Genomic DNA, 57671 nt, shown 5'->3' on the forward strand with positions numbered 1-57671 from the left:
AAATCCCCTTGGGGGACAGTAGCAATGACCTGTCCCCCTTGTTGTCGGTAGGCTTGCACCCGTTGCGGTAAATCCCCATAACGGGCCATCGGCACTTGAAAAATAAAGCCAGCCGAAGCGCGCAACACTTTCGGATTGTCGAAGTCTACACTATCCCCACTCAACCACAGGCCATCACTGGGAATAGCGGCCGCCGTGCGGATAATTGTGCCTAAATTGCCGGGATCTTGTAGGGTTTCCAAGACCACACCTAAACGGGGAAACGCCACAGGAGGAGGACTGATTTGATCTCGGGGTAAAGTAGCAAGCACCCCATCAGGACTAACCGTTGTAGTGAGCGATCGCAACACCTCCTCACTCACCACCTCCAGCCTCGCCGTCCCTTGCTCCAGCACAGCCCACAATCGGGAATGTTTCCCCTGCCAAGTCGGAGTACAACAGACCGTTTGTAACGGTAAACCCCCCTGACTCGCCATCTCCACCAAATTCGTCCCCTCCAACAGGCACAAATTCTCTTGGCGACGATACTTGCTCTGCTGCAACTTCCGCAACTGCTTAATCAAGGGGTTCTGCAAACTGGTAATCAACATCAGCTTCTTCCCCCCTTTCACCCTAATTTAGAGCTAAGTTCTCTCATGCGGAACGCGAGACTTGAACTCGCACAGGATAAACTCCCACTAGAACCTGAATCTAGCGCGTCTACCAATTCCGCCAGTTCCGCATTAATCACGCAATTTTGTATTATTGCACTCCTCCCCTCTCTTGTCAAGGCTGATTATTTTTTTTTTTCAGAAAAAGATTCCGTTTTGACCAAAGCTTTTTAGTATAATGCAGCATCTGACAGAGAACCAGAAAACGAAAAGACTAGACATTTTCCATCTTTCAGGTACAATCAGAACCAAAAATTCAAAAATCGTCACAAACCCTTTGTTGATCGTGGAGAATAGAGCCATTAACCCTTTAATCAGCCCAAAACCCAGTGAAACCAAACCTGACACTGAGTTAGAGTCCCTAAGAATTTGGGGCAAACATCCCCTGTCGGGCCATGTTCACATTAGCGGGGCGAAAAACTCCGTCCTTGCCATCATGGCCGGTGCCTTGCTTTGTCCCCAACATTGTCGCCTGCGGAATGTCCCCAGCTTGGCCGACATTGCCAAAATGCGAAAAGTACTAGAGGCCTTGGGTGTAAAAATAGAGAGGCATAATGACACCCTAGAACTCGATACCAGTCATCTCTCCACCTCCAAAGCTCCCTACGATCTCGTTTCTCAACTCAGAGCGAGTTTTTTTGTGACAGGTCCTCTCCTGACTCGTTTAGGCACCGCCCGGGTTCCCTTACCCGGGGGCTGTGCCATTGGTGCTAGACCCGTAGATCTCCACGTTCGGGGTTTGCAAGCGATGGGCGCAGAAGTTCACATTGAACACGGCATCGTTCATGCGGATATTCGCGGCAGTGGTGGGCGTTTAAAGGGGGCGAAAATTTATCTGGATTATCCCAGTGTCGGAGCAACAGAAACCCTCCTGATGGCGGCCACGTTAGCCGATGGGGAGACGATTATTGAAAACGCCGCTCAAGAACCGGAAGTCGAAGATTTAGCGAACTTCTGCCGGGCAATGGGGGCAAAAATTCGCGGCGCTGGTACTAATACCATCACTATTGTTGGGGTGCCGAATTTACACAGCGTAGACTATGGCATTATCCCTGACCGCATTGAAGCGGGAACGTTCTTAGTGGCTGGGGCTATCACTCACTCAGAAATTAGCATTTCTCCCGTGATTCCCGAACACCTCACCCCGGTTATTGCGAAGTTACAAGAGATTGGCTCAAAAATTGTTCTCGACAGTCCCAATCGTCTGCGAATTATTCCCGGAGAATTGCGCGCCACAGACATTGAAACCTTACCCTATCCCGGGTTTCCAACGGATATGCAAGCCCAATTGATGGCCTTGTTAACGGTGGCGGAGGGCAATAGTGTAGTGACGGAAACGGTTTTTGAAAACCGGATGCGTCATGTGGCGGAATTAGTCCGCATGGGGGCAGATATTCGCATCAAAGGGCAAAACGCAATTATTCGCGGGGTGTCTCACCTCTCCGGTGCGCCCGTGTTGGCGACGGATTTACGCGCATCGGCCGCGCTAGTGTTGGCAGGTTTGGCCGCAGAAGGGGAGACACTGGTACAAGGGTTACACCACTTAGACCGAGGTTATGATGATTTAGAGACGAAGTTGAAGCAATTAGGGGCGAAGGTGGAACGGGTTGTCCCTCAAGGCAATGGGCAATCTTGACAAGTTAAGACCCAAAGTTAGGGGTTGAGGGAACAGGGAACAGGGGTAGTCGGGAGTCGGGAGTCGGGAGTCGGGAGTCGGGAATCGGGAGTCCGGGAACTCTCCCCCCCCGTTCCCTGTTCCCCGTTCCCTAAAAGAAAAGAGTTGTGGCTATTCACTAGCCACTATTCCCCCTCCCCCCCTCTCCCCTGCTCCTCTGCTCCCCCTGTTCCCTGTTTCCCACCCGGAGCAGAGTTATTCAGCAAGCCCAAATTATCGAGAGAGAAGGTCGCCCGTCATGTTTCTTCATATTGGTTCTCGAATCCTTGGGCTTGTGATAGAGTGAATGTACAGAATGCCTCAACATATCTGTCAAGAGTTTCTCGTTAGAAACCCGGAGGGCATGGTTTAGGTTCTCGTGGGGAAGCCCCGCGCTGTGGTCTTGGATTAGTCATCTGCGATTAGTCCTCTTCGATTCAGTGTTGGGTAGTTCGCATTTCTTTGGCTTGACGGAGAACGACTGCAATTCAAAAGCCAAAAAAACAATAGCACAGGTGGAGAGCAAGAGGGGATTGATGACCCCTTAGATTGGTCTTTTGAGTGTCTATAACTGAGCATCTATAACATGGGGCGGTTAATACGGAAGGGGTCTAAGTTGGTCGAAGAGCAAGTACATCACGTTTCTATTCCCTCTCCACAGTTTTCTGTTGTCCCCTCGAAAAAGAGTTTGTAATCATGGGTTTGTAATCATGAATTAATTGTGCGATCGCGCCGCGTTTGGAATGTAGAATCGCCTACTTCCGATGAATTGGGAGGGAAAATCATGTTTTTGGAATATCAGCCTACTTGTGAACTGATCGAAGTGATGCGGATTGAAGACCTCTTTGATCCTTGCTTGCCCGAAATTATGGGGCGTTCTCATGCCGGGGAAGAAATGCAAGATCCTTGCATTTATCCTAAAGCGGATCTGCGCTTTCCTTCGGGAGAACCCCTGCCTCTGTGCTGGATTGACCCCGACTATCGTATTGTGCGCAGTCCCGGAAATGCAGTAGCCAGAAGCCGCTAGTTGACCATCCTCAGCGAAGGAATTTGCCGGAGATTCTCCACCCCCTTGTGGGTGCAGTCGTTCACTGGTGAGAGAGAAAAATCTGGGTTATGGTGAAGGGGACAGATCGAGACAACATCTGTTCCCTTTTTGCTGTCTCCCTGCTGTTGTCTTTCTTTCCTATCTTCAGCTTATGAAAAACTTTCTACTGTGCTGCTTATTCATTCTTGGATTGGGGTTTGCCCTCTCCCAGTTTAAGGGTTTAGCCAATCAGGGGGAATATGATTCCCTGATCTTAAACTTCCGGAATGATATTCCCCAAGAACAAGTCGAACAACAGGTAAAGGCGATCGCAAAACAATATAACCTAACCCCAGAACTCAACAGCGAGTTCTCGAAGGGCGAGCGTATCTATATCCTAAAAGGCGACAAAGAAACCGTCGCTACCCTAAAAGAAGCCGGAATCAAAGACACAACCGAATATATCGAACCGAACTACGTCTATCACAGCTTTTTCACCCCCAACGACCCCGACTACGCCAAACAGTGGAACTTCCGCGCCATTAATATCGAAACCGCCTGGGCCCAAACCAAAGGCCAAGGAATCACCGTCGCCGTCATTGATACCGGAGTCACCCAAGTTCCCGACCTGAAAAACACCAAATTTGTCCAAGGCTACGACTTCGTAAACAAGCGCGTTGAAGCCACCGACGACGTAGGACACGGCACCCACGTAGCGGGCACCATTGCCCAATCTACGAACAACAACTACGGCGTGGCAGGCATCGCCTACGAAGCCAAAATCATGCCGATTAAAGTCCTCAGCGCCCAAGGAGGTGGCACCGTCGCCGACATCGCCGAAGGAATTCGCTTCGCGGCCGACCACGGCGCAGATGTGATTAACATGAGTTTAGGCGGCCCGGGAGAAAGTAAACTCATGCAGGATGCCGTCAACTACGCCTATAACAAAGGCGTGGTCATCATCGCCGCCGCCGGAAACGAAAGCCGGAACTCCGCCTCCTACCCCGCCCGCTATCCCCATGTGATTAGTGTCTCAGCCCTCGATTCTGCGGGCAACAAAGCCCCTTACTCTAACTTTGGGGCAGGGGTAGACATTGCCGCCCCCGGAGGCAGTGACGGCGGCAAAATCTTACAAAACACCATCGACCCGCGCACTAATCAGGCCATCTTTGCCGAGTACCAAGGCACCAGCATGGCCGCCCCCCACGTTGCCGGAGTAGCCGCCCTAATCAAAGCTACAGGGGTTAAAGACCCGGCCGAAGTGTTTAGTATCCTCCAAGAGTCCGCCCAGAAAGTGGAAGAAGACCCCTTTAATCACTATGGAGCAGGACAATTGAACGCCGGAAAAGCCGTCCAACTGGCCGCCAAAGGACAAATTACCTTTAAAGACTTCTTCCGATGGTTGCGTGAAAACGGCTACTTAAACCCCCGCTTCTGGATTGATGGCGGTGCCGTTGCCCTCCTGCCGAAAATTGCCATGGTCATTGGGTCTTATCTCTTGGCCTTCCTGTTACGCAACTATTTCCCCTTTGCTTGGAGTTGGTCTTTAACGGGTGGACTAATTGCCGGGAGTTCGGGGTTATTCTTCCTGCGGGGTTTCTACGTCTTTGACCTCCCCCAAGCACCGTTCCGGGTGTTAGGGAGTTCAATTCCTGAGTTAGGAACCGCTATTCAAGGGGGAACTATGCTCAACCCCTTATTTGCCAGTGTCCTAATTCCGGGTATTTTAATCACCCTGTTTCTCGGTCATCCTCAATGGAAATGGTTCGCTATTGGCAGCGCGTTAGGGGTGGCTTCCTGTCTCGCGGTGAGCATTTTTATGAATCCTCAAGTGTGGGGACTGGGTGCAGGTCTGTTAGCTCAAGGGTTTTTAGCTCTTAATGCCCTGTTGTGTTTTGCCTTAGCGAAGTTAGCTAGCCAGAAACACCCCTTAGAGGTTTGACTCCCCCCGCTCTAAAGAGGGCTTGCTGAACAAGTCCGGGAGTCGGGAGTCGGGAATCGGGAGGAGTCAATAATCGTTAATTCCCCCTCTTCCCGACTAACAGATTTATTCAGTTTTTGGAGAGTCATCAGTAATTTGTATTGCATACATTGAACCTCCCATCGCTGAAAGCGAGGGATTCCCATATAGACTCTTATCTAGACCGAAGTCCCCGACAGAACGCCATTACTGGGCTGTTTGACCACGGGCGCACCGACCGCAGTTAATCCACGCTGTTTTACTATCATTGAAGCAGCAACATCCCGATCCACGGTGTAGCCACATTCAGAGCAAGAGTGAACCCTTTGAGAGAGTTCTTTCTGACCTGTATGGGTTCCACATTCAGGACAAACTTGAGAGGTATAGTCTGGATTGACCTTGGCAAAATATGTATCCGTTTGAGAGCAAACATATTGCAAGATAGTAAAGAATTGACCTAAACCTATATCTAGAGATTGCTTACAGAATAGTCCCCTACTCCAAGCTGTGAAGTTAATATCTTCAACAAATACCATCCCGACTCCATCACAGAGTTGATGGGCTAACTTGAAATGGTAATCCTTTCTTCTGTTGGCTACGGCTTCATGTAATAGAGCGATCCGATGCTGTAGTTTCTGCCATTTATTAGACCCTTTGTTTTTATTTTTAAGCCTTCTTTGTAGTAATTTAATCTTACGCCGTGCTTTATCTAAAAACTTCGGCCTAGGAAGAATCAAACCATCGGAAGTTGCCAGCATACTTTGAATCCCAACATCAATCCCCAAAGCGTGACCATGAGGTATTGGGGTTGGGATATTAACATCAAGCTCAATTGCTAAGTTGACATAGTAACCCGATGCTTTCTTGATTACTTGAACTTGTTTGATCTTAAAACCCTCTGGAATATCCCGTGACTTGACAAACTTAACTTCCCCCAATAGAGGCATCTTTAGCTTGTTACCATTGACTTCAATTCTGCTACTAACTAAATTAAAAGACTTCATGTTCCTTTTGAAGCGAGGAAAACCTAGTCCCTTGCTTTTCATGTCGTTAAACGCCCGATCTAATTTCCGCAATGTTTGCTGCATCGCTTGGGCATTACCAGACTTAAGGAAATCGTTAGTCTTTTTAGCTTGGGTTAAATTGGCAGATTGAGTAGGGTAGTTAGGATATTCAAAGGGAGCAACAATATATTCAGAACGAATAGAGCAAGCGTTGACCTGACAACTACGACTGTTATACCAAAGCTTTCTTTGAGCCAAAGCATAGTTCCAAACAGATTGGCAGACAGTTAAATTTAATTCGATCTTCTCTGTCTGCTCTTTGGTTGGAATTATCTTATAGTTGTAAGTAAGGTTAAGCATTCAATTCTTGCTCATTGTAAGTAAGATTATAGCACAATTTTACAATTTGGGGTATGCTGTTGTAATATGTCGTAATTCATCCCGTCGATAAAATCGAGGGTCTTCTTCCGACGATCAAGATAATGGCATCATGGCGGATTCAAAAAACGGCTCATTCTGACCCGAAGGGATTATGGGGTAGTCTAATCTTAGGGTCTATGATTTGTCATGTCGTTTTGGGATGGCTATTCTTTCAAGCGACAAAACAACCTCTCTCATCGGGAATTCGAGATGGCATTCCTATTGATTTGATGGATCTGTCTCCTTCTGCTCCTTCAACTCCTACTCTCCCTTTCTCTTCTTCACCGAGTCCAACATCTTCACCGAGTCCAACATCTTCACCGAGTCCAACATCTTCACCGAGTCCAACACCTTCACCGAGTCCAACATCTTCACCGAGTCCAACATCTTCACCAAGTCCAACATCTTCACCAAGTCCAACATCTTCACCAAGTCCAACACCTTCACCAAGTCCAACATCTTCACCAAGTCCAACATCTTCACCAAGTCCAACATCTTCACCAAGTCCAACATCTTCACCAAGTCCAACATCTTCACCGATGGAAACAAGGGGAGGGGGGATGATGACTCGTGTTGCTCCACCGCGTCTTACGGTGCCTGACCGAGATATTCCGACTCAATTGGCGCAACCGAGGCAAAATCAACAGAGTTTTGCCGAAGTTCCGGCGAATATCAGCATTATAGAACCCATTGTGTTGGAGGTTGTGATTAGGATTGAGGAAGGCGGAGAAGTGATGGTTTATGAGGAAACAACTCGCATTTTGGAGGGGAATATTACACGACAAGAGGCGCAAATCTTGGCAAGTAGCATTTTGGAACAGTGGGAGTTTGAACCAACTTATATGGGTGAACAGGCTGTAGTACAGGAGTATGTTTTACAATTAATGATTACTGGTGATTGAGGGGGATTCTGGGAAAGCCAAAATTAAAGGGAAACGGAGGGTATTGTCGGAAGAAGTGGTTTAAGATCACAGGGGTACATTTGGAGTGAAGAATTGAGATGGATCCTCTAAATACAATCGCTGGTGTAGTTATTGGCGTGGCGTTATCGGCAATTTTTGGGGCGGGGGTTTTTCGGAAAGCCCGGGAAGAGCAGGAAGAGGCTACGAGGGTTAGAATTGAGCAGGTTGAGCAGGAGTTAGCTGAAGAACACGAGGCGGAGTTACAATCGCGGATTGCTGCGTTAGAAGCGGATTATCTCAAACAAAGTGATGCTTTGAAGGCGAGTTATGAAAGGGAGTCTGAACAGAAGGAGACGGAGTTACAGGGACAACTTCAGGCACTGGAGGCGACGTTAAAGCGGGAAAAAGAGGAGGCGATCGCAAAATTACGGGCAGAGGATAAGGCACAAGGGCAACAGTCGCCCCCAGATGTTGTGTTAGCCCCTCCTGCGGTGGAGGCGTCGCCAGAAGAGACAACAACGGAAATCCCGCCCCAAGTGCCTCCCACTCCTACGCTGACTATCGGTAGTCATTTAGTGGCACAGTTGCAAGGGTGGGGTGAATCGAAGCAACTGCGCTATATTGCCCAAATGCAGCAGTATTGTTTCTCGGTGGATTCTCAGGTGCGGGAACAAGTGGCGATCGCACTCAAAACCCTGACGACGGGACAACCGGTGCGCGGTGAGGTGAAAACAGCGATCGCGCTCTTGGGTAAACTTAGCACGGATTCCCAGGCCTCTGTTCGTTTAGCGGCCATTCAAGCGTTAGGGGGCATTAAATCCCCCCAAGTGATTCCTTACTTACAAAAAGCCTTACAAGACTCTAGTAGTGAGGTGATTAAAACAGCAAGTGCAGCCATGCAAAAGTTCAAATTTTACCCAACGTCTGCCCCAGTTCAAGTGGCAAAACCTGCACTTAAGGCGACCAAAGTTAAGGTCAAAGCCTAGAGTCAGCAAGCCCTAATTACGACTGCGGGAGAGAATAATGTACTGGGCTAACTGCAAAACGGCGTAGAGAGCAGTGGCAACATAAGTCCAAGCTGCTGCTTGTAAAACAGCTTTTGCGCCTTGGTTTTCATCCCCTTGCAAAATCCCTAACTCGTCAATTAACTTTAACGCTCGTCGGGAAGCGTCGAACTCGACAGGCAGCGTGACGAGGTGGAAAACAATCACGGCGGCAAATAAGACAATCCCCAAATTAATAAACCAGACGGAAATTGCCCCTAAAGAACCGAGGAAAATCCCCGCAATAATCAAGAAAGGCCCTAAACGAGAGCCTAAATTTGCGGCCGGGACTAGACTAGCGCGCAAGTTCATAAAGCTATATTCTCGTTTATCCTGCATCACATGACCGCATTCATGGGCAGCCACGGCGGCAGCAGCAAGGGAGGTTGAACTATACACACTTTCAGACAGTCGAACCGCCTTGGCACTGGGGTCATAATGATCGGTTAACTGCCCAGCAACGGGTTCAATTTTCACGTCGCTGATATCCATCGCCGAGAGAATTTGTCGTGCGACTTGCGCCCCAGTTAAACCCAGACTAGAGGACACCTGAGAATAACGCTCATAAGTTCCTTTGACCTTACTTTGCGCCCAAAACATCAGGATCATGCCGGGGATTAAGAGCAAATAGGACCAATGCCAATAGAACATAGGAAGGCTCCTCCATGGTTGAAACGGGTTGCAGGCTACAACCCATTGATTCTCCGATTATAACTTTGGGAGCTAGAGCCAAGAGGAGGCCTTGAGGGTAGGATAACCTCACTTGTTGAGTTACCCAACACCGCTTAATTCTTGTAATTGGGCTCCGGGATTGAGATCCGAGAGGGTGGAGAAGGTGGAGGGTTGTTCTGCACTGGGATGATAGGACATTCGGCGGCCAAGTCGCTCCACGACGCGCTGTTTTTGTTGGTATTCAGGTAGTTTTTCTTTGGCGATCGCACCTGCGGGAGTATCGGCGGGAATTTGTTCAAGAAAGGTAATCGCCCGTTGAAATTCCTGTTCTGCGGCCAAATTGTAGGCTTGCTGCAACATCCACATGGCGCGAATGTTTTGTTTCTGACGATATTCCTCTAGTTTCGGTTGGATGGTTTGACCGATACTGGTTTGAGGGGAGATACGTTGTAACTGTTCAATAGCTTGGGCAAAGTCTTTGTTCATAGCCGAGCTAAAGGCTTGATTGAGCAGGGCTTGAGCTTCGGTTTCCGCCTGGGTGCGAGCCTTTTTGACCAAGGGACTAACTCGATTGCGCCAGTACTCAATGGAGGGAACTTTCCCCGCCAGAGTCAGGACTTCTTGCCATTGTTGGGACTGAAACGCCCGTTCAGTTTCGCTGGCGTAGTGGGAGGCTTGTTTCCAGTCCTGTTGCCACTGTTGGATAAAAGCCTGAGACTCTTCGTAGGCGGGACTTTCGGCGGGGATGGATTGGGCAATGGCGATCGCATCTTCGAGTTTTCCGGCGTGTAAGGCTTGTTCTGCCTCAATCAGACGCTCTGCGGGTTCACTCGCCCGACTATCCACTAAAGTATAAATCCCCAAGGCAATGGCAAAGGCATTTAACACGGCTACCAGAACCCCCATACGAGTGAGCATTTTCATCATGCTGGGGTGGAGTTGTCCCGAGCTTGATTGGGCTTTAGCTTTGGCTTGTTTCGGTGATGCGGTGCGACGGGGGGGAGTAGTGGGTAGACTGGGCGCTTGGCTAAATCCCCCTATCGACGAGGCAATAGGTTGTTCTTGGGGTTTAAAGAGTTCCTTCTCTTCGCTCCAGTCCTCAAAGTTTGCTTGTTCGGCCTCTTGTTCGAGGCGATCGCTCCCTGGTACCGGAAACAAGGAAATAATATCTTGGGTGCATTCTTCACTCACCCGGTCAAAAGCCTCTTCTAACGCTCGACTAGAGGCCTCTAAGGTGATGGCTTTAGCCTCCACTAATAACGGCTTTAAGGCATCGAGAACCGCCTGAGCAGAGGGATAGCGTTCCCGGTAGTTATAGCGCACCATCTGGCTTAAAATAGCCGCCAATTCCTCGCTATAATCCTCTGGTGTACTATTTTGGCGATAATGCTCCTGCCAATTAATCTCACTGGTTTCTAAGTTCAGTTGTAATTTAGCCGGGTCTAATCCGGTTAAAAACTGAATAGCAATAATCCCCAGCGCATAAATATCACTACAAGGATAAGGAGTTCCTAAGAGTTGTTCCGTTGCCAGATATCCCGAAGGACTGACGGCAACGGTGGTTTTTAAGGAAAGAGGATGAATAATCTTTTTATCATAGGCCGGAGAACGCACCGGTTGAGCCGCCCCGAAGTCAATCAATATTAAACGACCATCTTCAATCCGCCGGATAATATTATTGGGTTTTACATCACAGTGAATCACCCCTTGACGATGTACATAATCCAACACCGTCAACAGATCCCGTAATAGGTACACCACCTGTTCCTTTTTCGCTGAGGGCTCTCCGTAACGCCCAAAGGACAATTCTGTACTGAGCGTTTGCCCAATAATTAACTCTTGAACTAAATAAAATCCTTTATTTTCTTCAAAACAATCAAAAAACTGGGGAATTTGGTCATGATTTCCCAATTTTTTCAGCGTTTCAACCTCGGAAACAAAAATACGACGACTGGTTTTTAAAAGGTTGGGATAATCCCGATTCGATTGATAATATTTGACCACACAACGCGGCCGGCCAGGTTGCGTAATGTCTTGGGCGATATAGGTCTGACCAAACGCACCAGAACTTAAAACTTGGACAATTTCGTAACGACGATGTAGCAGTTGTCCGACAGGTGAATGGTATGTTTTGCTGTTCAACACAAGGTTCTCCCTGTTTAAAATTCCCCGATTATTACTCTCACTTTTCACGGTTGTGGCGCGTTCTCCGGAAAAAGTGCAGCCGCAAAAATACGTTCAGTAGAATCACGGGGGTAAATTGAGGGAACTTAAAGAAAGTTTACAAAGTCTTTAGGATGTGAGTGGTTAATGCTCCGTGAAAGCACATAAAATAAGACTAGAGAGAGCTTACTCGCACCAGCCAATCTGCATTATGTTAAACCAACTGCAATTGATTCCGGGCGCACTGGCAGACATTATGGCCTCTGTTGCTGATACCCAAACTTTAACCATTGGCGATCGCTATGGTCTGATGGCAGCCTTACTAGATGACTCGCTGCAAGAAGACGAAAGGCGCGCCATTGACCGCATTTTACACGCTGTCCGACGAGGCAATGTGCGTCTTCATCGTTAGGGCTGGCTGAATCAGTCTGCTCCGGGTGGGAAACAGGGAACAGGAAGGGGGAGTCGGAAAACAGCAAGCCTTTTTGATTCTTTATCCCTAAAACCTTCAGACCCTCGTTAGATCCCCCATCCAGTAGATCCCCACCTGCGAGGGTACGAGGTGGGGGAGTCTAAAGGTTTGAGTGAGTCAAAGATTACAACTGTTCCGGGGGGCGTTTTACAGCAATGTTGCGTTGAAAGCCCCATCTCCTTGTGGGTGGCAATCAAACTTCATGAATTTATGGATGACTTGAGATTGCCATATTTCAGTATGAACACATTGGAAACCTCGTTCAGCAAATAGTGCTATAAATTCGTTTGATGTGTAATCATTCACCCACCCTCTTCGTCGGCGTTCCTTAGTGTTTTTTTCGTAAACAGCATAGGAAGCGAGGATAACCTTAACCGACGGGGCTAAGTGAGAAATGAGTTTCGGCACATCGTTCACATATTCTAAAACCCCACTAAATACCGCAACATCATGGGCAGGAAATGCTGGAAGAGTAGCAGCATTTAGGTCACAAATCAGAGTATTCTCTCCCCGATCTACTAAATCGGAAGGCGTATAAGAACATCCAGCCGGGAGATGTTGTTTTAAGACCATTCGACCCGCACCAAATTCTAAAACGGAAGAGTTCGCCGTGAGTAAAGCCGCCATTTGTTGAGTCCTTGTGTCCCAACTTTGGTGTAAATTTGTGACTTGACTCCAACGTTCTGTATCTGATTTTCCGGTATACTTGCGGACTAAAGTCTTTAACGATATTTTCGAGAACTTCAGACTTTGCTTCAGACTTCCTCGGATCTTTTGATAAATTTCAAGTGGTACTTTTGAGGTTGATTTGAAGACAAAAGCAAGCTGACTTGCTGTTCTGGTTGATTTAGGGTAAGACTCAGGACGATCTATCATGACGTTCAAGCAATAGTTACGTTTGTTTGTGAGCCAATATCAACAGCAGAACCTGACTGATTCCGAGAGAACCATTAGTAGGGCGACAAGCTTCTAAAGTCTGAAGCCATTAAGCCCTTAATGTTAAGATACTAGAATCCTTAAAAAGTGAGAGTTGATATTAGCAGATTGCTTGGATTTTGCAGAGTTCCTTCTATTGTGGTCTGACTTTTTAGGAATGTCCAGTGTTAATTTGTTACTTTTGTTTAAAAAACATTAAAGATCATTGCTTTATTAGACTCCCAAAGACCTGAGAGGTCCGGCGCTTTCAGGTTAAGGATATCCCCGCTAGGGTCTTAGAGTATGGCGTCTTTGCCGTTTATTGCCCCGTTGGACATTCATTCATCCCTCACAATCACGAGGATCAGGAAATTCTGCCCGACCGTAGGTTAACGTCCCTAGGTTAACGTCCCTGGGCTTGTATAATGAGAGGGTTAACAGAATGTCAAAAAAGTCCCCAAATCGCCAAGGGGGGAGACATATATCCAAACCAACTCGCAAACAACACGGGATCACGAGAAGATGAGTTTTGATTATGATTTGGTCATTATTGGGGCAGGTGTCGGAGGACATGGTGCAGCCTTACACGCGGTTGAGTGTGGCTTGAAGACGGCTATTATTGAAGCGGCCGAGATGGGTGGGACTTGTGTGAATCGGGGCTGTATTCCCTCCAAAGCCTTGTTAGCAGCATCAGGACGGGTGCGAGAGTTATCAGACCAGAAACATCTGGCGGCGATGGGTCTAACGGTGGGGGGTGTGGCGTTTGAACGAGGTGCGATCGCCGATCATGCCAATAATCTCGTCAGCAAAATTCGCGGCGACCTGACCAACAGCTTAAAACGCCTCGGAGTCGATACCATTCGAGGCTGGGGGAAAGTGGCCGCCCCCCAAAAAGTCTCCGTTCAAACCGAAACCGGAGAAAAATTCATCACCGCCCGGAATATTCTACTTTCTACGGGCTCCATTCCCTTTGTGCCGCCGGGAATTGAAGTAGACGGCAAAACCGTATTCACCAGTGATCAAGCGGTGAAATTAGAAAGCTTACCGGATTGGATTGCCATTATCGGCAGTGGCTACATTGGTTTGGAATTCTCCGATATTTACTCGGCGCTGGGCTGTGAAATCACGATGATTGAAGCCCTAGATACCCTCATGCCCGGTTTTGACCCGGAAATTGCCAAGTTAGCGGAACGGATTTTGCTCACTCCCCGGGATATTGAAACCTACAGTGGGACGTTAGCGAAAAAAATCACCCCCGGCAGTCCCGTTGTGATTGAATTGGCCGACGCGAAGACTAAAGAACCTCTGGAAGTGTTGGAAGTTGATGCTTGTTTAGTGGCCACCGGACGCATCCCGGCGACGAAAAATCTAGGCCTAGAAAATGTGGGAGTCCAGCCCAATCGTCGCGGTTTTATTGAGGTGAATGACCAGATGGCGGTGGTGTTGGATGGTCAGGTGGTGCCGAATCTCTGGGCGATTGGGGACGCAACGGGGAAAATGATGCTGGCTCATGCGGCCTCGGCTCAAGGGGTGGTTTGTGTGGAAAATATCTGCGGCCGGGAGAAAACGGTGGATTATCGCAGTATTCCGGCGGCGGCCTTTACCCATCCTGAGATTAGCTATGTGGGCTTAACGGAGCCTCAAGCGCGGGAGTTAGGGGAAGCGGAAGGATTTACCGTGGCTACGGCGAAAACCTATTTTAAGGGCAATTCTAAGGCCTTAGCGGAAGGAGAAACGGATGGGATTGCTAAGGTGGTTTATCGTCAGGATACGGGGGAACTGTTAGGGGTGCATATTATTGGCCTCCACGCTTCAGATTTAATCCAAGAAGCGGCTAATGCGATCGCCTCTCGCCAAGCGGTGCAACATCTCGCCTTTAATGTCCACACCCACCCCACCCTCTCAGAAGTGCTGGATGAGGCCTTTAAGCGTGCTAAAGTAACCGCTTAAGGGAAAGGGGGTTAACCCCCCCTAACCCAGTCTTGACCCGTTAAACCCCAAAGTTTAGATGTCAAGGTGTCGGGAGTCGGGAGTCGGAAATCGGTGTAGGGGCGCAATGCTTGCGCCCTAGAGAGTCTGGAGTTGATTCGTATTCCCCATTCCCTATTCCCTATTCCCTATTCCCTCTCCCCGTTCCCCGTTCCCCGTTCCCTTATTCCCATGAAAATTCGTAGAATACACCCCAATCCTCCCGTCAATGTGGACATTTTGCGCTATCAAGTAAAAGTCCCAGATGCAGAACCTCGGCATATTCTAGAAAAGATTGTCTGGCACAAAGAGGCAGAAGTTGAACGGATGCGCGATCGCCTTTCTCTGTTAGAACTGCGTAAACGAGTGGCCGAAGTCCCGCCCCCTTTGGACTTTTTAGCCGCCCTACGCCAAGGCAAAACCACCCCCGCCCTAATTGCCGAAGTCAAAAAAGCCTCCCCCAGTAAAGGCGTGATTCGGGCGGATTTTGACCCCGTGGCCATTGCTCAAAGCTATGAGCAGGCCGGGGCGAGTTGTATTTCTGTACTAACCGATCAGGAATTTTTTCAAGGCAGCTTTGAAAATTTGGCCTTAGTGCGCTCAACTGTCCAGATTCCGCTATTGTGTAAGGAATTTATTATCTACCCCTATCAAATCTATCTCGCTCGGAGTTATGGGGCTGATGCCGTCCTGTTAATTGCGGCGATTCTCAGTGATCAGGATTTACGGTACTTCGTGAAAATCAGCCAAAGTCTAGGGATGACTCCTTTAGTCGAAGTTCACACTCTCGCTGAATTAGATCGCGTTTTAGCCGTAGAAGACGTTACCCTAGTAGGCATTAACAATCGGAATTTAGAAAATTTCTCGGTTGATTTGCAAACGACCCGCCAGTTAATTGCAGCGCGGAGGGAGCAATTGGCAGCCCGAAACGTCCTCGTTGTGAGTGAATCCGGGATTCACACCGCCGAGGATCGGCAAACTGTCCATGACGCTGGAGCCCAAGCCATCTTAGTGGGAGAGTCCTTAGTTAAACAAGGCAATCCTCAAGAGGCGATCGCGAACCTGTTCTCTTAAAATATTCGTCCCTTTTTTCTATTTTATGACCTACCCTATGCCCCATTCCGAGGATTTGGCTTCTATGGTTCAAATCCCCCTCCCCTCCCATATTCACTATGAATTGCTCTTACAACTCCTAGAACGTCAAACCTTACCCTCTGTGGATCATTCTCCGGTCATGCGGGAACAGGTACAACAGTTAATTATTACCCTGCGCAAAGCCCTTGCTCAACAGCGCCAAATTGAAACCATTTTTGAGCAAGGGAAAATCCCATACGAGCATCGTTGGTCTTTAAACAGTTTCGGCAATGATGTTCGCGTAGCATCTCAAAACGAGAATCTAGCAGTAGTTGATTTGATCCCGGAGGAAACAACCTCACTTTAACACCCTAACTCAAGGGGCCTAGATGGGCTATAACTCCCGCGCTGTACTCGCCGAGTCAGCATCGGGAGTGCGTCAATTGATGACCTGATTCACAAAATTGGAAAGGATTTGTAACCCACTCGTAGAGGACTTTTCCGGGTGAAATTGTACGGCCGCCAGATTATCCCGCGCAATAGCGGCTGTAACGGTTTGGGACCCGTGAACCACTGTAGCAGCACGCACCGAGGGATCTACAGGATCCACATAATAAGAGTGGACAAAATACACATAAGGATCCCGGGGTAATTTGTCCCAGAGGAGATGATTGGGTTGGGTGAGGGTGAGTTGATTCCATCCCATGTGAGGAATGACTAGATTCGGTTCTGATTTAAACCGTCGGACTTTGCCCGGAATAATGCCTAATCCCGGTTCTTTTCCTTCTTCGGATCCCTCAAAGAGAATCTGTAATCCTAGACAAATCCCGAGGAAGGGTTTCCCGTCTTGAATGACTTGCTTGAGGGGTTCTTCTAAATAGCGCGATCGCAAATGTTGAACAGCCGGATCAAATGATCCCACACCGGGCAAAACCACCGCATCGGCAGACTCAATCTCCTTAGCAGAGTCCGTAACAATCGGTGTTGCACCCGCATTTTCCAACCCCTTACAAGCGGAGTGCAAATTCCCCATATCATAGTCAACGACGGCAATCTTTACCATTCTGGCTTATAGCTATCCTCTCCCTAGAGTTTTCCGAACACTCCCCCGTTCAAAGATGATAACGGGCGATTTAATCTAAGATTAGCATGAATTTCGGCGGCTTTCTCTAATATTTCTAGATCATTTAAGAAAAGCATCTGATAGTCTTAACACATTTGAGAAAATCTTTCTTTTTGTTTGGGTGAATCAACAGCCAACAATCCTCTAAATAACCCATAAAATTCCCTATTTTCGTTTGATTGCTTCATCTAAAATAGCCATTTGTTCAGGAGTAAGATCCTGTCCAATTTTTGACAAAAGTTCTGTAGACATAACAAAACTACAATTATCTTTTAATTTTTCGTTTGACATATTATTAAATTGCTCATCGGTTAAATTGTTTTCAACAAGATCAACCAAATGTTCAACTATTTTTACATAATCAATGTCTTGTTTAAATATAGGATCTTCTTCCATTAAAACAGACACAACTTGCTCAATTCTCTTTAGGATTAATTTTTGTTGATTATCATTGGTTAACATGATACTGCCCTTCATGTAGTCTTAATCATTAAAATAGTCTTTTTTGCTCTTTAATCTCTTTGATTCTTTCTAAGATTTGACGATTCCCCTTGATGGCTAAAGAAACAATATTAGTGTCTAATAAATAACTCACAAATTACCTACTTCCTTTTAATTGCATTATCAAAAATGACCCTTTGTTCAGGTGTAAAAGCCTCACCAATTGTTCCCAAAAGTTCTATGGTCATTAAACCCCTACTATATTCTTTTAATTCCTCGTCTGACATAGTATTAAATTCTTCAACAGATAAGTTTTTTTGACAACGTTTAACTAAGTCTTGGACGATTTCTAAATAACTTAGATTTTCATTAAATAAAGGATCTTCTTCCATTAAAATAGACACAACTCGCTCAATTCTCTTGAGGATTGATTTTTGTTGATTATCATTGGTTAACATGATATTGCCCTCCATGTAGTTTGTCTGATTAACAATAACTCAATCCTAACCCAAAATTAGTTTCCATCCCCTGCCCCCACCACACGCCCCGATATTCCCTTAAACCATTGAGCATTGACCAAACGTTATACAGGCGATAAAACCTTAAGAATTTGTGCCGCCAGAGCCTCTCCCGTGTCTCCCATCTCAAGGGTTTTATAGGCTAAATTACTTTGGTTTAAAGCACTGGCAATGGTCGGGGGTAACTCATTATTGGTGAAAATAATTAACTTCGGAGTCACCACCCCCCCATAGGCTTGAATCGTGGCAATTTCTAAACTAAATCCTCCCGCCGTAAAATGAGGATTGAGCGCCCCATCATACTCAAATTTACTAAGCATTAGCTGGAACGAATAGGTGCGACTGGTATCAAATTCCCCAACGTTGGTGAGGGTTTTTGCCCGGAAGACTGGACGAAGATCCCGAAAAGGAACGGAAACCGTTATCCATTCCCCCGCGACGGTATCGAAGGAGTAACAATAACTCACACCGTCCCAACGCCCCTCACTGCGTAAAATGAGTTTGTACCGTTGGCCGTCTCCTTTCACGCGCAGTTGAATTCCGTCGTAGTGGGAAAGGTCTAGGGGAGGGTCAAAGTTGCGGTTACGGACTGAGGCAAACCCCCCAGAGTTGGCGGTGGAGACGTTTCCGGCAAAGATAGCCCGTCCTTCACTTCGTGACGCTTCGCCAACAAGGCAGCGAATCCCACTGGCACTGACTCCCCCCATGACTACATCATCCACAGCGCCCCAACTGGCTTTTAAATCGTCGTTAGGCTGTCGGAAGTCGAATAATAGGGTTTCGTTCCCGGTGCCGAGGTATTGGGCGATGACATCAATCCAGGGGGGCAAGGCGTTAATGTCTCCGGTGTATATCACGCTTTGGACATGGTTGAGGAGGGGGGGGAGTTCGGACGCTTGGGGGTTGGGGGTGTTGGGGTAATATTCAACACCGGGCTGGGGGCTGGGGAGGTCTTCGTTGGGGGAAAGGACGACGCGGAGGGGGTACTGGGCGGCTTGGAGGGGGGGGAGGAGTTGCTGGCGCAGGGGGGGAGTGGTGCCGACGAGGAGAAGGGTTCCGGTGGCGGTAGGGTTAGAATGGGAGGGAGAATCGGTTTTAAGAATCATACGCTTTAAACAGTTGAGGAAGGGTAGACCGTCAAAAAAGGCGATGGTTTGGAGGAAACGACCAAAATCCCAAGGTTGTCGATTATTCATGGTAAATGGAGGATGGCAGGTTGACTATTTGTTGCTATCGTAGATGATCGATTCCCAAATGGGTGGAGTGGGGATGTTCACAGGGGAGGGCGTGGGCTTGAGCTTGTGAAGGGTTAATTAACAGATTATTCAGTCAAATTTTTGAGTTCTGAGAGTTGTGAGTTCTGAACTAATCATGTGGGACGTTGAACAAAAACAGGTTGAACGGAAACGGACAACTCAGCAAGCGGCTTCACTGTCGCAGTGGTTGTATCAGGCGATCGCAGAACCGGGGGTGCGTTTGCGGATTCGACTGCGGGGGAACAATCTGCACGTTCTCTGTGAAGCGTCGCGGACTCCAGAGGTGGGGAAATTATTACCCCGTTTAGTCCAAGCCCTCAAGTCCCAGGGGGTGGAATTTAAACGCTTTTTCCGCAATGCAGAAGACCCGATTTATAAGGTGATTCTCTATGGCCGTCCGGTGGGTCAACAACGCCCTGCTTGGATTGAACCGATTATTTTGGAGCGTCTACAGTTGAAAATTGAACCCCATGATCCCTCTCCCCTTCTTGACGCAAGGTCGGCTAGTCCTGAACCTTTAACGGGGGGGGCGTTATTGATTTCTAATGAGACGTTAGCCCGTACTGGGTCCCCGGAGGCGATCGCACGCTACTTGAGTGAGTCCCTCGCCCATTTAGGCGTTAGCGTTAAAGTCCTCACCCAAAAGTTACCCCATCCCGAATCCCCCGCAGAGGAAGGAGCAAAACGTCTATGGATCATCTGTTCTTGTCATTATAGCCCCGATGCCTCCCTCATTGCGGAACCCATTGCCCAACAACTGCGGGACTTGGAATTAGTCGGGTTTAAAGAGGCGATTATTCGCTCCCAAGTGCAGGGAGAAAGTACCCCGGATTGGGTGTTATCTGTGGATTTAACCCGCCCCGAAGAGATGTTACGGGAGTGGGCCCGTTGGGGGGATCTCAAGTCGATTGAACACCTACTCAACCAATCCTTAGAAGCCCAAGAGATTCATGTACGGGCGATTCTCAAGGAAACCACACTGCATATTTTCTCCTGTTTTACCAGCTTAGTGGGGCGGTCTGAACCTTGCCCTCCCCAATCCTCTACGGTGGAACAAATCGAACGGTTATTAAAAGGATTTCAGCCCCAAGGCATTACGGCCGCTACCCTTTACGGTTTCACCCGTCCCGATTTAGGCATCTTCCAAGACGAGGCCAGTTCCCTCGATTTAGGGCGTTTGCGGGATACTCCCGTCTGGGTCCATTGGCTCCACCTCCCCGCGGCCTATGACCCGGATTTAGCCCCCTCCACCATCGCCTTAGCCCGTCAGCGCCATCTAGACGCCCTCGGATTCCTCTTGCAGCGCCTCCTCAACCCCGATTTAGAGGGTCGTCTGGCTACGGGGGGGATTCGGGTTAAACTCTGTTTTAAGCAGGATTTACTGCACATTATGACCGAGGCGGTTGTTTGTCCTCGTCAGGGCTTTGTCGCCCATCCGGTGGAGAAATTCCTGCGCAAGGTGCAAATTAGCGGCCTAGTGGGGGCGAGAATCTACGGCCGACGGGCTGGACAAACCGCCCCCCTCTGGAGTTATGCCCTCGATTTTCAACAACACTCGGCAGGTGTTGGGGAAACTCCGCCCCAGTTTAGCCCCTCCACGGTGACGGTGCCGACTCAAGGCCTACCCCAGGAGGCTAGTTTAAGCCATCCCTTTGACCTGGCTCCCTCGGCCTCGGATTCGGCGCTGAAACAGGCGTTACGAGATACCTGCTCTTTATTAAAATCCGTTCTCTGTGCCACGAAACTGACCGTAGACACCCAAAACAACCTAGATGGGTGGCGACAAGGCTCTGAGCGCGATAATCGGGGCATTTACGAGGGGATTATTTGGGGGATGGTGGGTCTGTTGCTGATGTTCCAAGTGGATTGGCTGGCCGGGCGCTGGTTTTTCCAACAGCGACCCCTCGCCGGACTCTGTGTTGAGCGTCCTTGTGCGGTAGAAGGGGACTTGATCGCGGAGCGTCCCACGGGGGAACAAAGCGCGGTGCAAGAGGCGATTCTGGCGGCCGCTCGTTCGTCCAATGCTTCCTTTAATAACCGTTTGCTGGATGAAAAACTTGCCCTGTATCAACAACGGGTGAGACAGTCTGGGGTGCCGGATGTGCTGATTGTAGGGAGTTCCCGCGCCCTCCGGGGGGTAGACCCGGCGGTATTGCGTCAGGCACTCGCCCAAGAGGGACCCAAAGAGCTAGATATTTTTAATTTTGGCATTAATGGGGCGACCGCCCAAGTGGTGGATCTGATGTTACGACGAATTTTAGCCCCCGAGGAACTGCCGAAGTTAATTATCTGGGCTGATGGGGCGAGGGCGTTTAATAGTGGGCGACCGGATATTACTTATAATGCGATCGCCTCTTCTGACGGCTACCGAACCTTAAGCCCCCATCCCCCCCGAAGCAACCGGGTTCATAGCCGCGCTATGCCTCGCATACAGCTTCCCAATGTCAATCAGGCGATCGCACGGAACTATCGCAACTTTAACCAGTGGATGAGTGAAGGCCTCGGGGAATTCTTCACCCTCTACCCCCACCGGGAGGAATTGCGCGACCTCCTGCAAGACCAACTCACCCATCCCCTCCCCACCGTCGCCGACCTAAATATAGACCCCCTCGACCTAGAAACCGTTGCCGGACAAGAACCCATCACCCCCGATGGTTTTCTCCCCCTCGACCTACGCTTTGACCCTAACACCTACTACCTCTCTCATCCCCGAGTCTCCGGCGCTTACGACAGCGACTATGATTCCTTTGGACTATACGGCCCCCAAGATGTCGCCCTGCGCAATATCTTAACCACCCTAGAAAAACATCAAGTGAAGCTCGTTTTTGTCAATCTTCCCCTAACCAACGAATATTTAGACCCCATTCGTAGCCAATATGAACAGCAATTTCACGACCACATGACCCGCTTAACTCAAGACTATAACCTCATCTTTTTAGACCTCGCTCAACACTGGGGCAGTGAATACGATTTCTTCTCAGACCCCAGTCATCTAAACCGTTATGGAGCCTATCAAGTCTCCCGTTATCTCGCGCACAATTCCCCTATTCCTTGGCAAACAGGGGTTCAAAATTAGGGTTTTCTAAATAAGAGGGCAGGGGGGCAGGGGGGCAGGGGAGAGGGGGAGTTGATAATTATTAACTATTCCCGACTCCCGATTCCCGACTCCCGATTCCCGACTCCCGATTCCCGATTCCCGACTCCCGACTCCCGACTCCCGATTCCCGATTCCCCCTATTCCCTATTCTCGACACTCGGACTTATTCACTAAGCCCTATGTGACTTTGAGCATAGGCGGCATAAACGCCTTGGACATTGTACCAATTGAGGAAAACCCGAGCGATTTCTAAGGCGAGTTGGGGTTTTCCTTGGTTGATTAACCACTGTAACAAGGGGGCGAGAGTTCTTTCATTTAAGCGCCCCCCTAGGGATAAAATGCCCCAGAGTAATTTGTGAATCCAAGTCATTTGAATCATCATGCGGACTTCCCAGGTGGGATGTTTTTGGTAGAACACCACACCCATACGCCCCCGTTGGATTTCTTGGTCAATCAGTTTAGGAATTTGCTGCAAACTAAAGGGGGGGTGCCAATGATAGCCGACGGCTTGGGGACATTTAATGAGTTTGAGTCCCAATTTTTTCAGGCGGACTCCAAGTTCTAAGTCTTCCCAGCCGTATTGTTGAAAGGAGGTGTCGAAGAGTCCCGCTTGGAGTAACCATTTTTTGGCGATCGCAACATTCCCCGTAGCAAAATAAGCGGCCGAGAAATCCGTGATTTTGTAAGGCTCTGCCGTGGGATGCTCAAAATTACAAGTATTAATCACAGCCCCGTAGGTGAAAATCCGATCATTCCCCTGTTCTCGTTCTCCCCGTTGCAATGCCGCCCCATGCGCTGCTAAAAAGCCTTCTGTCACTACCAAATCACTGTCAATGAAAATAATCATCTCCCCTTTTGCCTGTTCTACCCCAAAATTGCGCGCCGCGGCCGCCCCTTGGTGATTTCGAGCAAAACGCACGACATGGGGAAAGTCCCCTAAATTCGCCCCTAACCACTCCCAAGTTCCATCTTCTGACCCATCATCCACTACAACGATTTCGTAGCCCTCCACGGGGCTATTCTCCCTCAACTGTTGCGTTTCTAAAGCCCGGAGACATTTCTCTAAAATGGGTTTGCGGTTATAGGTCGGAATGACAACACTAAAGAACATGGTTTTTGCACATTTATTTAGGAAATCGGAAATTGGGCTGACCCGTCGGTTTTTCTCTCTTATCTCTTCCGAGATTAAAGCAGAATTTTTCCCTCTCAAAGTAATCGGAACTGGTGAAAAAATGAATTTTTTTAAGGGGGTTGCTAAAGTTGGCGATTTTTGCTAATATGTTTGTGGTATAATGGGAGTGGTTGCGCTAATTTTTGAGCGCAACCACTCCCATTATGATTGAATTGCTTTTAGTGTACAGCGAAAAAGAACCCCTGTCAAGCTTTTTTCTATTGTCACCGGGTGGGTTTTTATCCGGGGATAGGTAGGGTCTGCTGAATAGGTTTCTAAGCCCTGTTAAGGTTTTTGAGAGATGAACCACAAAGACACAAAGATTAGCCTTGTTCCGACTCTTTCTCTCCCCTATTCCCCCGCTCCTTTATTCAACAAGCCCTAAATAAACCTTTTGTTGCTGTTTGATAGAGGCCATAAAATCCACCATCGGCTTAGGATAATCTTCCCCCAATCTAACCCCATAGAGTTGTTGTTCTAACTGAGTCATTTTCCAAGGTTCATGGACTAAATGAGGGGGCAGATTTGCTAAGGCAGGTAGCCAATGTTTAACATAGTCCCCTTGAGGATCATAATCTTTGCCCTGTTTGGCTATATTAAAATACCGAAATCCTCGGGCATCATTACCCACCCCAGCCGTATAATTCCAGTTTCCCCAGTTACTACAGACATCATAATCAATCAACATTGACTCAAACCACTCCGCCCCCATCTGCCAGTTAATGCCCAAATTTTTGGTTAAAAAACTGGCTACATTTTGCCTCCCCCGATTGGACATAAAGCCTGTTTTTAACAACTCCTGCATATTGGCATCTACTAAAGGATACCCTGTCTCACCTTTGCACCATTTTTCAAATAAATCCCCATCTTCTAACCAAGGAATCTCTAGCCCTTGTAATCCTGAGCGCCAAAAGATTTTATTGCCGTGTTTAGCGGCAATAAAGCGGAAATAATCCCGCCAGAGTAGCTCAAAAATAAGCCAGTAGGTAGAGTCATTTTTAACCCGTTCTGCTTCATAGCGTTTAACTTCTGCATAAATAAAACGGGGGGATAAACACCCCAAGGCGAACCAAGGGGAAAACTTGGAGGAATAATCCGCCCCTAACATCCCATTGCGGGTGAGTTTATAGACCTTTAAAGCGTCTTGTTGCCAGAAGTAATGATTTAAGCGTTCCAGTGCGGCCTTTTCGCCTCCTTGGAAGGCTAAAACGCCTTGGGATTTGGGGGGAGGGGGTTCAATATTTAAGGCTGGAAGGGTGGGAATTTCACCGGGATTTAGGGGAGGGAGGGGTGGTAAGGATTGGGGGGGAGGGAAGGGGGGTAAAATGTGCCAATTTCTTTCGACAATTTGGCGAAATTTGGTGAAGAGTTCGGGAATTTGGGAGAGGTTAAAGGGGAGATGATCGGGGTGAATTAAGGTGGAAGTCCAAAAGCCTTTTAGGGGGATTCCCAAGGGGGTGAGATGGTGAATCAGTGCCTGTTCAACTTGGGTTTCTTCCCACGTTATTTCGCGAGAATAATAAACTTTATCTAGCTTGATTTCTTGGGCTATTTGTGGTATAATATCTTCAGGTTTTCCCAACCGAATGATTAAATCACTGCCCAAGCTTTGCAAGGTTTCCCGGAGATTGATGAGAGATTCTCGGAGGAATTGGGCGCGAAATGCTCCGGTTTTGGGGAAGCCGAAAGAGGTCGTTTGAAAGTGGCGAGGATCGATACAATAAAGGGGGATAATCTGGGCATTTTCTTGTAAAGCACGGTGTAGGGGTTCGTGATCATGCGATCGCAAATCATTCCGATACCAGACCAAAATCCGTGAAGTCTTGCTATTTTGAGCCATACTCCCCCCTTAATTCGTTCGTAGTTGCGCTTTAGCGCCCCCTTGTGTCCCTTTTGCTTATCCCAAAACAACAGAAGGGCGCAAACCTTGCGCCCCCATCCTATCAAACCAGATAGAAATACCAACTTTTAGTTAACACTCCCAAACTTAAAGAGGAGCCACTTCAATATCAACAACAGCCGTCACTTCAGCATGAAGCTTAACTTCAACCTTATAGTTTCCTAACTTGTTAATTTCCGGCAGGGTAATATTGCGTTTATCTACCTCTTGGGCAGCACTTGCTAATAATACATCAGCCACATCTTGACTGGTAACAGTCCCAAAAATAGCGTTATTTTCGCCCACCTGCTTCTGAATTCTTAAGCGCCCAATAGTTGCCAACGCCGTTTTCTGGGCTTCTGCTTGTTGTTTAATTTCTAATAAACGCTGTCTTTCTTTTTCCCGTCTAATTTCCACCTGTCGGATAACGCTAGGCGTTGCGGGGATGGCCATGCCTTGGGGAACTAAATAATTCCGCGCATATCCGGGGGCAACATCCACTAAATCCCCTGATTTCCCTAATTTATGAACCTCTCGATTTAAAACAACCTGTACTCGCTTGGACATAGTTTCTCCGTTCTTAAAACTTTGGGTGTGGGAGTGCTTTAAAATAAGTCACAGTCTTCCATTATAACCTAAAACCTGTCCTTCTTGCCACGTAAACGACTAAAGGTTTGCACGGGATCAGAACTATTCATCGCCTGCTGAAGATCGGGACTATCCCAGCGGAGAAAGGGATTGGTTTGTTTTTCCACCCCCAACAGCGAGGGAACTGTGGGCTGGTGTTGTTGACGGGCTTGTTGCACTTGCTGGTAACGTTCTTTTAGCGTGGGATTGTCTGAATCAACGGTGAGGGCAAATTTTAGGTTATTGATGGTGTATTCATGGGCGCACCAGACGCGGGTAGAATCGGGTAATTGGCGCAATTGACTGAGGGAATGAACCATCTGGCTAGGGGTGCCTTCAAATAGCCGTCCACAGCCTCCTGCAAAGAGGGTGTCGCCACAAAATAATTCTCCGGGTTGATCTGGGGCGACGGGGGGGAAATAATAGGCAATATGGGCGCGGGTGTGACCGGGAACAAAGAAGACTTCGGCGGTGCGTTGGGCGAATTGAATGCGATCGCCTGCCCGTAAAAAAACCCTTTGACCCGGAATCCGTCCCTGATCTTCCGCCCCCCCATAAACCGTTAAATGGGGGAAATGCTGCATTAGGAGACTATTGGCCCCCACATGATCCCCATGATGATGGGTGTTAAAAATCGCTACCAATTCACCCCCGACTTGCTGGAGATAGTCCAACACCGGATCCGCTTCGGCCGGGTCTACGACAGCCGCTTGACGGTTGTTTTCATCCCACAAGACAAAAATATAATTGTCCGTTAGGGCAGGAAGTCGAGTAATCTGCATGGTGATCCACCTTCAATCATTGGTTGCTTTCCCCCAAAAAAGAAGTTCAGGGAGGGGGGTGTTCCTGAGCCAATTTAGTCCAGAGGCAAGGACTCACTGTTATATTTTAAGTTCAGTTGCCCGACCTCTGACCATTATCTCCCGTCCTCTGACCATGAGCGAACCGAACCAAAACCCAGCCCTAGCGACCTTACCGGAAACGGTAGAACGGATTTTAAGCACTGGATATTTAACCCGCCAAGAACATTTTCAACTGGTGACCCTGTTTCTTTCCGACTTAGCGGTAAATGAAGAGGAGCGCCGTCAACTCAACCGCATTTTTGATGAACTGCAAATGGGGCGGTTAAAATACTCCACTTCGACCTAGTGCCTTGTTTCCCCAAACTCCTCCTATCTATCCGCACTCCTAGGATTATGAATAAAATACAGGTCATTGGCATTGGTTTAGACGGTGCGGCCGGATTACCCAGCACCTTATTAGCACAGATTCAAACGGCTAGCCTTTTAGTGGGCAGTGGTCGTCATTTAAGCTACTTCCCCGACTATACCGGGCAGCAAATCGTTCTCGGAGAATTGGATTCGGCGATCGCACAAATTCAGACCGCTTTAGACCAAGAGGAGAAAATCGTGATTCTCGTCTCAGGAGATCCCCTATTCTTTGGTTTAGGGCGCTTACTGCTCGAACATTTCCCCCCCGAAGTCCTAACCTTCCATCCCCATGTCAGTGCTGTTCAATTAGCCTTTAATCGGGTCAAACTCCCCTGGCAAGAAGCCCAGATGATCAGCGTTCATGGGCGCTCCTTAGAACTCCTCAGTGCCGCACTTCAGCAGGGGGAAAGCCCGATCGCCGTCCTCACCGACTCCCTCAACACCCCCAGTGCGATCGCCGCCCATTACCTCTCCCTCGACTTACCCATCCTCTATCAATTCTGGGTCTGTGAAAATCTAGGCTCCCCGGAAGAACAGATTCAACTGTTCACCCCAGAACTTTTAGTCAACCAAGAATTCTCCCCCCTCAATGTTTTAATCCTCGTCCGAGAAACCCCCACCGAGTTGGCCTTACCCGTGCAGCAACTGCCTTTGCTCGGGTTGCCGGATCATGTATTTTTGAGTTTTCGCGATCGCCCCGACCTGATCATCAAGCGAGAAATCCGCCTCAGCATCCTCGGGGAACTCGCCCTCCGTCCTGCCCAAATCGTCTGGGATATCGGCTCCGGCATCGGTTCCGTTGCCATCGAAATCGCTCGACTCTGCCCCACCTCCCAAGTCTACGCCATCGAAAAAACCAGCATCGGCCATCACCTCATCCAAAAAAACTGTCAACAGCTTTACGTCCGCAACATTCAGCCCATCGAAGGGGAAGCCCCCGACATTCTGCGCGACTTACCCGCCCCCCATCGCGTTTTCATCGGTGGCAGTGGCGGCCAATTGAGTGAAATCCTCACCTTCTCTCAAAACGTCCTACGTCCCAACGGTGTGATTGTCCTTGCCTTCACCACCTTAGAACACCTTTCCCTCGCCCTCCACCACCTACAACAGAGTAAATGGCACTATCGCCTCTTACAGGTCAATCTCTCCCGTTCCGTAGCCGTCAGTCAATACACCCGCTTTGCTCCCCTCAATCCCGTTACATTAGTGACGGCCTATCGGGGCTAAGAACAAAGAGATTCTGGATTTAACGCCTCCTCATAAATATTGCAAATTGTGAACTTATGTAAAGACAACCCAACCGAGCAGAAAAACCAAGCCAAATTCCCCGATCCTAGAACAGATAAGCCCTTGAACCCTCTCACCCTGTTTGCAAAAATTAATAAGATTTCTCAGAATAGCGTCCCCTCCTCGCTTATCATGTAGATTAATCTTTGTAAAAAAACGATAAAATCACGGAGGTTCACACCTTGGCTATTCCTCTACTAGAATATGCACCTAACAGCCAGAACAGTCGCGTTGCAGGGTATGAAGTGGGAGGCGATGAGTCTCCCAAGCGCTTTATGTCTGGGATGGTTCTCTCTTCCGAAGATGCAACTAATATTATTGAAGCGGCTTATCGTCAGATTTTCTTCCATGCCTTCAAATCCGATCGTGAACCGATCCTAGAATCCCAACTCCGCTATGGTCAAATCACCGTGCGGGACTTCATTCGCGGTTTATTGCTCTCCAATACCTTCAAACGCAGTTTCTATGATCTCAATAGCAACTATCGTTTTGTAGAACAGTGTGTGCAACGGGTACTCGGTCGCGAAGTTTACAGCGAACGGGAAAAAATCGCTTGGTCCATTGTTGTGGCGACCAAAGGGATTGAAGGGTTTGTGGATGAGTTACTCAACAGTGCTGAGTATCTGGAAAACTTCGGTTATGATAGCGTTCCCTACCAACGTCGTCGCGTTCTTGATGGACATGATACGGGTGAAACTCCCTTTAACATCAAGTCTCCCCGTTACGATGGCTACTATCGTAGCATCTTGGGCTTCCCCCAAATCGTTTGGCAAAATGCGGTTCGTCGCTTTACTCCCCAAGACCAAAAACCCCAAGCTGGCAGTCCCGCCAATTTCTTGGGTATGGCACGGGGTTTAAGCAATGCGAAAGGGAATACAACCCCCCGCGTTGCTTTAAGTGGCAATTACTTAGATTTAGTTCCTCGTCGTTAAGCCCAATGATCTCTTTAGAGATTTAGTTCTGGTCAACAACTAGGCAGTCAGAGATTGAGAGAAGCGTTAAGTTCATCCTGAACGGTTTTTTCAATTTGTGACTGCCTTTTTGGGGAACGGGGAATTTGGCTTAAATTTCAACAAGTGGGAGATATTTACTCCTACGAACGACGATAAAAACCCCTCTTAAGGGAGATGGTTATGGGTTGGCAGGCGGGGGATTGGTTACACCGGGGAGAATATCGGGTAGTGCGATCGCTCAATGAGGGGCGCGTCGGGGTTAGCTATGACTAACAAAAAGTGGCAACAACAGTGGAGTTTTGATTTTACCGATGATGGGGCTTTAGAGGCAGAAATTGCGGAGGCTGAAGCGAGGGCGATCGCTCTCGTTGAGGCTGGCCCCTGTGCTGAAGCTGTCCGGTATAATGCAGAACGTCAGTTAATTGAAATTCAGCTTAAAAACGGGGCAATTTTTGCCTTTCCTCCCCATTTAGCCCAAGGATTGGGGAATGCTTCACCTCCTCAGCTTGAGGATGTTTGGTTAGGGGCTGATGGTTTGAGCGTCCATTGGGATAGTCTGGATGCTGATTTTAGTATTCCGGGGCTGATTCAGGGCATTTTTGGAACAAAAGCTTGGATGGCGGAATTAGGTCGTAAGGGGGGGCAAAAATCCTCGGTGGCGAAGCAGCAAGCAGCCCGTGCCAATGGGAAAAAGGGGGGACGGCCGAAAAAGGCAAAACCCCTATAAATTCTTGCAATTCTGAATCGGTCGTATTGGAAAGGGTAAAGGGGAAAAAAGGTAGAGTGCAAAGAAGGTGTCCGGGAAGTCATGCGTGAAGAGTGGTATAAATTTTTTGAGATGTTGCTGCCTTATGTGGATGATACTGAACAGGCTGACATCGAAGCTACTTTTAATCCTAACGATTATGTAGGTCAAGACTTTGAGGATATTACGGATTGGTTTGAATCATGACAGTTAAACTCAGTAAGTCTGCTCAAAAAAGTCTCAAAAAACTCGAAAGTTTTTTGACAAGTCATTGGGTACTTTTGCCCATTCGGAATCTGGAATTTTTTCCCCAATTTCTAGGGCAATTTTCCAAATGGGTTTAACCTCATCGTCATACTGGAGGGTTTGGGGAGGGTTAGTTGTTTCCTGATGTTCAGTAGTGCCTCGTACTTGCTCAAAGATTTTATCGAGCAACCATTCAGGCATACCCTACTAAGCTAAGGGTTCTAAAGGGTAAGCTCACAATGGAGCAGATACCTTTCTGATAATTCTCTAATATCATGATGAAATATAACCCTGAAACTCATCATCGCCGTTCTATTCGTCTTCCTTGCTATGATTATTCTCAACCGGGAGCGTATTTCATTACACTATGTACTCACCAAAAGCAATGTTGGTTTGGGCAAATTGATGACGGAAAAATGTACATTAATCAACTGGGTAAAATTGTGCAGAATGAATGGCTAAAATCTGCCCAAATGCGACCCAATTTAAGCTTAGATGAATGGATTGTTATGCCTAATCATCTTCATGGCATTGTTTGGCTTTCTGAATTGGAGAAAAAACGAACCAACAATTCAAGCTATGGGAATTTAGGTAAAGCGGATTATGCTGATTTATCTCCTGAATCTCAAAAGAAGGCGTTTCGCAAAAAAGCAAATTCTTTAGGTTCTTTTATTGGCGGTTTTAAAGCGAGCGTGACCAAACAGATTAATCAGTTTCGTGAAAATACATCTATTCCCATTTGGCAGAGAAATTATTATGAATCCATTATCCAAGATGAAACGGCACTCAATTCAATCCGAGAATATATTCAGAATAATCCCCAACGTTGGGAGGAAGATCCAGATCATCCTCAATGTGAGGCGAATTTTTCAGAATTGTTGCTGGATTTAGTATTTTAGCCGATGCTTTTTGGGCGCAAGCATTGCGCCCCTACAGGATAATGAAATAGTTGTAGGATTAATTGTTGGAGCAGATAACCAATCATATTGTAGGGGCGTATTGCATACGCCCTCAAGCCGAGATAGTGAAATGGTGGTGGGTTTAATTTGTGAGGTTTATTGTTGAGAATCGATGCTTTTTGGGCGCAAGCATTGCGCCCCTACAGGATAATGAAATAGTTGTAAGATTAATTGTTGGAGCAGATAAACAATCATATTGTAGGGGCGTATTGCATACGCCCTTAAGCCGGGATAGTGAAATGATGGTGGGTTTAATATTGTGGGGTTTATTGTTGGGAATTGATGCTTTTTGGGCGCAAGCATTGCGCCCCTACAGGATGATGAAATTGTTGTAGGGGTAATTGTTGGAGCAGATAACCAATCATATTGTAGGGGCGTATTGCATACGCCCTTAAGCCGGGATAGTGAAATGGTGGTGGGTTTAATTTGTGAGGTTTATTGTTGAGAATCGATGCTTTTTGGGCGCAAGCATTGCGCCCCTACAGGATGATGAAATTGTTCTAGGGGTAATTGTTGGAGCAGATAACCAATCATATTGTAGGGGCGTATTGCATACGCCCTTAAGCCGGGATAGTGAAATGATGGTGGGTTTAATATTGTGGGGTTTATTGTTGGGAATTGATGCTTTTTGATGCAATTAATCTCTAGGATTGAGTAAGGCTACCCAATAGCCTGTATCCGCAAAAACTTGTCTCATGTTTCTACCCTTGATAGAAGTCAAAGTTTTTTGACAAGTCATTGGGTACTTTTGCCCATTCGGAATCTGGAATTTTTTCCCCAATTTCTAGGGCGATTTCCCAAATGGGTTTAACCTCATCGTCATACTGGAGGGTTTGGGGAGGGTTAGTTGTTTCCTGATGTTCAGTAGTGCCTCGCACTTGCTCAAAGATTTTATCGAGCAACCATAATTTATCTTCTAGGGATAAGTCATGAATAGATTGTTCAAGCTCTAATAATTGATGGGAAATCATAGTTAGCCCTCACGACTTGATTTTAAAATTGTAGCTCTCGTGCCGTTGCTCTGTCATGGCATTCTGCCCTTTGGTGAAACCCTCAGCCCTAGAAACTGGGTTTTTTGCACCTGTTGTTGTGCGCTCCCATCGCTTCCTGCAACCCGGTTTCTGAACCCCACTGAAGCGGAGAAACCGGGTTGCTGATATCTGTTAGTGTTCCCCCTAATCCCTAGCAAAAACCCGGTTTCTGAATCGGTCGCATTAGAGAGAGTAAAGGGGAAAAAGAGCAGAGTGCAAGAGTACTAAATAGCAAAGGGCTAGAAGAGTCCTGCGCCCACCAGACAGACACGAAACCCAAGGCTGAAGTTGACGTCGGCGCGCTGATAGTGGTTGCGGTAGGCTGAACGGCAGCTAACCGGGTAGTGGAACCAAGAACCGCCACGCAGTACAAAAGTACTATCGCTTTCCTTTAGCAAAACCTTAAGATTTGTTGAAGGCTTTTGATAACGATTATCATTCACATTCTCATCCCATACTCTACCATCTCCAGGCGCACCTTGATAATTGTCATGGAAGGGATCGAAACACCACTCCCAAACATTGCCATGACAATCATACAACCCAAAGCCATTGGGGGGAAAGCTGGCGACTGGGGTAGTTTCTTTTCGATATTCTCCCTTGGGTGCATTGCCAAAGGTATAGTTGCCGTCATAGTTCACCAAGTCTGGGGTGATCGTTTCCCCAAAGGCAAAGGGGGTCGTTGTTCCAGCACGGCAAGCATATTCCCATTCTGCCTCGCTGGGTAGGCGATACTCCTTCCCGGTCAGTTTGCTCAATCGAGCGCACCACTCCACCGCATCATACCAAGACACTTTTTCAACAGGACGATCGCCCCCCTTAAAATGGGATGGGTCAGGGTTCAAATCCCGAACAATTTTGCCCACCCGTTCCACCACAACCCGCCATTGATTCTGAGTGATGGGGGTTTTGCCCATCAAAAAGGGGGAAACCCGGACGGAATGCTGCGGACTTTCCCGCCTAAACCCTTTCCGATCATACTTTTTACACAGCCGCTCAATTTCCGCCTCTTCCGTCCCCATCAAAAACGTGCCGCCGGGGATTTCCACCATCTCCAACCGCACCCCGTCTCCCAAATCCTGGGGATAGTACCGCGCCTGACCGGGGATTTTCTGAATAATTTCCCCCCGATCGTTGACCCGTACCGTCTCAAAGCTAAAGGAGGGCAAACCCCCGCCACTATTGGGCAACAAGGCCAACCACGCGGCCACGGTTCGGGGGCGGTCATCGGGTTCTACCGCCATCCCCTGCTTAATCGCGTTGCGTAATTCTGCCGACCAATGCTTAGGAATGACTAGCCGATCCCTTCTCGTCCGCATTGTCGCAATGGGTGGCAACGTCCCCGTCAGCACATAGTACAGCGTGGCCGCCAAAGCATAAACGTCCGTAAATTCCCCCCGATGCTCCTGTTCATCGTACTGCTCAATGGGGGCATAACAGGGGGTAAGGGCGAAGGTGTGGGTTTGGGTCAAGTTGGGGATAAACTCCCGGGCAATGCCAAAATCAATCAACACCGCCTCATCATCGGGCAACCGCACCATAATATTCTGGGGCTTAATATCCCGATGGAGTAACCCCTTCTCGTGCATCACATTCAACGCGGCCCCCACCTGCCGGATATAGCGCAAGGCCACCTCCTCGGACAATACCCCCCCACGGGCCACCCGATCGCCTAAATCCTGCCCCTGAATATATTCCATCACCATACAGGGCAGCCCCTCATGGTTAAAGTGATTCTCTACCTCGACAATATGCCGATGGCGACAGATGGCGATTTTGGCGGTTTCCCGGTCAAAGTCCCGCAGGAACTTTTCCTTATAGGGGATATACTCCGCCTCGGTCATCACCTCATCTTTGAGGGTTTTCAGTACCCACTGCCGACCCTGACGGTCTTTGACGAGGTAGGTGATACCAAAACCGCCCTTTTTGATCTGTTTTTCGATGGTGTAGCGATCGCCAAAAATTTTCGTACCCGGTTGCCAAACCATAGGACTTAACCCAACACTCCCCCCAGTTTACCATCTGTCCCCAGTCTGCCTAAATTTAGAGCAGGGGAGCAGGGGAGCAGGGGAATAGTGAATAGCTAAAACTCTTTTATTTTAGGGAACGGGGAACAGGGAACAGGGAACAGGGGGGGAGAGGGGGAGAGAGGGAGAGGCAATCTCCCGACTCCTGACGCTTATTGCTTCGTACCTTCCTTCGGAACGCTACGCGTTCGCGAAGCGTTGCGCAGCAAACGCAATGACATTACTTCCGACTCCCGACTCCCGATTCCCGACTCCCGACTCCCGACTCCCGACTCCCGACTCCCGACTCCCGATTCCCGACTCCCGACTCCCGATTCCCGACTCCCGATTCCCGACTCCCGATTCCCGACTCCCGACTCCCGATTCCCGACTCCCGATTCCCGACTCCCGACTCCCGACTCCCGATTCCCGACTCCCGACGCATCCTCTTCAACTCAAAACTCGATACTTTAAATAAAATCCTCCCCACATCAGCAAAATAATCCCGACTGTTCCTAGTCCTAAATAACTCGGTAGCCAAAACACGGCCTCGATGTGATTAATTTTCCCCGGTTGGAGTTGCCAAATCAGTTGATGATTGACCTTCTGCACGGGGGGGGCTGTGTCGTCTTGGCGTACCACATTCCGCCCACCCCAGGGGGTATTGAGGGCAAATTCTAGGTTTAAAAGATTGCCGGAATTAATGACTAATTCCCCTTCTCCGGCGAAAATACTTAAGGCGCGGAGGTCTACATCTAAAATAAGGCGATCGCGCTCCAACAACAACAGGTTACTCTGATTCACCACCACCTGAGAGTTAAGCTGCACCACATCGGAGTTTTCCCCCAATTCCACCCCCTGGGGATTTTGTTCTGTGGGGTTAAAAAACTGATTAAACTTCTCCCCAAATTCCTGACCATTGGCAAAAGGAATCGTCACAATCACCTCTTGCTCAGAAACCCGTTTAATGCGACCCTGTAAAGCCTTAGCGCGAGTCTCAATAGTTTTTAGCCACTTTTTCGCCTCACTTTGGCTAAAACTGGTCAGTTGCTCCCCTAGTTGAATATGTTGGGTAATCTGGCCCCTATATTGTCCCTGCCAATTCACCCCCACATCGTAACGCACACAACCGGAGAGCAAAAAAACGGCCATGACAAGGCATAAAATGAGTCCCCTTCCGGGCAATCTCAGCAGTCCCATCAGTCTGGGGGTGAATCCTGGCATCATCGAACTTTCCCAACTCTTATGTTACAATGGATCACTAACAAAAATAGCTAAAACCCTTGTTAGGCAAGGGAAAGGGAGTCTTAAGCCTGCAAAAAAAGCCCTCCCGATTTGTATTTCTGAGTCAACCGCATTTACCATAATTCATCATAAATCATTAATGACTGTTCAAACTCGTCCCACCCTCCTACTCATCGACGGTCATTCTTTGGCCTTTCGGGCTTATTATGCCTTTGCCAAGGGACGAGATGGGGGATTGCGCACCTCTGGGGGGATTCCTACTAATATCTGTTTTGGTTTTGTCAAGTCTTTGTTACAAATCTTAACTATCCAGAAACCTGATCGAATTGCGATCGCCTTTGACTTAGCGGACCCCACCTTCAGACATAAGCTAGACGAGGGCTATAAGGCCGATAGAACCGACACCCCCGAAGATTTTATCCAAGACCTCGCCAACCTCAAAACCCTCTTAAATGCCCTAAATTTGCCCACTGTAACCGCCTCTGGCTACGAGGCCGACGACATCCTTGGCACCCTCACCCAACAAGGCACAGCCGCAGGATATCAGGTTAAAATCATCAGTGGCGACCGGGATTTATTCCAATTAGTAGACGACGAAAAAGGCGTAAGTGTCCTTTATTTTGACCGCAATGTAATTAAAGGATCCGTCACCGGGACCGTTGAATATAAAAGCGCCGAAGTGGAAGCCAAACTAGGCGTAAAACCCAGTCAAGTCGTGGATTATAAAGCCCTGTGTGGGGATAAATCCGACAGTATTCCGGGAGTCAAAGGCATCGGCGAAAAAACCGCCGTTAAACTCCTCCACACCTACGAAACCTTAGATAATATTTATCAAAACCTAGGCAAAATTACCGGGGCAAATTACAAGAAACTCAAAGAGGGAAAAGCGGACGCGGAACATTCCCAAATCCTAGCCCGAATTAAACTGGATGTTCCCCTAGACATTACCCTAGATCAATGTCACCTGAGAGGATTTAACCCCCAGAACGTTAAACCCATCCTAGAACATCTAGAACTACGGCAATTCCTCAAACAAATTGACCACCTCCAGCACCAACTCGGAGGAGAAGTTCCCCCCCCTCCACCAGAGTCTACCCTTGAGGATACCTCCTTTTTCTCCCCAGAAGAAACCGACTCCCACCCCCCCCGACAAAGCATTACAATTCAACCCCAAATCATCCAAACAGAAGCCCAACTGACTCAACTGATTACCCAGTTAAAACAACATACAGATCCTAACCTACCCGTCGCGTGGGACACAGAAACCACCTCCCTCAATCCCCGTCAAACTGAGTTAGTGGGGTTAGGTTGTTGTTGGGGCAAAAATCCTCAAGATGTGGCCTATATTCCCCTTAGTCATACCCAAGGGGAACAACTAGAGAAAGCCCTTGTTTTAGAACAAATTGGCGCAATTCTAGCCGATAGAACCTATCCGAAAGTATTCCAAAACGCGAAATTCGACCGTCTGGTTTTACACCACCAAGGGATTGCTTTAGACGGGGTTGTATTTGACCCTATGTTAGCCCATTATGTCCTCCATCCTGAAGAGAATCATAACTTAACGGATCTTTCTAATCAGTATCTCGATGGAATCACCGCCCAAAGTTATAAAGAATTGGGGTTAAGTAAAGAACAAACCATTGCCGATCTCCCCATTCCCCAAGCGGCCGCCTACTGTGGATTAGATGCCTATGCCACCTATCAATTAGTGCCTAAACTACAAGCAGAATTAGACGAACTCCCAGAACTGAATCAACTTTTCCGAGACATTGAACTGCCCTTAGAACCCGTTTTAGCCGCCATGGAAACCCGGGGAATTCGGATTAACTTACCCTACTTAAAAACCTTATCCGAACAACTGGAACAGGAGTTACAACAACTCGAACAACAAGCCTATGAAGATGTGGGGGAAACCTTTAACTTAAACTCCCCGAAACAGTTAGCTGAGATTCTGTTTGATAAGTTAGGGTTGAGTACGAAAAAATCGCGCAAAACCAAAACGGGATATTCTACCGATCACGCCACTCTCGAAAAGTTACAAGGGGATCATCCCCTGATTGACCATATTTTATCCCACCGAACGTTAGCGAAACTGAAATCTACTTATATCGACGCACTACCGGAACTGATTGATCCCCAAACCCAACGGATTCACACAGACTTTAACCAGGCTGTAACCTCTACGGGGCGCTTATCGTCGTCTAACCCAAACTTACAAAATATTCCTGTGCGCAGTGAATTTTCTCGCCAAATTCGTCAGGCTTTTTTACCCCAAGATGGATGGCTTTTAGCTTCGGCGGATTATTCCCAAATTGAGTTAAGAATTCTTGCTCATTTAAGTCAAGAACCGGTATTAGTGGAAGCCTATCAAAAGGGGGAAGATGTCCATACGGTAACAGCGCGTTTGTTGTTTGAGAAAAGCGATGTTACCCCGGATGAACGACGACTGGGGAAAACAATTAATTTCGGTGTCATTTACGGTATGGGTGCCCAGCGTTTTGCGCGGGAGGCTGGGGTATCTCAGAAGGAGGGGAAGGTATTTATTGAACGCTATCGGTCCCGCTACCCTCGGGTGTTCGATTATCTGGAGACGATGAAAAAAAATGCGATCGCCCTCGGTTATGTGGAAACCCTGCAAAAGCGCCGTCGTTACTTTAATTTCACCAGTGCCACCCTACAAAGATTATATGAGAGCAACCCCCAAGCGATTGATTTAGACGAGTTAAAGGGGCTGTCTGGTGTAGATGCTCAATTATTAAGAGCGGCCGCGAATGCGCCCATTCAGGGGTCAAGTGCGGATATTATTAAAATTGCCATGGTTAAGTTGCAGCCGATTTTGCAACAATATCAAGCCAAATTGTTGTTACAAGTCCATGATGAATTAGTGTTTGAAGTTCCCCCGGAAGAATGGGAGAGTTTAGAGCCACAAATTAAGCAAATCATGGAAAAGGCGGTGAGTTTAACTGTCCCTTTAGAGGTTGAAGTGAGGGCGGGTGCCAACTGGATGGAGGCTAAGTAGGGCTTGCTGAATAAGTCCAAGAAAAGTAACAAAATTTGGGGGTAATCCGTAGCGGACAAGGTTATGAATATAATAATTCGAACAACATAATAGTTATGTGAAGGAGTAAGTAAGTTATGACAATATCTGAACCCCTTGTTAGTGTTGTGATCCCAACCTACAATAGAGCCTATATTTTAGAACGAACGATTCAAACTGTTTTAGCCCAAACTTACCAAAATTTTGAAATAATTGTAGTTGATGATGGCTCGGCAGACAACACATCTGAACTGATGGAAAAGTGGACAGACTCACGGATTAAATACATCCGTTATGAACCAAATCGTAGAGTTTGTGTAGCACGCAACGTCGGTATGAATGCTTCTCAAGGTGAATATATCGCCTTGTTGGACTCAGATGATCAATGGTCTTCTCAGAAACTAGAAAAACAATTATATGGGTTCAATAGACCGGAAGTTGGTGCTGTTTATTGTTGGTCATATTTTGTTGGAGTTTTTAATGAGATTAAACGTCTACGGACTTCGGAAGCAAGAGGTGATTTGAGAGAAAATTTACTCTATAAAAATTTTATTGGTAGTGCCTCTACTATTATGTTTAAACGAGAGGCTCTAGAAAAAGATATCTACTTTGACCCAGAGTTACCCTTTTGTGAAGATTGGGACTTTTTTATCAAGCTTGCTCAACATTATGAGTTTGAGGTTATTAAAGAAGGTTTATTATATTATTCGGATGATTTAAGTCAAGAGGATAGAGCGACGGCTAAAAGCTCGATGATGACTGAAGGTTTTATAATTTTTTTAAATCGCTATCACACACAACTACCAGAATGCTATAAAAATATTGGAACATTAACCTTAGAACAAAAATCAGTATGTTTTTTCAGTTTAGGACAAGTTTTAATCTATCATGGACAACGTTCTAATAACTTACAAGGGATAGAGCTAGGGTCTAAATATCTAAAGTTTTCCTATGGAATTGCTCCCTATAAAATCCGTTTTCTATACCATTACTTAAGCTCCTTAAGAGGAGGAAATTTTTATATAAAAGTGAATAATTTAGAAAAAAGTATACGTCATCAGTTGGGAAAACTTAGATTTTGGAGAAAGGTGAGGAAACATAATCGTCTTGCACCTACTAGCCCATCATACAAACGTTAAATAATGCTACTTTAATATAAATCCCAACTGAGACTGTAGCCGCAATACTTAATTGAGCAAAAATGGTCTAAAATGGTGTTAAGTTGAGGTAAAATAATATGGGTCAACCTGAATTGAAAACTGTTCCTTTCGCGGTTAATGGGACACTGATGCGGGGTTTGGAATTGAACCCCAATTTATTAGATATTGGGGCAACATTTCGCCAAGAAACCCAGACGGAAGCGAGTTATAAATTATGGTCAATTGGGGATGAATACCCGGCAATGCAGCGTGTGGAAAGGGGAGGAGAAAAGATTGCTTTAGAATTGTGGGATGTGCCTCCCTCGGGTTTAGTGACCATTCTGCAACAAGAACCTCCGGGGCTTTGTGTGGGGAAGGTGTCCCTAGAGACGGGGGAACAAGTCTTAGGGGTGCTGGGGGAGGGAATCTGTTGCGCAGACGGACAGGAGATTACCCAGTATGGGGGATGGCGCAATTATATCAAAACCCTGAAGGAACTAGACCGTGAGGAACGTTTAGAACGAATGTTGGCGATCGCAGAACAAAACCAACTCGGCGAAATTGCTTGCAAACTCTGGTCATTACAGCCCTATTTTAGCGCTTGGGTCTACTATGGGTCATGGGAATTTCGTTCCCCCCTCCCCCAAAAATCCCCCAGTGACACGGCCACCTATGTCACCAGTTTTGGAGTCGCGCCCCTCCTTCGTTCCGGGATTCAACTGTTCCTTTGCCCGCAAAACCTAGGTTTATTATACAATAAATCTCAGTCCGATGTCCAGCAATTGATTAAAGAGTTTAAGTCTTATTTACCGGAAATTCCGGCTCAAAACAATTGGCTCAAATTTAAACTCAATCAACCGGAACAAGCCACGTTTTTTATTACCCTATTCGGTCAATTTGCCAACTTATTTTAAGCTAACAACACCATGACTCGTTATATTCCTGCTGATCCTTATCCCTACCCCTATAATGGGGATCTCCGCCCAGAAAACACGGTTTTAATCATCATTGATATGCAAACTGATTTTTGTGGGATGGGGGGCTATGTTGACCAGATGGGCTATGATTTATCCTTAACTCGCGCCCCCATTGAACCCCTACAAAATGTTCTTAAGGTGATGCGAGAACAAGGTTTTCCTATTATGCACACCCGGGAAGGACACCGCCCGGATTTATCGGATTTACCGGAAAACAAACGTTGGCGGAGTCAACAAATCGGGGCAGGAATTGGCGATGCGGGGCCTTGTGGACGGATTTTAGTGCGAGGGGAGCCGGGATGGGAAATTATCCCAGAATTAGCTCCTCTGCCCGGAGAAACGATTATTGATAAGCCGGGAAAAGGGGCATTTTATGCCACAGATTTGGATTTATTACTGCGCCAAAAGGGGATTCAAAATATTATTCTCACCGGAATTACAACAGATGTTTGTGTTCATACCACGATGCGGGAAGCCAATGATCGGGGCTATGAATGTTTAGTGCTGTCTGACTGTACAGGAGCGACGGATTATGGCAATTATTTAGCGGCTTTAAAGATGATTAAAATGCAGGGGGGAGTATTTGGAACGGTGACAGATTCTAAGACGTTAATTCAAGGTTTGACTTCATAATTATAGAGCAAGCACGGATGGAGGAGAATTTATAATCATGTACACCCTACAAAAAACTAATACCAAAATTTTCCTTGATTACGATTGTATTGTAGCGGCTTGCCAAAAATGGAAAATCATAGAATTTGCCCTATTTGGCTCGGTGCTAAGAGATGACTTTCAGCCTGATAGAAGCGATGTTGATGTGTTAGTCGTTTTTCATCGAGACGCTCACTGGACATTGTTTGATCTCGTTGATATTGAGGACGACTTTAAGAAAATTTTGGGTAGAGATGTAGATTTAGTTGAACGCGAAAGTATAGAAAAAAGTGATAACCCTTTCCGTAAGCAGGAAATTTTAAACTCTTTAAAAGTGATTTATGCTGCCTCGTGAACATAACCACTTATTAGATATGCTGAGGGCTGCGAAGTTAGCTCAAGAGTTTGTAGCTAATGTGGATTGGGATGCGTTTCAACTTGATTTAATGCGTCAAGCAGCCGTGACTCGTCAACTAGAAATTGTTGGCGAAGCGGCTCGTAGAATTTCTGAAGAATCTCAGGCAGAAATATCTGAAATTCCTTGGCATCAAATCATCGGAATGCGGAATCGTATTGTCCATGAATACGATCGCATTAACTTAATTACTCTTTGGGATACAATTCATCTGGCATTACCCGATTTGATCTCGGTATTAGAAGCTATTATTGTGGCGGAAGAAACATGAAAATCCATTGAATTGTCTTGAAGGAGTTGGGTCGCTTGATGAGCATTTAAGGGGCGAGAAAAGAAATAACCTTGGACTTTTGTTCCTCCTAATGCGGTGAGTTGATTTAACTCCTCTAAGGTTTCCACTCCTTCCACAATGACCTCTAATCCTAAAGAGGCCGCAAATTGGAAAATTCCGCGAATGAGTTCCCATTGTTTTTGAGAAACAAAAGAGCGGTCAATTTTGAGAACATCTACGGAGAGTTCATGTAAACGGGATAAGGAGGAATAACCTGTGCCGAAATCATCCAAATAAATTTGAATCCCCAGTTGTTTGAGTTGGTGGAGAACTTGTAAGGAGAGGGGGAAATCTTGAATGGTTAAACTTTCGGTAATTTCCACTCGTAAGGAAGAGGGAGATATGCCTGTAGTGAAACAAATTTCCTCCACTTGTGCGGCTAAGTCCACTTGTAACAGTTGTAAGGTAGACAAATTAACACTCATGGTTAAGTCTTTTCCCCATCCCTGTTGTTGCCAGTGGTGGAGTTGCCAGCAGGCGCTGCGGAGTGTCCATAATCCCAGTTGATGAATTAAACCGACTTCTTCGGCTAAGGGGATAAACTCCGTCGGGGGAATCCAGTGATGTTGGGGATGATACCAGCGTAGCAGGGCTTCAAAACCGATGATTTTCTGGGTTTTTAAACAAACAATTGGCTGATAAACGAGATGTAAACCTTGGGAACTATTGGGAGTCTCAGCCGTGGGGATGGCTTGGCGTAAATCCAATTCTAAACGCATTCGCTCTAAGGCTTGGGGTGATAGCAGGGGAACTGTAGCCCCTTGATCGGCTTCTAGGATGTTGAGAACTCGGAGTAAACGCTCTAGATTTTTATTGGCGATCGCTAACAACTTCATCCCCTCATCACTATTAGGCGGAATCCTGCCACTGGAGAGCAACCCCAATGAGGCTTGAATAGACGTGAGGGGAGTTCGGAACTCATAGCTCAGACGACTGATTTGTTGAGCCGATTCTTCCGATTCCAATGATTCTGATGCGCGAGATAATCCCTGCTCCCGATCCATCATGACTTCTATTGCATCCATAAAACACACCTCGATTGGCTACTGACTGCTGATCCCACTTGTGCCATCGGTTCGGCTCTGATTTGCCGTTCAGGTTTTCCGACCCAACCATCTATATTACTTAACACTGAAATTATTGGTGAAATAACCGTTGCATCATGTCTTAACTCTAGTGTAGGCCGTAGTTTTTGCCACCCGCAAATTGACTTACTCCATTCAGTATATTTGTGAATTGTGAAGAGAGTAGGAACAAAAGATTGGAGGATTGGATTTTCTTGGATAATTTTCCGGAAACTGGCTTAAATTCGGTCGATTATCCAGAAAAACTCCCATTTCTCCTCCTGTCAGAGAAAAATCCCGGTCAGCTTAGATGAATTGCAGAGCAAGGTTTGTGTAGAATACGATTGATTGGTTTGGGGTTAACCCAACCCAGCAGTTCAATGGACTGCCATGATTTTGGATGATCCCTCCTGACCGTTAATGTGGGAGGATCTCACTAGCTCTTTGTTCTGGGGAAGCAAACTGTGCGAATTCCGCTCGACTACTACAGGATCTTAGGCGTGCCAATCCAGGCCACCGCTCAACAACTCAGTCAGTCTTACCATGATCGCGCCTTGCAACTACCGCGACGGGAATATAGTGATCTGGCGATTAATGCTCGGAAACAATTACTGGATGAAGCCTATGGCGTTTTATCAGATCCCGAACAGCGCTCGGCCTATGATGCCAGTTTTCTAGCCAAAACCTATGAGCTAGATCAGCAGCCCCAGTTAGATTCACCCCTTGAAAGTCTGCTGGAGTTGGGGGGCAATGCTCCGACTCCTTGGATTGAGATTAATCATGAACAGTTAGTGGGGGCGCTGCTGATTTGGCAGGAACTGGGGGAGTATGACATCGTGCTGAAGTTAGGTCAGCCTTTGTTAGAAGATCCCGTCAGGATTAGCCCAGAACAAGAGCGTCTGATGCAGTCTAAGCTGATTCGGGCGGATGTGGTGTTAACGATTGCTTTGGCCTGTTTGGAGTTAGGGCGAGAACATTGGCAACAGGGGCATTCTGAGAAAGCGGCGATCGCCGGACAAACGGGACAAGAACTCTTATTGCGCGAGGGACTGTTCCCTAATGTACGGGGCGAAATTCAAGCGGATCTCTATCGTCTGCGACCCTATCGCATTTTAGAGCTACTTTCCCACGAGGGAGAGGACGAAACCCGACGCACCCAAGGGATCCAACTCCTGCGGGATATGCTCCACGAACGGGGCGGCATTGACGGCACGGGAGATGATCAGTCGGGGTTAAGTGTGGATGATTTTCTGCGCTTTATCCAACAAATTCGCCACTATTTAACGGTAGCCGAACAACAAGAATTATTTGAACTCGAAGCGCGACGCCCCTCCGCCGTGGCCACTTATTTGGCAGTGTATGCCCTAATTGCCCGAGGTTTTGCCCAATGTCAACCCTATTTGATCACCCGGGCGAAGGAAATGTTACAACGGCTGGGTCGTCGTCAAGATGTGTACTTAGAGCAGGCTGTTTGTGCTTTGTTGTTGGGGCAAACGGAAGAGGCCAGTCAAGCCCTAGAACTCAGCCAAGAATACGAACCTCTGGCCTTTATTCGGGAAAATTCCCAAGATTCCCCGGATTTACTGCCGGGATTGTGCCTATACGGCGAGCGCTGGCTACAAAATGAGGTTTTCCCCCATTTCCGGGATTTAGTGGATCAACGGGCTTCCCTGAAGGATTATTTTGCCGATGACCAGGTACAAGGTTATTTAGAGCAGTTACCGAGTGAGGGAGCCGCCCAAAATCAATGGACGGTGGTAGAGTCTCCCGCTTTAGGGGCAGCGACGGCACTCCAAACAGAACCCCGGATTCCGGCCTCCGTTGCCCCATCAACTGGGGGACGAACGGCGGGGATGTTTGAGGATTTTGACCCCGGAATGCCTGCACCGGGGAGTAGTCAGGGCGGAGGGGCCCGGATGCCGGGACATCGCCCCCCGGGGTCGGGTCGAGGCGCACACCTAAGCCCAGATGAACCAAGAGGACGGGAACGGAAAGCGGATCCGGTGGCGCTGCGGGACGAAGGCTATACGCCGAGTCGTCGCAGAGGGGGGAGAACTAGCTCTAGTCGGGGGAGTCGTCGCGGTAGTCGTTCTCAGAGCAAGGGGACTCGTTCTCTGATCTTTTTAGGATTGGGGGGCGTTGTGGGGGTGTTTTTCTTTGTTTTTTTGATTGGTCAAGCGATCCAATTATTACGGGGGCCGGGTTTTGACCAGGCTGAGGTGATTGACCCTATGGAAACTATGCCCAATGGGGAGGAAATGCCTGTAGAAGAAGCCCCCCCCGCTCCTTCGGTGGCGGATCCCATCCTGACCCCAGAAGTGGCGCGGGAAGTGGTGCAAATGTGGCTAGATGTGAAGAAGTTGGCCTTTGGTTCGGAATACCGGGCAGATCAGTTAGAGACGATTTTAACCAATCCTCTGTTAGGGGTTTGGCGGGGTCGTGTGCAACAGGCGCGCAATAGTAATATTGTTCGGGAATATCAACATACGTTGTCGGTGGATGAGGTAATTTTTGACCCTGCCCAGCCCAACACGGGGGCGGCGGTGGTGTCGGTGCGGGAACGGACGACGGAATTTAGGGCTGGGGCTTCTGCGGGGGTGCGGGATGATAATTTACGGGTGCGTTATGAGTTGGTGCGGGAGAATAATCAGTGGAAAATTCGCGATATGAGGATTTTGTAGGGTTGGCTTCGGGATGTTGTTTGGGGGTTGATTAACAGACCGAGAGCCAAGGTCGCGTGGTTGCCTTAGATCCCGGTGTCCGAACGTTCATGACCTTTTTCTCGGAGTCATCCTATGGATGGATAGGAAATAACGCCAATCTGCACATACAGAAGCTTTGCTTTAAGCTAGACAAGCTCATCTCACGAATGAGTAAGGCTAAATCTGCTCAAAAGCGAAGACTGAAGAAAGCAGCTGACAGACTGAGAGCCAAGATTCAACACTTGGTTAAGAGAAAATCTTAACTTATGTATTTGTTAGCAAACGTTAGCAAAAAAGTATCGGATTAATGATCTAGGATAGCTAGGAAGTCTTGGCGAAAAGGTGGGCTATGAGTGGGAAAGTTTGGTTGTTGGGCTGTTGTGCGATCGCCCTCTTAACAGGTTGTAGTGGAGATCCCACGGCCGAACGCTGGTTTGCGCCGGATCCAGAATTAGAAACCCCGGCCAGTCCCCAAGCGTCTCCCTCTCCCACCCCCTCCCCCACTCCCGAGGAGGAAGAAACCGCCCAAACTCTCCCCCAAAATTTCCCGGAGACTATCCCCCAATACCCCGAGGCGACGTTATTAGAGGCTACCTATTCCTCGGCTCAAGTGCGGGGAACCACGCGCTGGCAGACGACGGATCCTCAGAACTTAGTGCGGGAGTTCTATCAACAGGCCTTTCGGGAGAATGATTGGACTTTGGAGACGGAGGAGGGGGAGGAGGATTCCTTGAGCGCCCGTCAGGGAGATTTACGGGTGACTATTGCCTTTGAGGAAGTGAGCGCGGGAGAAACTCAGTTTCGCTTGACCTATCAGGTGGGGGAATCTCCCACCCCGACGACTTCTGAGGGGGCGGGGGATTTGTCCGGGGTGTCGGAACCGTTACGGGGCTATGTGGCCGATGTGTTGGCCTTGGGGGTGATAGGTGAGGTGAACCCTAACGAAACCGTAACCCGCCGAACCTTTGCCCGGTGGTTGTTTGAGGTACATAATCGAATGTATAGCGATCGCACCACCAAACAAATCCGCCCCATTCCCACCCGAGATCGTCCCGCTTTCCAAGATATCCCCCCCAGTGATCCCGATTTTGCCCTCATTCAAGGCCTAGCCGAAGCGGGGATTATTCCCTCTCGTTTAACAGATAATAGTAACCCCGCCCTCTTTCAGCCCGATGCCCCTTTAACGCGGGAAAACCTCTTATTGTGGAAAGTTCCCCTGGACGTGCGGAAACCCCTCCCCCAAGCCACTGTGAGCGGCATTGAGCAAACCTGGGGCTTTCAGGATGCGGCACAAGTGAACCCCGAGGCGTTGCGGGCTTTGGCGGCGGACTATGAAAATGGCGATCGCGCCAATATTCTCCGCGTCTTTGGCTATACCACCCTATTTCAACCGAAAAAACCTGTCACCCAAGCCGAGGCGATCGCCAGTTTGTGGTACTTTGGCCACCAAGGCGAGGGAATTTCTGCCCCAGAAGCTGCTAATATATCGCCTTGACCGATGAAGGGAATAAGTAATAGTCATCTCTACCCAAAAAAAGCCGTAAAACTACCAAACTCTGACCTATCAAGGGTGTAATGCTCAACTCTGTTAAAACTCTGACCCAAGCTCGTAGTGGTTTTTTAACCCTATCGCTGACCTTTTTCATGGCGTTTGGACTGTGGGGCATTTTAAATCATGCCATGTGGCGGGATGAAATGACCATCTGGCTGATTGTACGAGATACCACCTCCTGGGGAGAATTTCTCAACGTTCTCCGTTACGAACCTCACCCCATTCTCTGGTATTTTTGCGTCGCCGTTTTGCAACAATTCAGCCAGAATCCAGTTTCAATGCAATTATTTCACCTCCTCATCGGGGTAGGTGTTGCCTACTTAATTTTGACCCAATCCCCTTTTCCTCCCCTACAAAAAATCCTGTTAACCTTTGGCTATTTACCCTTTTATGAATACCTATTAATTAGCCGCAACTACAGCCTAGGATTACTCTTCGGTTTAGGGGTTTGCGCGCTATGGAAAAATCGCCAACACAGTTATATAGGCTTATCTATTTTGCTGTTTTTTATGGCAAATTCTAACGCATACAGTTTATTTATTGCCCTTGCACTAGGGGCAACTCTAATGTTAGAATGGGTGTTTATACAGCAATTTAGAATTAACTTAAAAGCCAATTTAGCCAATCGCTGGCTGAGTTTTATTATCTTTCTTTCCGGGATTATTTTATCTCTCTCCTTTCTCATTCCGCCCCCCGATAACTTAGAACGAGGAGGATTAAGAGACGGCTGGCAATTTTCTTTTGACTTACGCCATCTTTTAACCACCTTAGCCAGAATCTGGAATAGTTATATTGTCATCATTACGGCAGGGGATTCTAAATACTATAGCGTCGCAATTTGTGGAATATTGGGGTTAGGAATTCTCCTCTTTTTTGCCGGATTTTTTTGCCGGAAACCCCTACTACTCTTTTTCTACCTTGCGGCCAGTTCCGAAATTTTACTCTTCACCTATACCAAATTTCTGGGCGCACAGCGTCATTTCGGCCATTTATTCATCGTCTTAGTGATTGCCTTCTGGTTAAGTTATTACTATCCCCCGTCGGGATTAATTATCCGCTACACTAAAGGCAAACTCAGAAAAGTTTTAAACTTCTGTAAGCGTTACAAAACATCGTTTTTCGTCTTGTTGCTCTATGCCCAGTTAGCCGGAGGCATTGCCGCTTATATCCGGGATATCACCATCCCCTATTCTGCCAGTCAAGCCGCCGCAGAATACATTCAAGCTAAGGGGTTAAATAATCTCTTTATTGTAGGGAGTCGCGATGTGGTGATGAGTCCCCTAACAGGTTATTTGAACCGGAAAATTTATTACCCAGAACGCCAAGGACTGGGCAGTTTTGTTTTATTTACCCCCCAACGGCAGGAAGTGGACGAGTCAGAAGTATTAAGACAAGTGCAGGAATTAGTCCAAGTTCACGGGGAACTATTGCTGATTTTAAGTTATCCCCTCACAGAGATTCAAGAGGATTTAACCATTCGTCCCCTCGCGAACTTTCATGAGGGATTTATTTACAATGAAAGATACAATCTCTATCGCGTTTCTTTGTGATTAACTCACACCTGATAAACTCACACTTACTATGTCCTTCTCTCATTTTCTCATTGGACTTCCGGGAGCCGGAAAATCGATCTTTTGCCAACGATTAAACCGCTTGGGAAATTATACCCTTGTTTCGCCGGATCAGATTCGCGCTCAATTCTATGGAGACACCCTCATTCAAGGAGATTGGGGGGAAATTGAACAGGAAGTGCGGCGACAAGTGCAGGAAAGCTGGCAACAGGGAAAACCTGTCATCTACGATGCCACCAATGCTAAACGAGTTTGGCGACTGACACTGTTGCAACAACTGCCCCCCGACATGGCATGGGTGGGATGGCATTTAATCACCCCCCTAGAAACTTGTCGTCGATGGAATCAACAAAGGAGTCGCGTAGTGCCGGATTTTGTGCTAGAACATATGAATCAATCTTTGCAAGATTTCCCCCCTTGGAGGGCGGAGGGATTTGTCGCCCTCTATCGGGTTTTACCTCATCAGTGTGATGATCGGCAAATCCAAACTCAATTAGCCAATCTACGGGAAAATCCCCCCTCTCCTCTTCCGGCTTTTACCCTACACCGTTATTCAAAGCTGGTGGATTTTGAGCGCCTGTTGCACCTAATCGCCTTGTTTTTAAGGGATGCCAGTTTAGAGGGGGGAGAGATTGAGAGGATTTGTGAGGCAATGGGGGCGCAATGGGGGGCAATTTATGGGGATGGAAAGGCGTTCACCCAAGATATACAATGGTTAGCACAACAGGACATTGTACAAGGTCAGACCCAACAACCGCCTACCCCCTCCTGTGTCCTTTCCCCCCTGCCTCCTTTTCCTCTCATCCCCCATCCCTACTCAGCGTTTGCCACGTTTCAACGGCTCGTTTTCCTCCTGCGGTTTATCCTTTATCCCCCCCTACGGGAGAGAATCGCTGGGAAACCTCTGCCAACAGTAGCCCGTATCCTGACTCGTGCCGGATTGCCCAATAACCACCTTTTAGAAGATATCCAGCTTATAATTAAACCCTATAGTTTATTGCCCTAGATTCAAATCATGTCTCGTCCACCGATTAACCCTTTTTTACTCATCGGACTAAGCGGTTTTTTCACCCTAGGGAGTCATCTATTTATTGATCTTTATCGTGTATTTTACGAAGATCCCACCATATACTGGACTCATCAGGCTATGCCCTTATCCCTTGAGCAAACCGAGCAAAATTTTCAGCTATTCATTGCTGGAAAAAATCTGAATCGTCACTTATCAGAAAAAACCCTCTATGCTTTAGATAGTGAGGGTAGACCCTACTCCATCGTCCCGGAAGATGTCACCGTGCGAGTCAATAATTGGCCTCAAGTGAAAGCCAACCTCTTAACTAAAACAACCTTTACTGGGTTCGCTTTTGGCATTACAATCACCTTGTTACTTTTAGGAGGCGTTCAAACTCTTAATCACCAACAAAAAAGTTAAGTAGCAGCCGCTTTGTCCGTTGGATGTGAACGCAAATCTAACGTTAAAGGAAACTCTGGACTCCGTTGGAGGGGTGGCAATTCAATCACCCCCGGAGTATGTCCCATCGGGACAAAACGCTCCATCAGGCGAGATTCTGCCTCTCTAGGATTAATCGGGAAAGTCTCGTATAACATCCCATTGGGGGGGGTGACATGATAGGTACAGCCGCCAATAGAACGCCGAGTCCAACAGTCTACAATGTCAAATAATAAGGGGCTATGGGGTGCGATCGCCGGATGGAGTTGTGAGGCATACTGACGAGCGCGATAACGTACCCCGGCCACATATTCCCCCCCCTGGCCTGTAGACTTCAACGGCACGGGCAAACCGTTACACAGCAAGGCATAGCGGCCAGAATCACTGTCGGAATTGGGAGAATAGGCGATCGCACCCTCTAACCTCACCTGCAACCGTTCCATCGAATCATCCACATAACGCGCTGTTCCCCCTTGGCCAATCTCCTCCCCCAACACTAACCAAGGTTCAATCCCATGACGCAACTCCAAACGCACCCCCTCCCGCACAATCTCCCCATAAACGGGAAAACGAAACTCAAAAAACGGTACAAACCAATCCCACTCAAACCGAAAACCCGCCCCTTGTAACTCCACAATCACCTGTTTGAGATCCTCCCCAATAAAATGGGGCAACAAAAACCGATCCTGTAACATCGTCCCCCAACGGATTAAAGGCCGTTCATAGGGACATTCCCAAAACCACGCCACCAATCCCCGAATGAGCAACATTTGCAACAAACTCATTTGCGGATGGGGAGCCATAGCAAAAGAGCGAAACTCCAACAGTCCTAACTGATTGCGGAAATTTTCCACCGGGTATAACTTATCAATACAAAAGGCCGTCCGGTGGGTATTTCCCGTCACATCAATCAACAAATTGCGCAACAATCGATCCACCAACCAAGCTGGCAACTCCCCAAAAGGTTTAAACGACTGAAACGCTAATTCTAACTCATATAAACTCTCATGTCTTGCCTCATCTACCCTCGGCGATTGACTCGTAGGCCCCACAAACAAACCCGAAAATAAATAAGACAAACTGGGGTGATTTTGAAAATAACTAATCAAACTGCGCAACAAATCAGGACGACGCAACAAAGGACTCTCCTCCACCCGTTGCCCCCCAATGGTAATATGAGAACCGCCCCCTGTACTCACCCGTCGCCCATCCCGCATATACTTTTCACTACCCAACCCACACAAACGCGCCTGTTCATACAACGCCGTTTGAATCTTCACCAACTCATCCCAACAGCTTCCGGGGTGAATATTCACCTCAATGACACCGGGATCCGGGGTAATTTGAAACCCCACAATTCCCCCCCCACCGGGGGGCGTATAGCCTTCTAAAATCACCGGAATTTGTAACACCTCGGCCGTCTTTTCAATAGCTGCAATTAAATCCACAAATCCCCGTACCGAACTAAAGGGCGGAATAAACACATACATCACCCCGCCCCGCACTTGTACCCCCAAAGCAATGCGAATCGAATCATCCGGGGAAAGAGTGGGTTCAGAACAGACTTGAACCGGAGCATGATCTAAAGGCAAAATCGCTTCAGTAACTAACTCTTCTGCCCAATCTTTTTGTTCCAACGGTAAGCGAAATCCTAGGGTTGAATCCCCGATTAAAAGTTCTAAACGTTCTTGCTGTAACGACCATTTACAAGTAGTCCAGATGAGTTTTTCTTGTGCTATAATAGATAGAATGGGCAAGATATACCCGGCGGGTTCTTCCCCTTCCACCTCATAGACTGGGAGGATTCCTGACTCATGAACCCCTAAAACCTGCCCTAACTGATGAATAAATAACTGGGCATCTTTCACCCCATATTTATAGTCTTTATCCTCATCGGCTCGTAATAGGAGATCATTCCACAACCCCCCCCCATCTTTGCGCCAATAACAGCCCAACGCCCAACGGGGTAGGATTTCCCCCGGATACCATTTTCCCGAGCCGTAATGGAGTAATCCGCCCCCTTGAGAGAAACAATTTTCCAAGCGTTCTAATAATTTCTTTGCAAGTTTATACTTCTCTTCTCCTAACGCTTGCACTTGCCATTGTGCCGACTCAAAATCATGAGCCGAGACAAATGTAGGTTCACCTCCCATCGTTAAACCCACCCCTAAATGGTCTAACTTATCATCAACATTTTGACCTAATTGATCAATTTTTTTCCAAACTTGTTCGCTATAAGGTTTCGTCATCCGAGGACTTTCCTCATAGCGTGTTACAGTGACCGCAAAATCTAAATGAGACTCACAAGATTCTGTTGTGCCTTGGACTGGACTAGCTGCGCCCGGTTCTGCGGTACAAACGAGGGGAATATGTCCCTCTGCGGCCAAATATCCTGATGTGGGGTCAAAACCAATCCACCCAGCACCGGGTAAATAGACCTCTGTCCAAGCGTGCAAATCTCCAGAATCTTCTTCAATGGTTGGTGAATCATCCAGAGGAGGAATATCATCTTTGAGTTGGATTAAATACCCCGAAACAAAGCGGGCAGCTAACCCATAATAACGCAAAATTTGCACGAATAACCAGGCGGTATCTCGACAAGAGCCTACTTTTTTTTCTAAGGTTTCTTCACAAGTTTGAATCCCTTCTTCTAAGCGGATGGTGTGGGTGATAGTTTGGGCAAGTTTTTGATTTAAGTCAATAATAAAGTTGGGAGTGTATATATTGGCTTGTTTGTTCTCTTGAACCCATTTTTGCAGTAAGTCTCCTGATTCAATAATTTCTAAAAAAGGTTCAAGTTCTTTCGCGAGTTGACGTTCATAGGCGAAAGGGTAGTTCACGGCATACTGTTCCAACACAAAGTTAAAGGGATTAATGGGTCGCATCTCTGCGATTAAATCGACATCAATCGATAAGTGTTGGGTTTTTTGGGGAAAGTTGAGGCGTGAGAGATAATTTCCGTAGGGATCTTGTTGCCAAGTAATGCTATAGTTGCTCGGTTGGATGGTGAGGTTATAGCTTTGAATGGGGGTGCGGCAGTGAGGAGAAGGACGCAAACCCAAGGTATGAGGGCCGAGAAAGACGGGCTGGGAATAGTGGTAGTGTAATTTATGATGCAGACTAACTTTAAGGGTCATGGAAGATAGGGAATGAATGGAGAATAATCCCCCCTAGCCCCCCTTTGGAAGGGGGGGAGAGAGTGGCTGTTTGTCGTTTCCGTTTGTAGTTGCGCTTCAGCGCGAATTCAGAGGGCTAAAGCCCAACAACGAACCAACAACCGTTTGTAGTTGCGCTTCAGCGCGAATTCAGAGGGCTAAAGCCCAACAACGAACCAACAACGAACAGTTTGTAGTTACGCTTCAGTGCGAATTCAGAGGGCTAAAGCCCAACAACGAACCAACAACGAACAGTTTGTAGTTACGCTTCAGTGCGAATTCAGAGGGCTAAAGCCCAACAACGAACCAACAACGAACAGTTTGTAGTTACGCTTCAGTGCGAATTCAGAGGGCTAAAGCCCAACAACGAACCAACAACGAACAGTTTGTAGTTGCGCTTCAGCGCGAATTCAGAGGGCTAAAGCCCAACAACGAACCAACAACGAACAGTTTGTAGTTACGCTTCAGTGCGAATTCAGAGGGGTAAAGCCCCAGCACCAACCAACAACGAACAGTTTGTAGTTACGCTTCACTGCGAATTCAGAGGGGTAAAGCCCCACCACCAACCAACCAACAACAGTTTGTAGTTACCCTTTCGTGCGAATTCAGAGGGCTAAAGCCCAACAACGAAACCACAACGAACAGTTTGTAGTTGCGCTTCAGCGCGAATTCAGAGGGCTAAAGCCCAACAACGAACCAACAACGAACAGTTTGTAGTTACGCTTCAGTGCGAATTCAGAGGGCTAAAGCCCAACAACGAACCAACAACGAACAGGGATTACTGTTCATTGTAAGGAATGGCCGCAATTGGCACAAAAACGGTCACTGGGTTGGATGGGACTGCCACACTGACTGCAAAAACGCCGTTGAGAGGTGGGGGGGGATGAACCCATGCTCATTTCCATGTTACCCATCCGCATCTGCATAGGGTTGGTGTTCATCTCCATATTGCCCATTTTCATGGGCTGCATGGGCTGCATGGGCTGCATGGGCTTCATTTCGGGGGCTTGGGGCATGGAAACCCCGGAGGAAACCTGCATCTGTTGCGCTTGACCTGAAGTGGGGAAACTGCCCATTGTACTCATGCTTCCCCCCTGAACTTGGATTAACTGTTCTCCGCGTTCGGTGTGCAGTTGAATCACGACCCCTTGGGGGGTTTGAAAAACGTCTGGGGGGGCGGTCCAGTGACCTGTGGTGAAGCCACTGCTAGACTGTTGTTGCTGTCCTGCACCACCTGTAAAGGTCGTAACAATCGTTTGCGCCCCTTGATTGTCTAGATAAACGGTTTGATTTGACCCTAATTCGCAGAGATAAGCCATGATTGCTTTTGCCTCATTCGCTCTTAGGTTAATTGTACGACTGGGGGGAGATGCGATCGCCCATTCTTAACATTTAACAAAAATCTTGGGAAATTCCCCTTTGCGGTAAAACTCGAAGCATAAAAGTACAAATACTGTTGCGAGAAAGCAGCGCTCAATGAAACAAGAATCTCCCGCCACAGTCTAGCTTGGCCGTGAGAGTGTCAAACGCTCTAGCCCCAAAACCCCCGTTTCCCATTGGGTAAAATAGTCGTCCAACTGGTTTTAGCTACCCCTAACTGCTCATCAGTAATCGTGGCATTCGTTAAATTGGCCCCGCATAAATTCGCACCGCGCAAGTTTGCCCCTCGGAAGTTGGCATAACTCAAGTCTGCGCCCCGTAAGTCCGCCCCTTCTAAGTCTGCCCCCACCAAATAAGCCCGCCCTAAGTTAGCATCCCGGAAATTAGAACTGACTAAACTGGCCCGGCCAAAATCCGCATGATTCAAGTTCGCCCCCTGCAAATTCGAGCGTTTTAACTTCGACTGGTGGAAAATTCCCCCGGCTAAGTTGGCCTCGGGCAAATTTAAATTACTCAGATTTTGTTGAGCAAAATCCCGCCGCCCCTTGACATAAGCGTTCAAAAGTGCCTCCTCATCTAGTCGCTGAACTTTGCGTTTAGCCGGACGACCAGAGGTTTGCAGGGTGCTAGTTGTATCAAAAGATCCCCGTCCACTTCTACCCAAGGGCGACCCCACATTAGGATTATTCCGCTTGTTGCGAATAGCCATCGCCAAGCGTTCCGTCGCCGAGAGGGGTTTCCCCGAGGGGGAAGAGTCGTAGGAATCCTGTCCCGAGTTGGGTAGATTGTTCCCACTGCCTCCGGTGGGTTTCGCCACTAATCCCTCAGCCAAACTTTCGAGATAGGGTTCCATATCTAGGGCTTTTAACACCTCGTCCGCCGTTTGGTAGCGGTGACGGACGGAGACTTCTAGCATTTTCGTTAAAACATTGGCGAAGTTCTCCGAGATGTCTACATTTTTCTGCCACATCATTTCCCCAGTTTTGGGGTCATAGTCCAAGTCTTTAGGGGATTTCCCGGTAAGGAGATAAATACAAGTGACCCCGAGGGCGTAGATATCACTGGCAAAGACAGGGCGCAGAGCCATCTGTTCTGGGGGCGCAAAGCCGGGAGTTCCTACGGCAAAGGAAGTTAGGGCGGTTTGGTCTGAGGCACTGCTGGGGGTTTGGGGGGTTACTTGATTTTTCACCGCCCCAAAATCAATTAAGACTAATTTTTTATCTTGCTCTCGCCGAATTAAATTCGCGGGTTTGATGTCGCGGTGAATCACTTTTTGTGAGTGAATATACTGAAGCATGGGCAGAATTTCACTTAAAAACTGTCTAGCTCCGGCTTCACTCACCGGGCCGTTCCGTTTAATTTCTTGCTGGAGATTATTCCCCTTAACGTACTCCTGAACAAGATAGAAAATCTTGTTGTCTTCAAAGTAGTCTAAAAGACGGGGAACTTGGGGGTGATTGCCAATTTTCCCTAGGGTGGTGGCTTCCCGTTCAAAGAGTTCTCGCGCCATCTGGAAAATGTTGGGATCATTGGTCGAGGGGCGCAGTTGCTTAATCACACAGAGCGGGTTTCCGGGTAGCTGGAGGTCAACAGCGAGAAAGGTTGCACCGAATCCGCCCTGTCCTAGTCCTTTGGCAACACGGTAGCGATCGCGCAGGAGCAACTTACTGCCACAGGCTTGGCACACGGACACATTATCAGGGTTTTTGGGTTTAGGACAGGTGGGATTGAGGCAGTAACTCATTCAGCATCACCAATGTAGAAATGCCCCTTGGGGGCTGTACTCAAGCAGGCAGGGAAAGGGGAGGTGTTGGTTGGTTGATCCAAGTATTTCCCACTGGTGGAAAATACGCAGTCTTTTAACAGGTTATGTTTTTATTATCTCTGGAATTTATAAGTTTTTGGGTATCCCAAGATTTTAAAATTAGGTCATCGCTTGGACTCTTATCACTAGGATATACTACTTTTTCCCAATCTCTTGGCTAGACAACGGATTTTTAACACAACGGCAGAGCTTTAGCCGCCCAGTTTTTGCTACGATAAAACATTGACGTGAGCAGGAAGCGACGATTTAATGCTGATTTCTTTGAACTGGTTGCGGGAATTAGTTCCCGTGGAACTCCCGCCTGAACAATTGGCGGAAGTGCTAACGCTGGCAGGTTTTGAGGTAGAGGAGATTATCGATCGTCGCGCCTTCGCAGAGGGTGTTGTTGTCGGTAAGGTTCTAGACTGCCAGCGTCATCCCAATGCGGATAAACTCAGTGTCTGTACGGTAGATTTGGGGCAAGCGTCCCCCGCTACGATTGTCTGCGGCGCACCCAATGTCAAGGCGGGGATTTTTGTCCCCGTAGCCCCGCCTAAAACCTATTTACCCGCCATTGACCTCAAGCTGAAACCCACGAAACTCCGGGGGGTCAAGTCGGAGGGGATGATCTGCTCCTTGGCGGAGTTGGGACTGGCGAAGGAGTCCGAGGGCATTCATATTTTCCCCGAGGAAGGAATGACGGTGGGGAGTGATGTCCGCCCCTATT

At 47.7% G+C, this 57671-nt stretch carries 50 protein-coding genes and 1 tRNA gene (2 of these 51 running past the window's edge); 27 read left to right on the forward strand and 24 right to left on the reverse strand.

Going from position 1 to position 57671, the window contains the following annotated elements:
• Both SPI9445_RS0101485 and SPI9445_RS0101490 read right to left on the reverse strand, forming a co-directional pair.
• Window positions 1-590: the 5' portion of a TrmH family RNA methyltransferase gene (locus SPI9445_RS0101485; protein ID WP_017302942.1), read on the reverse strand. Its footprint begins 199 nt before the window's first position; the window shows 590 of its 789 coding nt (coding positions 1-590); the start codon lies at window positions 588-590; its stop codon lies off the left edge, out of view.
• 46 nt (window positions 591-636) lie between these two features.
• Window positions 637-721, reverse strand: a tRNA-Leu gene (locus tag SPI9445_RS0101490).
• Window positions 722-927: 206 nt separating this feature from the next.
• Here SPI9445_RS0101490 and murA point away from each other — a divergent pair.
• The 3 genes from murA to SPI9445_RS0101510 all read left to right on the forward strand — a co-directional run bounded on the left by murA (window position 928) and on the right by SPI9445_RS0101510 (window position 5273).
• On the forward strand, window positions 928-2286 hold the full coding sequence (murA, locus tag SPI9445_RS0101495; RefSeq protein ID WP_017302943.1) for a UDP-N-acetylglucosamine 1-carboxyvinyltransferase: 1359 nt from the start codon (window positions 928-930) through the stop codon (window positions 2284-2286).
• Between the two features lie 802 nt (window positions 2287-3088).
• Window positions 3089-3331, forward strand: coding sequence for a hypothetical protein (locus SPI9445_RS0101505; protein WP_017302945.1), 243 nt, complete (start codon window positions 3089-3091; stop codon window positions 3329-3331).
• A 172-nt stretch (window positions 3332-3503) separates the two neighbouring features.
• Window positions 3504-5273, forward strand: coding sequence for a S8 family peptidase (locus SPI9445_RS0101510; RefSeq protein WP_026079446.1), 1770 nt, complete (start codon window positions 3504-3506; stop codon window positions 5271-5273).
• 197 nt (window positions 5274-5470) lie between these two features.
• On the opposite strand, the gene SPI9445_RS0101515 is transcribed toward SPI9445_RS0101510, so the two are convergent.
• Together SPI9445_RS0101515 and SPI9445_RS30240 are read right to left on the reverse strand one after the other, a co-directional pair.
• Window positions 5471-6655 carry an RNA-guided endonuclease InsQ/TnpB family protein gene (locus tag SPI9445_RS0101515; RefSeq protein WP_017302947.1) on the reverse strand — a complete coding sequence of 395 codons (1185 nt, stop codon included), beginning with the start codon at window positions 6653-6655 and terminating at the stop codon, window positions 5471-5473.
• A gap of 321 nt (window positions 6656-6976) precedes the next feature.
• The gene (locus SPI9445_RS30240) at window positions 6977-7246 is read right to left on the reverse strand and encodes a hypothetical protein (protein ID WP_164674447.1); all 270 of its coding nucleotides are present in this window, start codon (window positions 7244-7246) and stop codon (window positions 6977-6979) included.
• 29 nt (window positions 7247-7275) lie between these two features.
• Between SPI9445_RS30240 and SPI9445_RS30245 the strand changes: the two genes are divergently transcribed.
• Window positions 7276-7617, forward strand: coding sequence for a hypothetical protein (locus tag SPI9445_RS30245; RefSeq protein WP_164674448.1), 342 nt, complete (start codon window positions 7276-7278; stop codon window positions 7615-7617).
• Window positions 7618-7715: 98 nt separating this feature from the next.
• Entirely contained in the window at window positions 7716-8603 is an 888-nt protein-coding gene (locus tag SPI9445_RS0101530) for a HEAT repeat domain-containing protein (RefSeq protein ID WP_017302950.1), read from the forward strand.
• 12 nt (window positions 8604-8615) lie between these two features.
• On the opposite strand, the gene SPI9445_RS0101535 is transcribed toward SPI9445_RS0101530, so the two are convergent.
• Window positions 8616-9311, reverse strand: coding sequence for a zinc metallopeptidase (locus SPI9445_RS0101535; protein ID WP_017302951.1), 696 nt, complete (start codon window positions 9309-9311; stop codon window positions 8616-8618).
• 120 nt (window positions 9312-9431) lie between these two features.
• Complete coding sequence (locus tag SPI9445_RS27205; RefSeq protein ID WP_237747912.1) at window positions 9432-11477, reverse strand: serine/threonine-protein kinase; 2046 nt, start codon at window positions 11475-11477, stop codon at window positions 9432-9434.
• Window positions 11478-11706: 229 nt separating this feature from the next.
• Between SPI9445_RS27205 and SPI9445_RS0101545 the strand changes: the two genes are divergently transcribed.
• Window positions 11707-11907, forward strand: a complete 201-nt coding sequence (locus SPI9445_RS0101545; protein ID WP_017302953.1) for a hypothetical protein — start codon at window positions 11707-11709, stop codon at window positions 11905-11907.
• Between the two features lie 207 nt (window positions 11908-12114).
• Here SPI9445_RS0101545 and SPI9445_RS23905 read toward each other — a convergent pair whose 3' ends face one another.
• Window positions 12115-12843, reverse strand: coding sequence for a methyltransferase domain-containing protein (locus SPI9445_RS23905; RefSeq protein WP_017302954.1), 729 nt, complete (start codon window positions 12841-12843; stop codon window positions 12115-12117).
• A gap of 561 nt (window positions 12844-13404) precedes the next feature.
• On the opposite strand from SPI9445_RS23905, the gene lpdA reads away from it, so the two are divergent.
• The 3 genes from lpdA (at window position 13405) to SPI9445_RS23910 (ending at window position 16291) form a co-directional block, all read left to right on the forward strand.
• Window positions 13405-14832, forward strand: coding sequence for a dihydrolipoyl dehydrogenase (gene lpdA, locus SPI9445_RS0101555; RefSeq protein ID WP_017302955.1), 1428 nt, complete (start codon window positions 13405-13407; stop codon window positions 14830-14832).
• 210 nt (window positions 14833-15042) lie between these two features.
• The gene (trpC, locus tag SPI9445_RS0101560; protein ID WP_026079447.1) at window positions 15043-15924 is read left to right on the forward strand and encodes an indole-3-glycerol phosphate synthase TrpC; all 882 of its coding nucleotides are present in this window, start codon (window positions 15043-15045) and stop codon (window positions 15922-15924) included.
• Between the two features lie 64 nt (window positions 15925-15988).
• On the forward strand, window positions 15989-16291 hold the full coding sequence (locus SPI9445_RS23910; protein ID WP_164674593.1) for a DUF5340 family protein: 303 nt from the start codon (window positions 15989-15991) through the stop codon (window positions 16289-16291).
• Between the two features lie 72 nt (window positions 16292-16363).
• On the opposite strand, the gene hisH is transcribed toward SPI9445_RS23910, so the two are convergent.
• The 4 genes from hisH to SPI9445_RS23915 all read right to left on the reverse strand — a co-directional run bounded on the left by hisH (window position 16364) and on the right by SPI9445_RS23915 (window position 19202).
• Window positions 16364-16987, reverse strand: a complete 624-nt coding sequence (gene hisH / locus SPI9445_RS0101570) for an imidazole glycerol phosphate synthase subunit HisH (RefSeq protein ID WP_017302958.1) — start codon at window positions 16985-16987, stop codon at window positions 16364-16366.
• Window positions 16988-17212: 225 nt separating this feature from the next.
• Complete coding sequence (locus SPI9445_RS0101575) at window positions 17213-17509, reverse strand: hypothetical protein (protein ID WP_017302959.1); 297 nt, start codon at window positions 17507-17509, stop codon at window positions 17213-17215.
• A 140-nt stretch (window positions 17510-17649) separates the two neighbouring features.
• Window positions 17650-17946, reverse strand: a complete 297-nt coding sequence (locus SPI9445_RS0101585; RefSeq protein ID WP_026079448.1) for a hypothetical protein — start codon at window positions 17944-17946, stop codon at window positions 17650-17652.
• A 125-nt stretch (window positions 17947-18071) separates the two neighbouring features.
• Window positions 18072-19202, reverse strand: coding sequence for a CIA30 family protein (locus SPI9445_RS23915; protein WP_017302962.1), 1131 nt, complete (start codon window positions 19200-19202; stop codon window positions 18072-18074).
• A 175-nt stretch (window positions 19203-19377) separates the two neighbouring features.
• Here SPI9445_RS23915 and SPI9445_RS0101595 point away from each other — a divergent pair, with 175 nt between their 5' ends.
• Window positions 19378-22338, forward strand: coding sequence for a hypothetical protein (locus tag SPI9445_RS0101595; RefSeq protein WP_017302963.1), 2961 nt, complete (start codon window positions 19378-19380; stop codon window positions 22336-22338).
• A gap of 184 nt (window positions 22339-22522) precedes the next feature.
• Here SPI9445_RS0101595 and SPI9445_RS0101600 read toward each other — a convergent pair whose 3' ends face one another.
• From SPI9445_RS0101600 to gloB, 4 genes are all read right to left on the reverse strand, one after another.
• Complete coding sequence (locus SPI9445_RS0101600; RefSeq protein WP_017302964.1) at window positions 22523-23470, reverse strand: glycosyltransferase family 2 protein; 948 nt, start codon at window positions 23468-23470, stop codon at window positions 22523-22525.
• Between the two features lie 427 nt (window positions 23471-23897).
• Window positions 23898-25370 (reverse strand): DASH family cryptochrome, encoded by a 1473-nt coding sequence (locus tag SPI9445_RS0101610; RefSeq protein ID WP_017302966.1) that lies wholly within the window; start codon window positions 25368-25370, stop codon window positions 23898-23900.
• Window positions 25371-25517: 147 nt separating this feature from the next.
• Window positions 25518-25976, reverse strand: a complete 459-nt coding sequence (gene rplI, locus SPI9445_RS0101615; protein ID WP_017302967.1) for a 50S ribosomal protein L9 — start codon at window positions 25974-25976, stop codon at window positions 25518-25520.
• A 68-nt stretch (window positions 25977-26044) separates the two neighbouring features.
• Window positions 26045-26818 carry a hydroxyacylglutathione hydrolase gene (gene gloB / locus SPI9445_RS0101620; protein ID WP_017302968.1) on the reverse strand — a complete coding sequence of 258 codons (774 nt, stop codon included), beginning with the start codon at window positions 26816-26818 and terminating at the stop codon, window positions 26045-26047.
• 58 nt (window positions 26819-26876) lie between these two features.
• On the opposite strand from gloB, the gene SPI9445_RS0101625 reads away from it, so the two are divergent.
• From SPI9445_RS0101625 to SPI9445_RS0101645, 4 genes are all read left to right on the forward strand, one after another.
• The gene (locus SPI9445_RS0101625; protein WP_202803620.1) at window positions 26877-27185 is read left to right on the forward strand and encodes a hypothetical protein; all 309 of its coding nucleotides are present in this window, start codon (window positions 26877-26879) and stop codon (window positions 27183-27185) included.
• A 47-nt stretch (window positions 27186-27232) separates the two neighbouring features.
• The gene (locus SPI9445_RS0101630) at window positions 27233-28474 is read left to right on the forward strand and encodes a bifunctional cobalt-precorrin-7 (C(5))-methyltransferase/cobalt-precorrin-6B (C(15))-methyltransferase (protein ID WP_033374090.1); all 1242 of its coding nucleotides are present in this window, start codon (window positions 27233-27235) and stop codon (window positions 28472-28474) included.
• A 242-nt stretch (window positions 28475-28716) separates the two neighbouring features.
• Window positions 28717-29466, forward strand: a complete 750-nt coding sequence (locus tag SPI9445_RS0101635; protein WP_026079452.1) for a phycobilisome rod-core linker polypeptide — start codon at window positions 28717-28719, stop codon at window positions 29464-29466.
• A gap of 286 nt (window positions 29467-29752) precedes the next feature.
• Window positions 29753-30214 carry a DUF2442 domain-containing protein gene (locus tag SPI9445_RS0101645; RefSeq protein ID WP_017302973.1) on the forward strand — a complete coding sequence of 154 codons (462 nt, stop codon included), beginning with the start codon at window positions 29753-29755 and terminating at the stop codon, window positions 30212-30214.
• A gap of 258 nt (window positions 30215-30472) precedes the next feature.
• Here SPI9445_RS0101645 and SPI9445_RS23920 read toward each other — a convergent pair whose 3' ends face one another.
• Window positions 30473-30679, reverse strand: coding sequence for a hypothetical protein (locus SPI9445_RS23920; protein ID WP_017302975.1), 207 nt, complete (start codon window positions 30677-30679; stop codon window positions 30473-30475).
• A 77-nt stretch (window positions 30680-30756) separates the two neighbouring features.
• On the opposite strand from SPI9445_RS23920, the gene SPI9445_RS0101660 reads away from it, so the two are divergent.
• Window positions 30757-31377, forward strand: a complete 621-nt coding sequence (locus tag SPI9445_RS0101660; protein WP_017302976.1) for a transposase — start codon at window positions 30757-30759, stop codon at window positions 31375-31377.
• A gap of 761 nt (window positions 31378-32138) precedes the next feature.
• Here the strand turns inward: SPI9445_RS0101660 and SPI9445_RS0101675 are convergent.
• The 4 genes from SPI9445_RS0101675 to SPI9445_RS0101690 all read right to left on the reverse strand — a co-directional run bounded on the left by SPI9445_RS0101675 (window position 32139) and on the right by SPI9445_RS0101690 (window position 35626).
• Window positions 32139-32408 (reverse strand): hypothetical protein, encoded by a 270-nt coding sequence (locus tag SPI9445_RS0101675; protein ID WP_017302978.1) that lies wholly within the window; start codon window positions 32406-32408, stop codon window positions 32139-32141.
• Between the two features lie 299 nt (window positions 32409-32707).
• The gene (locus tag SPI9445_RS31280) at window positions 32708-34456 is read right to left on the reverse strand and encodes a bifunctional serine/threonine-protein kinase/formylglycine-generating enzyme family protein (RefSeq protein WP_017302979.1); all 1749 of its coding nucleotides are present in this window, start codon (window positions 34454-34456) and stop codon (window positions 32708-32710) included.
• 259 nt (window positions 34457-34715) lie between these two features.
• On the reverse strand, window positions 34716-34919 hold the full coding sequence (locus SPI9445_RS23925) for a hypothetical protein (RefSeq protein WP_017302980.1): 204 nt from the start codon (window positions 34917-34919) through the stop codon (window positions 34716-34718).
• 5 nt (window positions 34920-34924) lie between these two features.
• Window positions 34925-35626, reverse strand: a complete 702-nt coding sequence (locus SPI9445_RS0101690; RefSeq protein WP_017302981.1) for a DUF3153 domain-containing protein — start codon at window positions 35624-35626, stop codon at window positions 34925-34927.
• Between the two features lie 232 nt (window positions 35627-35858).
• On the opposite strand from SPI9445_RS0101690, the gene polA reads away from it, so the two are divergent.
• The 6 genes from polA to SPI9445_RS0101720 all read left to right on the forward strand — a co-directional run bounded on the left by polA (window position 35859) and on the right by SPI9445_RS0101720 (window position 42209).
• Entirely contained in the window at window positions 35859-38738 is a 2880-nt protein-coding gene (gene polA, locus SPI9445_RS0101695) for a DNA polymerase I (RefSeq protein ID WP_026079454.1), read from the forward strand.
• 116 nt (window positions 38739-38854) lie between these two features.
• Complete coding sequence (locus SPI9445_RS23930; protein ID WP_017302983.1) at window positions 38855-39895, forward strand: glycosyltransferase family 2 protein; 1041 nt, start codon at window positions 38855-38857, stop codon at window positions 39893-39895.
• A gap of 98 nt (window positions 39896-39993) precedes the next feature.
• A complete protein-coding gene (locus SPI9445_RS30995) occupies window positions 39994-40809 on the forward strand; it encodes an allophanate hydrolase-related protein (protein ID WP_017302984.1) in 816 nt (271 codons plus the stop codon).
• Window positions 40810-40821: 12 nt separating this feature from the next.
• Entirely contained in the window at window positions 40822-41505 is a 684-nt protein-coding gene (gene biuH / locus SPI9445_RS0101710) for a biuret amidohydrolase (protein WP_017302985.1), read from the forward strand.
• A 37-nt stretch (window positions 41506-41542) separates the two neighbouring features.
• Entirely contained in the window at window positions 41543-41878 is a 336-nt protein-coding gene (locus SPI9445_RS0101715; protein ID WP_017302986.1) for a nucleotidyltransferase family protein, read from the forward strand.
• Entirely contained in the window at window positions 41865-42209 is a 345-nt protein-coding gene (locus SPI9445_RS0101720) for a HepT-like ribonuclease domain-containing protein (protein WP_017302987.1), read from the forward strand. Before SPI9445_RS0101715 ends, SPI9445_RS0101720 begins: the two co-directional genes overlap by 14 nt.
• Here SPI9445_RS0101720 and SPI9445_RS23940 read toward each other — a convergent pair.
• Window positions 42146-43294, reverse strand: a complete 1149-nt coding sequence (locus tag SPI9445_RS23940) for an EAL domain-containing protein (RefSeq protein ID WP_017302988.1) — start codon at window positions 43292-43294, stop codon at window positions 42146-42148. The two genes, SPI9445_RS0101720 and SPI9445_RS23940, sit on opposite strands and share 64 nt — an antisense overlap.
• 503 nt (window positions 43295-43797) lie before the next feature.
• On the opposite strand from SPI9445_RS23940, the gene SPI9445_RS0101730 reads away from it, so the two are divergent.
• The 5 genes from SPI9445_RS0101730 to SPI9445_RS0101755 all read left to right on the forward strand — a co-directional run bounded on the left by SPI9445_RS0101730 (window position 43798) and on the right by SPI9445_RS0101755 (window position 50587).
• Window positions 43798-46014, forward strand: a complete 2217-nt coding sequence (locus tag SPI9445_RS0101730; protein ID WP_026079455.1) for an IMS domain-containing protein — start codon at window positions 43798-43800, stop codon at window positions 46012-46014.
• Between the two features lie 370 nt (window positions 46015-46384).
• Window positions 46385-47530: an S-layer homology domain-containing protein gene (locus SPI9445_RS0101740; protein ID WP_017302991.1), complete on the forward strand. Its 1146-nt coding sequence runs from the start codon at window positions 46385-46387 to the stop codon at window positions 47528-47530.
• Window positions 47531-47610: 80 nt separating this feature from the next.
• A complete protein-coding gene (locus SPI9445_RS23945; RefSeq protein WP_017302992.1) occupies window positions 47611-49137 on the forward strand; it encodes a hypothetical protein in 1527 nt (508 codons plus the stop codon).
• A 31-nt stretch (window positions 49138-49168) separates the two neighbouring features.
• The gene (locus SPI9445_RS23950) at window positions 49169-50164 is read left to right on the forward strand and encodes an ATP-binding protein (protein WP_017302993.1); all 996 of its coding nucleotides are present in this window, start codon (window positions 49169-49171) and stop codon (window positions 50162-50164) included.
• A 9-nt stretch (window positions 50165-50173) separates the two neighbouring features.
• The gene (locus SPI9445_RS0101755) at window positions 50174-50587 is read left to right on the forward strand and encodes a hypothetical protein (RefSeq protein ID WP_017302994.1); all 414 of its coding nucleotides are present in this window, start codon (window positions 50174-50176) and stop codon (window positions 50585-50587) included.
• Here SPI9445_RS0101755 and SPI9445_RS0101760 read toward each other — a convergent pair.
• The 3 genes from SPI9445_RS0101760 to SPI9445_RS0101770 all read right to left on the reverse strand — a co-directional run bounded on the left by SPI9445_RS0101760 (window position 50584) and on the right by SPI9445_RS0101770 (window position 56884).
• The gene (locus tag SPI9445_RS0101760) at window positions 50584-53742 is read right to left on the reverse strand and encodes a transglutaminase family protein (RefSeq protein ID WP_017302995.1); all 3159 of its coding nucleotides are present in this window, start codon (window positions 53740-53742) and stop codon (window positions 50584-50586) included. The two genes, SPI9445_RS0101755 and SPI9445_RS0101760, sit on opposite strands and share 4 nt — an antisense overlap.
• Window positions 53743-54545: 803 nt before the next feature.
• Complete coding sequence (locus tag SPI9445_RS0101765) at window positions 54546-55079, reverse strand: zinc ribbon domain-containing protein (protein ID WP_017302996.1); 534 nt, start codon at window positions 55077-55079, stop codon at window positions 54546-54548.
• Window positions 55080-55291: 212 nt separating this feature from the next.
• Window positions 55292-56884, reverse strand: a complete 1593-nt coding sequence (locus SPI9445_RS0101770; RefSeq protein ID WP_017302997.1) for a serine/threonine-protein kinase — start codon at window positions 56882-56884, stop codon at window positions 55292-55294.
• Window positions 56885-57214: 330 nt separating this feature from the next.
• Between SPI9445_RS0101770 and pheT the strand changes: the two genes are divergently transcribed.
• Window positions 57215-57671: the beginning of a phenylalanine--tRNA ligase subunit beta gene (pheT, locus tag SPI9445_RS0101775; protein WP_017302998.1), read on the forward strand. The gene runs 1979 nt beyond the window's last position; 457 of the gene's 2436 nt are visible here — the first part of the coding sequence; its start codon is at window positions 57215-57217; the stop codon falls past the right edge of the window.

This window comes from Spirulina subsalsa PCC 9445 (genome assembly GCF_000314005.1).
In the GTDB taxonomy this organism is placed as follows: domain Bacteria; phylum Cyanobacteriota; class Cyanobacteriia; order Cyanobacteriales; family Spirulinaceae; genus Spirulina_A; species Spirulina_A subsalsa.

Coding starts and splice junctions, on each gene's coding strand:
- SPI9445_RS0101505 (WP_017302945.1), top strand. CDS start 3,089: ATGTTTTTGGAATATCAGCCTACTTGTGAACTGATCGAAGTGATGCGG.
- SPI9445_RS0101510 (WP_026079446.1), top strand. CDS start 3,504: ATGAAAAACTTTCTACTGTGCTGCTTATTCATTCTTGGATTGGGGTTT.
- SPI9445_RS0101515 (WP_017302947.1), bottom strand. CDS start 6,655: ATGCTTAACCTTACTTACAACTATAAGATAATTCCAACCAAAGAGCAG.
- SPI9445_RS30240 (WP_164674447.1), bottom strand. CDS start 7,246: ATGTTGGACTTGGTGAAGATGTTGGACTTGGTGAAGATGTTGGACTTG.
- SPI9445_RS30245 (WP_164674448.1), top strand. CDS start 7,276: ATGATGACTCGTGTTGCTCCACCGCGTCTTACGGTGCCTGACCGAGAT.
- SPI9445_RS0101530 (WP_017302950.1), top strand. CDS start 7,716: ATGGATCCTCTAAATACAATCGCTGGTGTAGTTATTGGCGTGGCGTTA.
- SPI9445_RS0101535 (WP_017302951.1), bottom strand. CDS start 9,311: ATGTTCTATTGGCATTGGTCCTATTTGCTCTTAATCCCCGGCATGATC.
- SPI9445_RS0101545 (WP_017302953.1), top strand. CDS start 11,707: ATGTTAAACCAACTGCAATTGATTCCGGGCGCACTGGCAGACATTATG.
- SPI9445_RS23905 (WP_017302954.1), bottom strand. CDS start 12,843: ATGATAGATCGTCCTGAGTCTTACCCTAAATCAACCAGAACAGCAAGT.
- lpdA (WP_017302955.1), top strand. CDS start 13,405: ATGAGTTTTGATTATGATTTGGTCATTATTGGGGCAGGTGTCGGAGGA.
- trpC (WP_026079447.1), top strand. CDS start 15,043: ATGAAAATTCGTAGAATACACCCCAATCCTCCCGTCAATGTGGACATT.
- SPI9445_RS23910 (WP_164674593.1), top strand. CDS start 15,989: ATGGTTCAAATCCCCCTCCCCTCCCATATTCACTATGAATTGCTCTTA.
- hisH (WP_017302958.1), bottom strand. CDS start 16,987: ATGGTAAAGATTGCCGTCGTTGACTATGATATGGGGAATTTGCACTCC.
- SPI9445_RS0101575 (WP_017302959.1), bottom strand. CDS start 17,509: ATGTTAACCAATGATAATCAACAAAAATTAATCCTAAAGAGAATTGAG.
- SPI9445_RS0101585 (WP_026079448.1), bottom strand. CDS start 17,946: ATGTTAACCAATGATAATCAACAAAAATCAATCCTCAAGAGAATTGAG.
- SPI9445_RS23915 (WP_017302962.1), bottom strand. CDS start 19,202: ATGAATAATCGACAACCTTGGGATTTTGGTCGTTTCCTCCAAACCATC.
- SPI9445_RS0101595 (WP_017302963.1), top strand. CDS start 19,378: ATGTGGGACGTTGAACAAAAACAGGTTGAACGGAAACGGACAACTCAG.
- SPI9445_RS0101600 (WP_017302964.1), bottom strand. CDS start 23,470: ATGTTCTTTAGTGTTGTCATTCCGACCTATAACCGCAAACCCATTTTA.
- SPI9445_RS0101610 (WP_017302966.1), bottom strand. CDS start 25,370: ATGGCTCAAAATAGCAAGACTTCACGGATTTTGGTCTGGTATCGGAAT.
- rplI (WP_017302967.1), bottom strand. CDS start 25,976: ATGTCCAAGCGAGTACAGGTTGTTTTAAATCGAGAGGTTCATAAATTA.
- gloB (WP_017302968.1), bottom strand. CDS start 26,818: ATGCAGATTACTCGACTTCCTGCCCTAACGGACAATTATATTTTTGTC.
- SPI9445_RS0101630 (WP_033374090.1), top strand. CDS start 27,233: ATGAATAAAATACAGGTCATTGGCATTGGTTTAGACGGTGCGGCCGGA.
- SPI9445_RS0101645 (WP_017302973.1), top strand. CDS start 29,753: ATGACTAACAAAAAGTGGCAACAACAGTGGAGTTTTGATTTTACCGAT.
- SPI9445_RS23920 (WP_017302975.1), bottom strand. CDS start 30,679: ATGCCTGAATGGTTGCTCGATAAAATCTTTGAGCAAGTACGAGGCACT.
- SPI9445_RS0101660 (WP_017302976.1), top strand. CDS start 30,757: ATGAAATATAACCCTGAAACTCATCATCGCCGTTCTATTCGTCTTCCT.
- SPI9445_RS0101675 (WP_017302978.1), bottom strand. CDS start 32,408: ATGATTTCCCATCAATTATTAGAGCTTGAACAATCTATTCATGACTTA.
- SPI9445_RS31280 (WP_017302979.1), bottom strand. CDS start 34,456: ATGGTTTGGCAACCGGGTACGAAAATTTTTGGCGATCGCTACACCATC.
- SPI9445_RS23925 (WP_017302980.1), bottom strand. CDS start 34,919: ATGCGTCGGGAGTCGGGAATCGGGAGTCGGGAGTCGGGAGTCGGGAAT.
- SPI9445_RS0101690 (WP_017302981.1), bottom strand. CDS start 35,626: ATGGCCGTTTTTTTGCTCTCCGGTTGTGTGCGTTACGATGTGGGGGTG.
- polA (WP_026079454.1), top strand. CDS start 35,859: ATGACTGTTCAAACTCGTCCCACCCTCCTACTCATCGACGGTCATTCT.
- SPI9445_RS23930 (WP_017302983.1), top strand. CDS start 38,855: ATGACAATATCTGAACCCCTTGTTAGTGTTGTGATCCCAACCTACAAT.
- SPI9445_RS30995 (WP_017302984.1), top strand. CDS start 39,994: ATGGGTCAACCTGAATTGAAAACTGTTCCTTTCGCGGTTAATGGGACA.
- biuH (WP_017302985.1), top strand. CDS start 40,822: ATGACTCGTTATATTCCTGCTGATCCTTATCCCTACCCCTATAATGGG.
- SPI9445_RS0101715 (WP_017302986.1), top strand. CDS start 41,543: ATGTACACCCTACAAAAAACTAATACCAAAATTTTCCTTGATTACGAT.
- SPI9445_RS0101720 (WP_017302987.1), top strand. CDS start 41,865: ATGCTGCCTCGTGAACATAACCACTTATTAGATATGCTGAGGGCTGCG.
- SPI9445_RS23940 (WP_017302988.1), bottom strand. CDS start 43,294: ATGGATGCAATAGAAGTCATGATGGATCGGGAGCAGGGATTATCTCGC.
- SPI9445_RS0101740 (WP_017302991.1), top strand. CDS start 46,385: ATGAGTGGGAAAGTTTGGTTGTTGGGCTGTTGTGCGATCGCCCTCTTA.
- SPI9445_RS23945 (WP_017302992.1), top strand. CDS start 47,611: ATGCTCAACTCTGTTAAAACTCTGACCCAAGCTCGTAGTGGTTTTTTA.
- SPI9445_RS23950 (WP_017302993.1), top strand. CDS start 49,169: ATGTCCTTCTCTCATTTTCTCATTGGACTTCCGGGAGCCGGAAAATCG.
- SPI9445_RS0101755 (WP_017302994.1), top strand. CDS start 50,174: ATGTCTCGTCCACCGATTAACCCTTTTTTACTCATCGGACTAAGCGGT.
- SPI9445_RS0101760 (WP_017302995.1), bottom strand. CDS start 53,742: ATGACCCTTAAAGTTAGTCTGCATCATAAATTACACTACCACTATTCC.
- SPI9445_RS0101765 (WP_017302996.1), bottom strand. CDS start 55,079: ATGGCTTATCTCTGCGAATTAGGGTCAAATCAAACCGTTTATCTAGAC.
- SPI9445_RS0101770 (WP_017302997.1), bottom strand. CDS start 56,884: ATGAGTTACTGCCTCAATCCCACCTGTCCTAAACCCAAAAACCCTGAT.